Annotated in this window: 46 protein-coding genes and 1 CRISPR repeat array; of the genes, 32 read left to right on the forward strand and 14 right to left on the reverse strand. The window is 35.7% G+C overall.

Going from position 1 to position 50230, the window contains the following annotated elements; translation table 11 throughout:
• Positions 1–19: 19 nt before the first annotated feature.
• From JZO69_RS09950 to JZO69_RS09965, 4 genes are all read right to left on the reverse strand, one after another.
• A complete protein-coding gene (locus JZO69_RS09950) occupies positions 20–766 on the reverse strand; it encodes an SDR family NAD(P)-dependent oxidoreductase (RefSeq protein ID WP_242586697.1) in 747 nt (248 codons plus the stop codon).
• A 249-nt stretch (positions 767–1015) separates the two neighbouring features.
• Entirely contained in the window at positions 1016–2938 is a 1923-nt protein-coding gene (locus JZO69_RS09955; RefSeq protein WP_207112725.1) for a PTS fructose transporter subunit IIABC, read from the reverse strand.
• A gap of 85 nt (positions 2939–3023) precedes the next feature.
• Entirely contained in the window at positions 3024–3938 is a 915-nt protein-coding gene (gene pfkB, locus JZO69_RS09960; protein WP_207112726.1) for a 1-phosphofructokinase, read from the reverse strand.
• Positions 3935–4687: a DeoR/GlpR family DNA-binding transcription regulator gene (locus JZO69_RS09965; protein ID WP_242586699.1), complete on the reverse strand. Its 753-nt coding sequence runs from the start codon at positions 4685–4687 to the stop codon at positions 3935–3937. Before JZO69_RS09965 ends, pfkB begins: the two co-directional genes overlap by 4 nt.
• Before the next feature lie 184 nt (positions 4688–4871).
• Between JZO69_RS09965 and JZO69_RS09970 the strand changes: the two genes are divergently transcribed.
• The 12 genes from JZO69_RS09970 to JZO69_RS10020 all read left to right on the forward strand — a co-directional run bounded on the left by JZO69_RS09970 (position 4872) and on the right by JZO69_RS10020 (position 21032).
• Positions 4872–6350 carry an alpha-amylase gene (locus JZO69_RS09970; protein WP_207112727.1) on the forward strand — a complete coding sequence of 493 codons (1479 nt, stop codon included), beginning with the start codon at positions 4872–4874 and terminating at the stop codon, positions 6348–6350.
• 244 nt (positions 6351–6594) lie between these two features.
• Positions 6595–7173: direct repeats of the CRISPR family, unit length 33 nt; unit sequence GTCTCACTCTTTATTGAGTGAGTGGATTGAAAT.
• A 264-nt stretch (positions 7174–7437) separates the two neighbouring features.
• Positions 7438–9678, forward strand: coding sequence for a DNA helicase PcrA (gene pcrA, locus JZO69_RS09975; RefSeq protein ID WP_207112728.1), 2241 nt, complete (start codon positions 7438–7440; stop codon positions 9676–9678).
• A gap of 181 nt (positions 9679–9859) precedes the next feature.
• Positions 9860–11905 (forward strand): NAD-dependent DNA ligase LigA, encoded by a 2046-nt coding sequence (gene ligA / locus JZO69_RS09980; RefSeq protein ID WP_207112729.1) that lies wholly within the window; start codon positions 9860–9862, stop codon positions 11903–11905.
• A gap of 237 nt (positions 11906–12142) precedes the next feature.
• A complete protein-coding gene (gatC, locus tag JZO69_RS09985) occupies positions 12143–12448 on the forward strand; it encodes an Asp-tRNA(Asn)/Glu-tRNA(Gln) amidotransferase subunit GatC (RefSeq protein ID WP_207112730.1) in 306 nt (101 codons plus the stop codon).
• Positions 12448–13917, forward strand: a complete 1470-nt coding sequence (gatA, locus tag JZO69_RS09990; protein WP_207112731.1) for an Asp-tRNA(Asn)/Glu-tRNA(Gln) amidotransferase subunit GatA — start codon at positions 12448–12450, stop codon at positions 13915–13917. Before gatC ends, gatA begins: the two co-directional genes overlap by 1 nt.
• Positions 13917–15347, forward strand: coding sequence for an Asp-tRNA(Asn)/Glu-tRNA(Gln) amidotransferase subunit GatB (gene gatB / locus JZO69_RS09995; protein WP_207112732.1), 1431 nt, complete (start codon positions 13917–13919; stop codon positions 15345–15347). Before gatA ends, gatB begins: the two co-directional genes overlap by 1 nt.
• Before the next feature lie 16 nt (positions 15348–15363).
• The gene (locus JZO69_RS10000) at positions 15364–16422 is read left to right on the forward strand and encodes a diacylglycerol kinase (RefSeq protein ID WP_207112733.1); all 1059 of its coding nucleotides are present in this window, start codon (positions 15364–15366) and stop codon (positions 16420–16422) included.
• A gap of 289 nt (positions 16423–16711) precedes the next feature.
• Positions 16712–17407, forward strand: coding sequence for a nicotinamide riboside transporter PnuC (gene pnuC, locus JZO69_RS10005; protein ID WP_207112734.1), 696 nt, complete (start codon positions 16712–16714; stop codon positions 17405–17407).
• A gap of 8 nt (positions 17408–17415) precedes the next feature.
• On the forward strand, positions 17416–18057 hold the full coding sequence (locus JZO69_RS10010; RefSeq protein WP_207112735.1) for a deoxynucleoside kinase: 642 nt from the start codon (positions 17416–17418) through the stop codon (positions 18055–18057).
• A gap of 109 nt (positions 18058–18166) precedes the next feature.
• Positions 18167–19540: a 23S rRNA (uracil(1939)-C(5))-methyltransferase RlmD gene (gene rlmD / locus JZO69_RS10015; RefSeq protein ID WP_207112736.1), complete on the forward strand. Its 1374-nt coding sequence runs from the start codon at positions 18167–18169 to the stop codon at positions 19538–19540.
• Positions 19540–19668: a hypothetical protein gene (locus tag JZO69_RS16760; protein WP_010760640.1), complete on the forward strand. Its 129-nt coding sequence runs from the start codon at positions 19540–19542 to the stop codon at positions 19666–19668. The genes rlmD and JZO69_RS16760 overlap by 1 nt, the downstream gene beginning before the upstream one ends.
• A 161-nt stretch (positions 19669–19829) precedes the next feature.
• Positions 19830–21032, forward strand: a complete 1203-nt coding sequence (locus JZO69_RS10020; RefSeq protein ID WP_207112737.1) for a YdcF family protein — start codon at positions 19830–19832, stop codon at positions 21030–21032.
• 55 nt (positions 21033–21087) lie between these two features.
• On the opposite strand, the gene JZO69_RS10025 is transcribed toward JZO69_RS10020, so the two are convergent.
• Together JZO69_RS10025 and JZO69_RS10030 are read right to left on the reverse strand one after the other, a co-directional pair.
• On the reverse strand, positions 21088–21462 hold the full coding sequence (locus tag JZO69_RS10025; RefSeq protein ID WP_207112738.1) for a MerR family transcriptional regulator: 375 nt from the start codon (positions 21460–21462) through the stop codon (positions 21088–21090).
• 1819 nt (positions 21463–23281) lie between these two features.
• Complete coding sequence (locus JZO69_RS10030; protein ID WP_207112739.1) at positions 23282–23653, reverse strand: iron chaperone; 372 nt, start codon at positions 23651–23653, stop codon at positions 23282–23284.
• A gap of 127 nt (positions 23654–23780) precedes the next feature.
• On the opposite strand from JZO69_RS10030, the gene JZO69_RS10035 reads away from it, so the two are divergent.
• Both JZO69_RS10035 and JZO69_RS10040 read left to right on the forward strand, forming a co-directional pair.
• A complete protein-coding gene (locus JZO69_RS10035; RefSeq protein WP_347401585.1) occupies positions 23781–24302 on the forward strand; it encodes a DUF1697 domain-containing protein in 522 nt (173 codons plus the stop codon).
• Positions 24303–24366: 64 nt separating this feature from the next.
• The gene (locus JZO69_RS10040) at positions 24367–25449 is read left to right on the forward strand and encodes an endonuclease/exonuclease/phosphatase family protein (protein WP_207112740.1); all 1083 of its coding nucleotides are present in this window, start codon (positions 24367–24369) and stop codon (positions 25447–25449) included.
• 117 nt (positions 25450–25566) lie between these two features.
• Here the strand turns inward: JZO69_RS10040 and JZO69_RS10045 are convergent, their stop codons facing one another.
• The 5 genes from JZO69_RS10045 to JZO69_RS10065 all read right to left on the reverse strand — a co-directional run bounded on the left by JZO69_RS10045 (position 25567) and on the right by JZO69_RS10065 (position 31741).
• On the reverse strand, positions 25567–27903 hold the full coding sequence (locus JZO69_RS10045; RefSeq protein ID WP_207112741.1) for a glycoside hydrolase: 2337 nt from the start codon (positions 27901–27903) through the stop codon (positions 25567–25569).
• Positions 27904–28452: 549 nt separating this feature from the next.
• Entirely contained in the window at positions 28453–29871 is a 1419-nt protein-coding gene (locus tag JZO69_RS10050; RefSeq protein WP_207112742.1) for a sensor histidine kinase, read from the reverse strand.
• Positions 29855–30499, reverse strand: coding sequence for a response regulator (locus JZO69_RS10055; RefSeq protein WP_207112743.1), 645 nt, complete (start codon positions 30497–30499; stop codon positions 29855–29857). Before JZO69_RS10055 ends, JZO69_RS10050 begins: the two co-directional genes overlap by 17 nt.
• Before the next feature lie 15 nt (positions 30500–30514).
• The gene (locus JZO69_RS10060; protein ID WP_207112744.1) at positions 30515–31141 is read right to left on the reverse strand and encodes a hypothetical protein; all 627 of its coding nucleotides are present in this window, start codon (positions 31139–31141) and stop codon (positions 30515–30517) included.
• Between the two features lie 30 nt (positions 31142–31171).
• Positions 31172–31741, reverse strand: coding sequence for a glycoside hydrolase family 73 protein (locus tag JZO69_RS10065; protein WP_207112745.1), 570 nt, complete (start codon positions 31739–31741; stop codon positions 31172–31174).
• 329 nt (positions 31742–32070) lie between these two features.
• On the opposite strand from JZO69_RS10065, the gene JZO69_RS10070 reads away from it, so the two are divergent.
• The 4 genes from JZO69_RS10070 to JZO69_RS10085 are packed head-to-tail and all read left to right on the forward strand — an operon-like array spanning position 32071 to position 34586.
• The gene (locus JZO69_RS10070; protein ID WP_207112746.1) at positions 32071–32385 is read left to right on the forward strand and encodes a rhodanese-like domain-containing protein; all 315 of its coding nucleotides are present in this window, start codon (positions 32071–32073) and stop codon (positions 32383–32385) included.
• On the forward strand, positions 32385–34037 hold the full coding sequence (locus JZO69_RS10075; RefSeq protein ID WP_207112747.1) for an FAD-dependent oxidoreductase: 1653 nt from the start codon (positions 32385–32387) through the stop codon (positions 34035–34037). Before JZO69_RS10070 ends, JZO69_RS10075 begins: the two co-directional genes overlap by 1 nt.
• On the forward strand, positions 34037–34342 hold the full coding sequence (locus JZO69_RS10080; RefSeq protein ID WP_207112748.1) for a rhodanese-like domain-containing protein: 306 nt from the start codon (positions 34037–34039) through the stop codon (positions 34340–34342). The genes JZO69_RS10075 and JZO69_RS10080 overlap by 1 nt, the downstream gene beginning before the upstream one ends.
• Entirely contained in the window at positions 34332–34586 is a 255-nt protein-coding gene (locus JZO69_RS10085; protein ID WP_207112749.1) for a metal-sensitive transcriptional regulator, read from the forward strand. The genes JZO69_RS10080 and JZO69_RS10085 overlap by 11 nt, the downstream gene beginning before the upstream one ends.
• A gap of 148 nt (positions 34587–34734) precedes the next feature.
• On the opposite strand, the gene JZO69_RS10090 is transcribed toward JZO69_RS10085, so the two are convergent.
• Positions 34735–35358, reverse strand: a complete 624-nt coding sequence (locus JZO69_RS10090) for a Crp/Fnr family transcriptional regulator (RefSeq protein ID WP_207112750.1) — start codon at positions 35356–35358, stop codon at positions 34735–34737.
• A 222-nt stretch (positions 35359–35580) separates the two neighbouring features.
• Between JZO69_RS10090 and JZO69_RS10095 the strand changes: the two genes are divergently transcribed.
• The 12 genes from JZO69_RS10095 to JZO69_RS10150 all read left to right on the forward strand — a co-directional run bounded on the left by JZO69_RS10095 (position 35581) and on the right by JZO69_RS10150 (position 46406).
• A complete protein-coding gene (locus JZO69_RS10095) occupies positions 35581–35940 on the forward strand; it encodes a GntR family transcriptional regulator (protein ID WP_347401586.1) in 360 nt (119 codons plus the stop codon).
• Positions 35937–36644: an ATP-binding cassette domain-containing protein gene (locus tag JZO69_RS10100; RefSeq protein ID WP_242586701.1), complete on the forward strand. Its 708-nt coding sequence runs from the start codon at positions 35937–35939 to the stop codon at positions 36642–36644. The genes JZO69_RS10095 and JZO69_RS10100 overlap by 4 nt, the downstream gene beginning before the upstream one ends.
• On the forward strand, positions 36628–37290 hold the full coding sequence (locus tag JZO69_RS10105) for a hypothetical protein (RefSeq protein WP_207112751.1): 663 nt from the start codon (positions 36628–36630) through the stop codon (positions 37288–37290). The genes JZO69_RS10100 and JZO69_RS10105 overlap by 17 nt, the downstream gene beginning before the upstream one ends.
• Positions 37291–37300: 10 nt before the next feature.
• Positions 37301–39310, forward strand: a complete 2010-nt coding sequence (locus tag JZO69_RS10110; protein WP_207112752.1) for an ABC transporter ATP-binding protein/permease — start codon at positions 37301–37303, stop codon at positions 39308–39310.
• Between the two features lie 21 nt (positions 39311–39331).
• Positions 39332–39862, forward strand: a complete 531-nt coding sequence (locus JZO69_RS10115; RefSeq protein WP_207112753.1) for a hypothetical protein — start codon at positions 39332–39334, stop codon at positions 39860–39862.
• 101 nt (positions 39863–39963) lie between these two features.
• Positions 39964–40365, forward strand: a complete 402-nt coding sequence (locus tag JZO69_RS10120; protein WP_207112754.1) for a DUF3224 domain-containing protein — start codon at positions 39964–39966, stop codon at positions 40363–40365.
• Positions 40358–41245, forward strand: a complete 888-nt coding sequence (locus JZO69_RS10125) for a helix-turn-helix transcriptional regulator (RefSeq protein WP_207112755.1) — start codon at positions 40358–40360, stop codon at positions 41243–41245. Before JZO69_RS10120 ends, JZO69_RS10125 begins: the two co-directional genes overlap by 8 nt.
• A 79-nt stretch (positions 41246–41324) precedes the next feature.
• Positions 41325–41756, forward strand: coding sequence for a hypothetical protein (locus JZO69_RS10130; RefSeq protein ID WP_207112756.1), 432 nt, complete (start codon positions 41325–41327; stop codon positions 41754–41756).
• 675 nt (positions 41757–42431) lie between these two features.
• A complete protein-coding gene (locus JZO69_RS10135) occupies positions 42432–42701 on the forward strand; it encodes an ACT domain-containing protein (RefSeq protein ID WP_207112757.1) in 270 nt (89 codons plus the stop codon).
• Between the two features lie 75 nt (positions 42702–42776).
• The gene (locus JZO69_RS10140) at positions 42777–44120 is read left to right on the forward strand and encodes a PFL family protein (RefSeq protein WP_207112758.1); all 1344 of its coding nucleotides are present in this window, start codon (positions 42777–42779) and stop codon (positions 44118–44120) included.
• A gap of 137 nt (positions 44121–44257) precedes the next feature.
• Positions 44258–44647 carry a DUF1149 family protein gene (locus tag JZO69_RS10145; protein WP_207112759.1) on the forward strand — a complete coding sequence of 130 codons (390 nt, stop codon included), beginning with the start codon at positions 44258–44260 and terminating at the stop codon, positions 44645–44647.
• A 367-nt stretch (positions 44648–45014) separates the two neighbouring features.
• The gene (locus tag JZO69_RS10150) at positions 45015–46406 is read left to right on the forward strand and encodes an L-cystine transporter (protein ID WP_207112760.1); all 1392 of its coding nucleotides are present in this window, start codon (positions 45015–45017) and stop codon (positions 46404–46406) included.
• 77 nt (positions 46407–46483) lie between these two features.
• On the opposite strand, the gene JZO69_RS10155 is transcribed toward JZO69_RS10150, so the two are convergent.
• On the reverse strand, positions 46484–47293 hold the full coding sequence (locus JZO69_RS10155) for an MBL fold metallo-hydrolase (RefSeq protein ID WP_207112761.1): 810 nt from the start codon (positions 47291–47293) through the stop codon (positions 46484–46486).
• Positions 47294–47408: 115 nt separating this feature from the next.
• Between JZO69_RS10155 and JZO69_RS10160 the strand changes: the two genes are divergently transcribed.
• Together JZO69_RS10160 and trhO are read left to right on the forward strand one after the other, a co-directional pair.
• Positions 47409–47780, forward strand: a complete 372-nt coding sequence (locus tag JZO69_RS10160; protein ID WP_207112762.1) for a VOC family protein — start codon at positions 47409–47411, stop codon at positions 47778–47780.
• Positions 47781–47998: 218 nt separating this feature from the next.
• Positions 47999–48940, forward strand: coding sequence for an oxygen-dependent tRNA uridine(34) hydroxylase TrhO (gene trhO / locus JZO69_RS10165; protein WP_207112763.1), 942 nt, complete (start codon positions 47999–48001; stop codon positions 48938–48940).
• 92 nt (positions 48941–49032) lie between these two features.
• On the opposite strand, the gene JZO69_RS10170 is transcribed toward trhO, so the two are convergent.
• Entirely contained in the window at positions 49033–50136 is a 1104-nt protein-coding gene (locus JZO69_RS10170) for an SLC13 family permease (protein ID WP_207112764.1), read from the reverse strand.
• Positions 50137–50230 lie beyond the last annotated feature (94 nt).

Consider the following 50230-nt stretch of genomic DNA (forward strand, 5'->3'; position numbering starts at 1 on the left):
GATCTCAGTCTTTCTTTATTTACATAGCAATTCTATCGCCTTTGATGATTAATTCAGCACCAGTAACAAAGCTAGCTTCATCACAAGCTAGATAAATAATTCCATTAGCAATATCTTCAGGTTTTCCTAGGTAAGGAAACGGTACAGATTTTTTATAACAAGTGTTGATATTTGGAAAAGAAGTTTCGATCATAGGTGTATCAATGGTACCTGGACAAATTGAATTTACACGAATATTATGCTCAGCGTATTCAAATGCTGTATCAAGTGAAAGTGAGCGGATAACATCTTTAGCTGCGGCATAAGGATGTTCATCTGCTAAATTTACTAAACCTTCAAGTGAGGAAACATTTATGATTGATCCGCCGCCATTTTTCATCATCAACGGAATGACTTCTTTTAAGCCATAGGTAAAACTATTTAAATCAATTTCTTGAATTTTTTGCCAATCATCAGCTGATAAATCTAAAACCATTTTTGGAGAAGAAATTCCAGCAGTATTGACTAAAACATCGATTTTTCCATATTTTTTTACTGTATTAGAAAGGACTTTTTGCCAACTATAGATAGAACTGACATCATGTTGAAAAGCTGAAACGATACCGCCAGTCTGTTTTATTTTCGATAGTACAGCGCCTATCTTAGCTAAATTTTTACCTGTACAAACAACAATTGCTCCTTCTTTTGAAGCTAATTTAGCAGTTGCTGCACCAATACTACTTTCACTGTCTGTAATCAACATTACTTTACCTAATAATCTGTTCATATAAAAAAACCGCTATAATGGAAAATCATTATAGTCATCCTTTCTGATTATTCTAAAAAATGATTGTTTTTCTTGCCAAAAAATTTAACCTTGTAAAGAATGTGTCTTTCTTATGTATAATTTTAATATAGATATTTTTTTAAAGCTAATGATATAGACCAAAAATATCAAGATTCTCATTAAATAAAAAAAGTGCGTGAAATAAAAGTAAAAATCACTTTTGTTTCACACACTCTACTTAGTAAAAGACTATTGTTGAACTGGTTTTTTAACAATGCCTAAAACAACAGCAGAAACAACAGCACCGATGGCGATAAAGACTAGATATAACATTGGATGGCTCAATAAAAGAGCGACGAATACACCACCATGTGGGGCTAATAAACGGATGCCGAATCCGCCAACTAAACCGCCAGCTAAGGCTGAACCAACGACGAAACTTGGAATTACACGTAATGGATCAGCGGCAGCGAAAGGAATCGCACCTTCTGTTACAAAAGATAATCCCATTACTAAGTTTGTCAATCCAGCATCTTTTTGATCTTGTGTAAATTTATTTTTGAAGATCAATGTTGCGATAAAAATAGCTAAAGGGGGGACCATACCACCAGCCATAACTGAAGCCATGATAATGCTGCCGCCTTCTGTAACACTTGCAGCGATCGAAGCTGTACCAAATACATAAGCTGCTTTGTTGATTGGACCACCTAGGTCAATGGCCATCATCCCGCCAAGTAATGCACCTAAAAGTGCCGCATTTGTTCCATCTAATCCTAATAAGAAATTATTTAATCCATCATTGATGACCTTCATTGGGATATTGACTAAAAGCATCAAACCACCCGTAATCAGTAAACCAAATACTGGGTAAAATAAAATCGTTTTGATACCATCAAGAGATTTAGGTAAACCTTTGAACATTTTTTTCAAGAACAAAATAACATATCCAGCTAAGAAACCACCGACTAATGCGCCTAGGAAACCAGCACCACCAGTATTCGCTAGCGCTCCTGCAGCAAAACCAACGACTAAACCTGGACGATCAGCAATACTTGAAGCAATAAATCCAGCTAGAACCGGTAACATAAATCCAAAAGCTGCACTACCAATTTGATTAAACCAACTAGCTGCATCGTTATAATTTCCTAGCATTTGCAGTTGATCATGTGGTACTCCGATAAATTGATCGATCATAAATGAAAGAGCAATAGCGATTCCACCGCCGATAACAAATGGCAGCATATGTGAAACACCATTCATCAAGTCTTTATAGATTCTAGAACCTACAGAACCGTCAGCAGAGCCATCTTCTTCACTTGTATCTGACTCAGAACTATGGAAAGTCGGTGCTGTACCGCTAGTTGCTAAAGTAATCAATTCTTCTGTTTTACGAATTCCATCACTAACAGGTCGATTGACTAGTTCTTTGCCGTCAAAACGATTCATTTCAACTTTTTTATCAGCAGCTACGATTACACCATCAGCACGAGCAATATCTTCAGCAGTCAAACGGTTTTTGATTCCTTCTGAACCATTTGTTTCGACTTTGATATCAACGCCCATTTCTTTCGCTTTTTTCTTTAACGCATCCTCAGCCATATATGTGTGCGCGATTCCAGTTGGACAAGCTGTAACGGCAACAACAAATTTACGATTCGTATGTTGCTTGTTTTTAGCAGCTTCTTCTAATTGTTCTTGTTTCTCTTCTGCTTCTTTTGCTTCTTCAGCAGATTGAAATAGGTTTTGAACATCTTCTGGCGTTTTTGTTTCTTTTAATTTCCCTACAAAATCAGGATCGATCAACAAACGAGATAAAGCAGCTAAGGCTTGTAAATGAGTGTCGTTAGCACCTTCAGGAGCAGCAATCATAAAGAATAGGTAAGTTGGTTGTCCATCTAAGGCTTCATAATCAACGCCATTATTACTTTTGGCAAACAAGACAGTTGCTTTTTTTACTGCACTATTTTTAGCATGAGGCATAGCGATTCCGTCGCCAAGACCTGTTGAAGTTTGTGCTTCACGGGCTAAAATGCCATCTTTATAAGTATCGATATCAGAAATTCTACCGCCATCATACATTTTTTGGACCATTTCATCGATCGCACCTTTTTTATCGGTAGCTTGCAAATCCATGATCATCACGTCTTTGACAAGTAAGTCTTTGATGTTCATTGTTTTTCCTCCTAAGTTTAAAAGCGAAGCGGGCTCGTTTAGTTTTTTTCCGAAAGGTAAGCCCGAGTAGCTAGATAATGTAAAGCTAGTTTATTTTTTCTATTTCAACTTCTGAAATCAATTTATTGATTAAGTCAGCGGTTGCTAAATCATCTGAAAAAGCAGTTGCGCTGCCGCAAGCCACGCCCCATTTGAATGCTTCAACTGGATCATTGGTCTGTGCAAATGTTCCGACAAATCCTGCAATCATTGAATCGCCTGCACCAACTGAATTTTTTAAAGGACGCTTTAACACATTTGAACGATACGTGCCGTTTTTTGTGAACAATAAAGCACCATCGCCAGCCATAGAAATGATCACATGTTTTGCACCTTCTTCTAACAGACGTTCACCAAAGGGCAAGATATCATCGATCGTTTGAAATGAGACATCAAATAATTCAGCAAGTTCGTGGTTGTTTGGCTTGATAAGCAACGGTTTATTTGGTAACGCATTTAGTAAATCTTCGCCCGTTGTATCAATGATAAATTCAGCGTTTTTATCTTTAATGATTTGAATCAGTTCTTCATAAAATCCTTTTCGCAGTGTTGCAGGTGTGCTTCCAGATAGAACAACGATATCACCAGCGGTAATCATACTTAATGTTTGTTTCAATTCTTGCGTTTCTTCATTGCTGATGGCAGGACCTAATCCGTTGATTTCAGTTTCAGTCTCAGATTTTAATTTAATATTGATACGAGTATCTTCACGAACAGGTGTAAATTTTGTTTGAATTTGTTCTGCCGCAAGCCAATCAGATATGAAATTTCCTGTAAATCCGCCTAGAAAACCTAGCGCAGTCGATTCAGCTTGGATTCTTTTTAAAATTCGTGAAACATTGATTCCTTTGCCGCCAGGTAACTTAAAGTCGTTAGTCATCCGATTTAAATCACCTAATTTTAATCCTTCTACATGGACGATATAGTCTATTGAAGGATTTAATGTCACTGTATAAATCATTGTGCTGCCTCCTTGATCGTTGTTTTTTTCTGAAATTGTTCAAGTAATTCTGGTGAGCAATGGTTGGTAAGAAGTATTACATCTTCAAGCTCAGTTACTTTTGTGAAAGTTACTTTGTTTAATTTTGTCTGATCGATCAATACATAGGCTTCTTCAGCTTGAGCGATAGCTAATCGTTTTAAAGCTGCTTCTTCAGGATCTGGTGTAGTCAATCCAAATTCAAGGTGAGCGCCATTCATTCCCATAAACACTTTATTGAAACGGAAATGACGAAGTTGTTCCATTGCGGTTGAACCAATAATTGCTTTAGTTGATAATTTTAATGAGCCACCAAGAATGACCGTATTGATATTTAAATCTCCAAGTTTAGCTGCATGATGTACGGAGTTTGTAACGACTGTGATATTTTTACCTGCTAAAAAAGGCAGAATTTCTAAAGTAGTAGAGCCTGCATCCAGATAAATAACATCGTCATCGTAAACAAATTGGGCTGCTAATGAAGCAATTACTTGTTTTTCTTGCGTGTTTTTGACTGATTTTTCGATCATGTCTTGTTCGAAGCCTAAATTTAAAATTCGTTTTGCACCGCCGTGAACACGTTCTAATAAATCAGCGTCTTCTAGTTCTTGTAAATCACGACGAATTGTTGATTCGGATGCGTTAAGCAGAACTGATAATTCTTGTGATTTAACAACTGATTGTTGATCTAATAAACGTAAAATGGCTTGATGTCTTTCTTCTGTAAGCATTTTCACACCTCTTTTCATTGCTTATAATAGCACATTCTATTTGTTGATGCAATCAAAAACGGTCACAAACGATCAAATGTGATTGTAAACGGTCATTCGTGGTAAAAAGAGCTGGAATTTTATCATTTGACAAAGATGTTTATTCTTTGGCTTAATGGGAGTAGGATAAATCGGAGGGATACGTATGAATAATCGTACAATATTGCAAGGATTTGAATGGTACCTGCCAGAAGATGGGCAACATTGGCAACGTTTGACTGAATTGGCAGAAGAATTACATAAAAAAGGAATCAATGGTGTGTGGCTTCCGCCTGCCTATAAAGGGGCGAATGGACTGGCTGATGTGGGATACGCGCCATATGATTTGTATGATTTAGGAGAGTTTGACCAAAAAGGAACAATTCCAACTAAATATGGGACAATAGAAGCGTATTTAACTTGTATCAAAGCATTGAAAAAAGTTGGAATGGAAGTATATGGAGATATCGTTTTTGACCATTTTATCGGAGCAGATGAAGAAGAGGCTGTTTCAGCGATAAAGTACCGAGCAGATAATCGAAATGAAGCAATTAGTAGTGAAGAAGAAATTTCAGCTTGGACAAAATTTACTTTTCCTGGCAGAAACCAAAAGTATAATGACTACATTTGGACTTGGAAAAATTTTTCAGGTGTTGATTATGATGATCGCCGAAAAGATCACGGCATTTTTAATTTTGATGGAAAAGGCTGGGACCAAGAAGTAGATAATGAAAATGGCAATTACGATTATTTGATGGGCTGTAATTTGGACATGGAGTATCCTGAAACTGTTGAACAGCTGGATAAATGGGGGCAATGGTACCAAGCGTTGACAGATGTTGATGGGTATCGTTTGGATGCGGTCAAACATATCCAATTTAATTATTTTGTGGATTGGTTATTAAATAGAAGGAAAGAAAAAGGAAAAGATTTATTTGTTGTTGGTGAATACTGGAATGGGGAACTTGAAAAATTGACCAACTATATCGATAGTTCTGGGACGCTAATTTCTTTATTTGATGTTCCGTTACATTATCATTTTTATGAAGCAGCTCATTCAGATGGGCGTTATGATATGCGCAATATTTTTGAAGGAACGTTAGCTAAAGAACGGTCAGAATGGGCAGTGACTTTTGTTGATAATCATGATACTCAAAAAGGTCAAAGTTTAGAATCATGGGTGGATGGCTGGTTCAAAGTTCATGCGTATTCATTGATTCTACTTAGAAAAGCGGGGACACCTGTGGTATTTTGGGGAGATTTGTTTGGCATTCCCTCTCAAAATGTTGATCCTGTCGGTAAAGATTTAGATTTATTGTTAAAAATCCGCGAGCAATTGGCTTATGGAAATGAAATGGATTATTTTGATGATCCTAATGTGGTTGGCTGGATAAGGACTGGAACATTTGATCGGGAAAAATCTGGGTATGCAGTTGTAATGACAAATGCCCAAGCTGGTGAAAAAATCATGACGATCAGTGCTGTACATGCTGGTAAAACATTCATCGATATCTTAGGAAACAATCCAACCAAAGTGACTTTAGATGAAACAGGCGCAGGAAAATTTCCAGTAAACGGTGGAGAAGTTTCTGTTTATGTGAATGAAGAGATCGTGAGTAACTTAAGTAAAGAAATAGGCGAATAGTTTTTCATTAGTTCGTGACTTCTGTTGAAAGAATCATTATACTGGAATGTAATAGAGTAGGATTTGAGAAATTTCTGGAAGTTTGGTGCGAACCTCAAGTGAACATGAAATCACTGGGAGATCCGCACCAAATTTTAGACCTGAAATAGGGTTGAATCGGTGGTTTTTTAATTTTTTTCTCATTTTCAGAAAAGATTTAAAGTGGAAAGTGACAAATGTGTAAAGCATTTGGTTCTTTTTCACGGTCTCACTCTTTATTGAGTGAGTGGATTGAAATAAATGGTACTTATTGGACTGGTTTAAGTAAGGTGTCTCACTCTTTATTGAGTGAGTGGATTGAAATTTCCTCAACCCAATCCAGATCAGCTTGTGTCATTGTCTCACTCTTTATTGAGTGAGTGGATTGAAATGGAGGTAGGGTCTAGTGGACTCTGCCTCTTTTTTAGGAGTCTCACTCTTTATTGAGTGAGTGGATTGAAATCTGCTCGGGTTGAGTCCCAAAGAAAATCAGGCTAAGGTCTCACTCTTTATTGAGTGAGTGGATTGAAATAGACTGCATTTCCAAACTAACTCATTAACCTATAGTCTCACTCTTTATTGAGTGAGTGGATTGAAATACTTTTTGCTGAAGGAGGGAAAGAAAATGGCTATTGTCTCACTCTTTATTGAGTGAGTGGATTGAAATTAAGCAGGCTGAAATACTTGCTAAAGAACAGGTAGAGTCTCACTCTTTATTGAGTGAGTGGATTGAAATATTTTCAATCATTCCACTTGATTCGAGTTTCTTTAGGTCTCACTCTTTATTGAGTGAGTGGATTGAAATTCTCATATCATGGCAAAATCTCTGCATGTATTGTGGTCTCACTCTTTATCGATAATTAGATTAAATTTTGTAAATGTTCCTAAATACTCATTTTTTATGAGTCCTTAGGAGCATTTATTATTTTTTAACTGCATTTTATTTTTAGATAACAAATACCACTAAATCTTTTTACAGGTTATTCATCAAGGTTTGTTCAATCTGTTCAGCTTTTGTGTTTTTTTTGGTATAATGTATAAGATTGAAAAAAGAGAGAGGACGTTGATGATGGCACAAGAAAACGCCTTGATCCAAGGTATGAATCCGAGACAAAAAGAAGCCGTTCTACATACAGAAGGGCCTTTATTAGTTATGGCAGGTGCAGGTAGTGGGAAAACAAGAGTTTTAACTCACCGTATTGCCTATTTAATTCAAGAAAAAGATGTCAATCCATGGAATATTTTAGCAATCACATTTACCAATAAAGCCGCAAAAGAAATGAGAGAGCGGGTTGGAAAATTGATGGAAACTGGCGGAAACGATGTTTGGGTTTCTACGTTCCACTCAATGTGTGTGCGGATTTTACGTCGCGATGTCGATCATATCGGCTATAATCGGAACTTCACGATCATTGATACGTCTGAACAGCGGACATTAATGAAACGAATTTTGAATGAACTGAATATCGATGTGAAAAAATATGATCCACGCTCGATTCTAGGCACGATCAGCAACGCTAAAAATGAGCTGCAGACACCAGAAAAAGTCGAAGAATTACAAGGCACGCCTTATGAGGAAGTCGTAGCAAAATGCTATAAGATGTATCAAAAGGAATTAAGAAACAATCAATGTATGGATTTTGATGATTTGATCATGAATACGATTCGTTTGTTTAATGAACATCCAGATTCTTTAAATTATTATCAAAATAAATTCCATTACATTCACGTAGATGAATACCAAGATACTAACCATGCGCAGTACACGTTAGTTAATATGTTAGCGGCACGTTTTAAAAATCTATGTGTGGTAGGAGATGCTGACCAAAGTATTTATGGTTGGCGTGGAGCTGACATGCAGAATATTTTGGATTTTGAAAAGGATTATCCTAATGCTTCTGTAATCATGTTGGAACAAAATTACCGCTCAACGAAGAAAATTCTTGATGCTGCGAATAATGTGATCCAAAACAATCGTAATCGTCGGGACAAGCAATTATGGACTGAGAATACGGATGGGGAAAAAATCGTTTATTATCGTGGTGATAACGAACGAGATGAAACACAATTCATCGTGGGACAAATTCAAAAAGAAATACGTGAAAAAGACCGCATTTATGGTGATTTCGCCGTTTTATATCGTACCAATGCCCAATCTCGTGTGATGGAAGAAATGTTGCTTAAATCCAATATTCCTTATACCATGGTCGGCGGACATAAGTTCTACGATCGTAAAGAAATCAAAGATATCTTAGGCTACTTAAATATTATCTCTAATTCAATGGACTCACTTAGTTTCGAACGAGTAGTCAACGAACCAAAACGAGGTATCGGTAAAAGTTCTGTTGAGAAACTAAGAAGTTTTGCTCAGATGCATGGTTGGTCGTTGTTAGAAGCTTCGCAAAATGTGGATCTGGCAAATATCTCTGGAAAAGCTGGTAAAGAATTAGGTAGTTTTGGCATGATGATCCAAGATTTGACACAAATGATTCCATATTTAACAATTACCGAATTAGTAAAAGAAGTTTTAGAACGTAGCGGCTACCGTGAAGAATTGGTCAGACAAAATAATTTAGAATCGCAAGCACGTTTAGAAAACTTGGATGAATTTTTAACTGTTACACAAGAATTCGATAAACGTTATGAACGCCAAGGTGAAGAAGAAGCGGATGCACCAGATGAAAAATTAGCTGTATTCCTAAATGATTTAGCGCTTGTTTCAGACTTGGATAATTTAGAAGAAAGTACGTCTCAAGTGACATTGATGACATTGCATGCAGCGAAAGGTCTTGAATTTCCAGTTGTATTCTTGATAGGAATGGAAGAAGGCGTCTTTCCGTTATCCCGTGCGATGCTAGAGGAAAGTGAACTAGAAGAAGAGCGCCGTCTAGCCTATGTTGGGATTACTCGAGCAGAAGAAATTTTATTTATCACAAATGCTTTTTCGAGAACATTATATGGAAGAACTCAATATAATCGCCCGAGCCGTTTCTTAGATGAAATTGACGAAGAATTATTAGATTTACAAGGTTCGATTGCTGCACCAAAAGCGCCAGCTAGAACCTTTGAACCAAAAGTCTTTAAACCAGCTTATGCCCAACCAACTAAGCAGCCGGTAACCGATAAAGTTGCCAGCGGCGGAGAATCAATGGCTTGGCAAGCAGGCGATAAAGTCAAACATAAAGCGTGGGGAACAGGCACAGTCGTTCGTGTTGGCGGGACTGCCAAAGACTTAGAACTAGATGTAGCTTTTCCTGAAAAAGGTATCAAACGCTTATTAGCAGCATTTGCTCCGATTGAAAAAATATGAATAAGGTAAAAGCAACTTAGTCATAATTTCCTGTTTTTCAGTCGAGATCGAACGAGCACAAATCAGTCCTTATGAAAATAGATAACTTAGTAGTGAAACATCGTACGTTTCAATGCTAAGTTCCTAATTTTCTACAGGATGAAACGATTTGTTCCACTTTTAATATTAGGAGGGATCAATTATGACGCAAGTGCCATTAACATTAGCCGAAGCGACAGACAAAGCAAAAGAACTACGGAAACAGTTAAAACAATATTCCCATGAATATTATGTGGCTGATAAACCGACCGTAGAAGATTATGTGTATGATCGCTTGTATAAAGAACTATCAGACATAGAAACCGAATTCCCAGATTTGATCACTTCTGATTCGCCCACTCAACGTGTTGGGGGCAAGATTTTGCAAGGCTTTGAAAAAGTCACTCATGAAGTGCAAATGTATAGCTTAAATGATGGTTTCAGTAAAGAAGATATTTATGATTTTGATGAACGTGTTCAGAAATTAGCAGGTAAACCTGTCAGTTATTGCTGTGAGCTAAAAATAGATGGACTAGCGATTTCATTGAAATATGAAAATGGCAAATTTGTTCAAGGCGCAACGCGTGGAGACGGTACTGTTGGTGAAAATATCACCGAAAATTTAAAAACAGTCAAATCAATTCCATTAGAATTGAAAAAACCAATCTCAGTTGAAGTCCGCGGCGAATGTTATATGCCAAAACAATCTTTCGTTAATTTGAATAAAGAACGAGAAGAAGCTGGACAAGATGTTTTTGCTAATCCTAGAAATGCAGCAGCTGGTAGCTTACGTCAGTTAGATACTAGCATGGTTGCCAAAAGAAACCTTAGTACCTTTTTATATACAGTGGCTGATTTTGGGCCTATGACAGCACAAACGCAATTTGATGCACTAAACGAATTGTCAGAAATCGGTTTTAGAACCAATCCTGAGAAAAAACTATGTCAAGATATTGATGAGGTTTGGGCATACATTGAAGAGTACCATGAAAAACGGATGGAATTACCTTATGAAATCGACGGAATCGTGATCAAAACCAATGAATTTACGATTCAAGATGAATTAGGTTTTACAGTTAAAGCTCCTCGTTGGGCGATTGCTTATAAATTTCCACCAGAAGAAGCACAAACCGTTGTTGAAGAAATCGAATGGACGATCGGTCGCACAGGTGTTGTTACGCCAACTGCTGTGATGCAACCCGTTCGTGTAGCAGGAACAACTGTGAGCCGAGCAAGTTTGCATAATGCTGATTTTATTGCAATGAAAGACATTCGCATAAATGATGCAGTGATTATTTATAAAGCTGGTGATATTATTCCCGAAGTCGCTCAAGTATTGACGGAAAAACGAGATGAAAATAGCCAACCTTATGAAATTCCAACCCATTGTCCAGTTTGTAATAGTGAATTGGTACATTTAGATGAAGAAGTTGCCTTGCGTTGTATCAATCCTAAATGTCCTGCTCAAATCAAGGAAGGTTTGAATCATTTTGTTTCAAGAAATGCGATGAACATCGATGGCTTGGGACCTCGTGTTTTGGAGCAAATGTATGATAAGGAATTAGTTGCTGATGTCGCTGATTTGTATTTTTTAACAGAAGAGCAATTGATGACGTTAGATAAAATCAAGGAAAAATCAGCAAATAATATCTATCAAGCAATTGCCGCCAGTCGAGACAATTCTGTTGAACGCCTGATCTTTGGTTTAGGTATTCGTCATGTTGGAGCCAAAGCAGCCAAAGTTTTAGCCGAACATTTTGGAGATTTATGGGCGATCAGTAAAGCGTCACAAGAAGAAGTTGTAGCCTTGGATTCGATGGGTGAAATCATCGCTGACAGTCTAGTGACGTATTTTGAAAATGAAGAGGTTCATGAATTGATGGATGAGCTGAAAAAAGCAGGCGTGAACTTTGAATATAAAGGAATCCGCACCTCCCAATTAGCAGCAGTTGAATCACCTTTCAAAGATAAAACAGTTGTTTTAACGGGAAAATTAACCCATTATAATCGAGAAGAAGCGAAAGAAAAAATTGAAAATCTAGGTGGAAAAGTCACAGGCAGTGTTTCAAAGAAAACGGACATCGTTGTTGCTGGTGAAGATGCTGGTAGTAAGTTGACGAAAGCACAAGATTTGGGCATTGAAGTCTGGGATGAACAGCAAATGGTTACCGCACTGGACAATAGCACGAGCGTTGAACCAATTGAATAGACTAAAACGGCAATAAAAAAGAAAATTAAATACTATTTTTTACATTATCAGACTATTTTCTTTAATCTCTATCATAATTTCTTAGAATTTTATGATAGAATAAGAAAAAAGCTGTTTTCTTAACGTAAATAATCGTTTAACAGTATAAAAATGAACTAGTGGACTCATAAGAGCTGTCTTTCAAGTAATAGAAAGTAACAGCTCGGCTGAGTTTTTCTAAAGGAAAGAAGGGTATCCATGGCAATCAGTGAAGAAAAAGCAAAACATGTAGCCAAATTGTCCAAATTGTCTTTTTCCGATGAGGAGTTAAAAGACTTTACAGAGCAATTAGGAAAAATCATCGATATGGTGGAATTATTAGAAGAAGTAGATACAGAAGGCGTTCCATTTACCTCTAATGTAGCACAATCAATCAATGTGATGAGAGAAGACGTAGCAACACCAGGTATGGATCGCAAGGAATTAATGAAAAACGTACCAGAATCAGAAAATGGCTACATCAAAGTGCCAGCGATTATCGACAATGGGGAGGCTGGTGCATAATGGAAAAATTATACGATAAATCATTAACAGAATTGCATGATTTACTTGTTTCAAAAGAAATCACTGCAACTGATTTAACACATGCTACGCTAAAACGCATCAATGAAACAGAAAAAGATGTTGATTCGTTCATTACGATCAGTGAAGAAAAAGCCTTAGACTTAGCTAAAGCGATCGATCTTAAAGGAATCACTGAGTCAAATCCATTAGCTGGTATTCCAATCGGAATTAAAGACAACATCGTAACCAAAGATATTTTAACAACTGCAGCATCAAAAATGTTGCATAACTTCAATCCTATTTATGATGCAACCGTAATGGATAAAGTCTATCAAGCAGATATGATTCCTGTTGGAAAATTAAACATGGATGAATTTGCGATGGGCGGAAGTACGGAAACTTCATTCTTTAAGAAAACAAAAAATGCTTGGGATCACTCTAAAGTACCTGGTGGATCATCTGGTGGTTCGGCTGCAGCAGTAGCAGCAGGTCAAGTAGCAGTTTCTTTGGGAACTGATACAGGTGGTAGTATTCGTCAGCCAGCATCATTTAACGGAATTGTTGGTATGAAACCAACATACGGACGTGTATCTCGTTTTGGCTTAATCGCCTTTTCTTCTAGCTTGGATCAAATTGGTCCATTGACAAGAAACGTTAAAGATAATGCTTTGGCATTAAATGCAATTAGTGGCTATGATGAAAAAGATGGAACATCTGCTGGAGCTTCTGTGCCTGATTTTACTGCTGGTTTAACAGGAGACATCAAAGGCATGAAAGTCGCTTTACCAAAAGAATACTTGGGTGAAGGTGTGGATGCTGGCGTTCGTGAAGCTGTGCTTAAAGCTGCAGAAACGTTTAAAGCATTAGGTGCAACTGTGGAAGAAGTTAGCTTACCCCATTCTAAATACGGCGTAGCAGTTTATTATATTATCGCTTCATCTGAAGCAAGCTCAAACTTACAACGTTTTGATGGGATTCGTTATGGCTACCGTTCTGAAAATGTTAAAAATCTAGAAGACGTTTATGTAAATTCACGTTCTGAAGGATTTGGTATAGAAGTAAAACGTCGTATTATGCTTGGGACATTCTCTTTAAGTGCTGGACATTACGATGCTCACTTCAAAAAAGCTGGACAAGTTAGAACCTTGATCAAACAAGATTTTGATAATGTTTTTGCTAATTATGACATCATCATTGGCCCGGCTTCACCAACTGTCGCTTTTGGACTAGGTGAAAACATCAATGATCCGATTACAATGTACATGAACGATCTTTTAACGATTCCAGTCAATTTAGCGGGATTACCTGGTATGTCAATTCCTGCTGGCTTCTCAGAAGGCTTACCGGTTGGCCTACAAATCATTGGTAAAGCTTTCGATGAAAGTACAATGTACAAAGCAGCATATGCTTTTGAACAAGCAACTGATTTCCATACGAAAAAACCTGTGATCTTAGGGGGGAATGACTAATGAATTTTGAAACTGTCATCGGACTTGAGGTCCACGTAGAATTAAAAACAAACTCTAAAATCTTTTCACCTGCACCCGCTCACTTTGGGGCAGAACCAAATAGCAATACAAACGTGATCGACTGGGGTTACCCAGGCGTATTACCTGTCATGAATAAACAAGCACTTGAATTTGGAATGAAAGCAGCGCTTGCCTTAAATTGTGAAATCTCTAAAGATACACATTTTGACCGTAAAAACTATTTTTATCCAGATAATCCCAAAGCCTATCAAATTTCTCAATTCGATCAACCAATCGGTCACGATGGCTGGATCGATATCGAAGTTGAAGGCAAAACAAAACGCATCCGTATTGAACGTGTGCATTTAGAAGAAGACGCTGGGAAAAATATTCATGGTGATGGCGGCTATTCTTTCGTTGATTTAAACCGTCAAGGTACGCCACTGATCGAGATCGTTTCAGAAGCGGATATGCGTTCACCAGAGGAAGCTTATGCTTATTTAGAAGCAATCCGTTCAATCATTCTATTTACTGGCGTTTCAGATGTGAAAATGGAAGAAGGCTCAATGCGTTGTGATGCCAATATTTCTTTACGTCCGTATGGCCAAGAAGAATTTGGTACAAAAGCAGAGCTTAAAAACCTGAACTCAATGAGTTTTGTTAAAAAAGGTTTAGCTTTTGAAGAAAAACGTCAAGCGAAAGTGTTACTATCTGGTGGAGAAATCCAACAAGAAACACGCCGTTTTGATGAAACAACTAACAAAACATTATTGATGCGTGTTAAAGAAGGTTCAAGTGACTACCGTTACTTCCCAGAGCCTGATGTTCCTCGTTTTGCGATTGATGATGAATGGATCGAACGTGTGCGTCATAGCTTACCAGAAATGCCAGCCTCTCGTCGTGCTCGTTACATCAAAGAACTAGGCTTGCCAGAATACGATGCAATGGTTCTTACATTAACAAAAGAAATGTCTGACTTCTTTGAAGCAGCGCTAAATGAAGGTGCAGATGCCAAACAAGTATCTAACTGGTTGATGGGTGAAGTTTCAGCATACTTGAATAGTGAAAAAATCGAGTTACCTGATACTAAATTAACACCTACTAACTTAGCTGGCATGATCACATTGATCGAAGACGGCACAATCAGTTCTAAAATTGCTAAAAAAGTCTTTAAAGAATTGATCGAAAATGGTGGGGATGCGAAAGAAGTTGTTGAAGCTAAAGGCTTAGTTCAACTATCAGATCCTTCACAATTATTGCCGATCATTAATGAAGTATTGGATAATAACCAACAATCTGTCGATGATTTTAAAAACGGTAAAGATCGTGCAGTTGGATTCTTAGTTGGTCAAATCATGAAAGCAACGAAAGGCCAAGCCAACCCAGGCGTTGTAAATAAATTGCTTCAAGAAGAATTGGCAAAACGATAGAAAGCAGCGAAAGATTATGAAAAAAGCAAGAGTGATTTATAATCCAACTTCAGGTAAAGAGCTAGTCAAAAAAAATCTAGCTGATATTCTTTCTGTCTTGGAAGAATGCGGATATGAAGCTAGTGCTTTTGCCACAACTCCAGATGAAAATTCTGCTAAAAATGAAGCACGCCGAGTTGCAGAATTAGATTTTGATCTAATTGTTGCAGCCGGCGGTGATGGAACGATCAATGAAGTTGTTAATGGCATTGCTCCTTTAGAAAAAAGACCGTCTATGGCGATCATTCCTGCAGGAACAACCAATGATTACGCAAGAGCATTAAAAATTCCTAGAGACAATATTGTTAAAGCAGCAGAAGTTATCAAAAAAAATCAAACGGTTAAAATGGACATCGGCAAAGCCAAAGATAATTATTTTATCAACATCGCAGCTGGTGGACATTTAACTGAATTGACCTATGAGGTTCCTTCAGAATTAAAAAGTATTTTTGGCTACTTGGCTTACTTAGCTAAAGGTGCAGAAATGCTTCCGCGTGTGAAACCGATCAAAATGCGGATGGAATATGACGAAGGAGTCTATGAGGGCAATGCGTCCATGTTTTTCTTAGGCTTGACCAATTCTGTTGGTGGATTCGAACAAATTGCGCCTGATGCAAAACTGGATGATGGAAAATTTTCTCTGATTATTGTCAAAACAGCTAATGTTTTCGAAATTTTACATCTAGCAGCGTTAATGCTAAATGGTGGTAAACATATAGAAGACAGCCGTTTAATTTATACTAAAACTAGTCGTTTACATGCCGAAACATTAGAGCCTAATAGCCGCATGATGATCAATTTAGATGGTGAATACGGTGGGGATGCGCCGATGGAATTTGTCAATTTGCATCAACATATCGAAATGTTTGCCAATGCAGATGCGATTCCTTCGAACGCAATCATGGGTTCTGTGTTAGACGATTATGACGGTGAATCTGATGACGATGATGAATATCTTGAAACAAGCAAAGAGTTTGTAAAAGAAGTCGAACGTTTAACTGAAGAAGACATTGATAATAATGGAAAAATTGGCTGATCGATCAAGAGAATAAAAAAAGTATCTAAGACAAAACAATTACTTGTTAGTCTTAGATACTTTTTTTATTTGAGGGATATACTTACTAAAACTGTAGAAGTGAAATAGCTTCCTTATACCATATATAGGTTTTTAAAATTAAGAAACACAATATGTTGTATAAAAAATGTCTCATAATCAATAATTGAGAAGAATTCTCATTGACTTGTGACTGAAACAGAGGTAAATTAAATAAGTCGTCATCTCTGCAGAAAATGATAAATAATTGTAAGTGAAAGGTTTGTTTTATATGCATTCAAATTTTATTATAAATGACTTTAAAGGCTGGGAAAGAAAAAATTATCTTTTTTTATTAATGATGATTTCCGTACAATTAATAGCCTTCGTTTTTAATCCATCTAGTTGGATTACTTTAGTGGGTGGTTTATCAGGTATTATCTGCGTCAATTTAATTGCCCAAGGAAAAGCCAGCAATTATATATTTGGTTTTATAAGTGCGCTGATCATCGGCTATTTTGGCTTTAAAACGCGTGTGTATGCTGAAGTTTTACTTCAAAGCTTTTATATTATAATGGATATCACAGGGCTGTATACATGGTTAAAAGTCAGCGAGGATGGATCTGGTAATGTGACAGATGTCAAAACGTTAAAAGGGATTCAATGGCTGTATGCTGGACTTGTCTGGCTGGCAATCGGTGTAATCGCATATTATCTTTTAGGCTTCGTCAATGATGCGCAGCAAACGCTTGATGCGGTGACTTTTAGTGTATCAGCGACAGGAATGCTGTTGATGATCAAAAGATATCAGTCACAATTTGTTTTTTGGCTATTAGGAAACGTATTTTCAATAATATTATGGTTTAGAGCAGGTAGTCATGCTGGAGGAGATTATGCATTGTTTGTCATGTATTGCATGTATACAATCAATTCGATTTATGGCATGATCCACTGGTTAAAAATCAAAAAAATAACTATTAATAGGTAGGGAGTTCGATGGCAGTGATCGTTTTAGCAGGTACAATTGGTGCAGGTAAATCAAGTTTAACAGAAATTATTTCAGAACATTTAGGATCAGATGCTTTTTATGAATCCGTTGAGGATAATGAAGTATTGCCCTTATTTTATGAAGATCCTAAAAAATATGCATTTTTATTACAAATTTATTTTTTGAATAAGCGGTTTGATAGTATTAAACAAGCACTTTCACATGAAAATAATGTATTGGATCGTTCAATCTATGAAGATTCTTTATTATTCCATCTAAATGCTGACCTTGGAAGAGCCAACGATACAGAAGTAAAAGTCTATGATTCTTTATTAGAAAATATGCTACAAGAACTTCCGTACGCGGCTCATAAAAAGCGTCCAGATTTACTAGTGCATATTAAAATATCTTTTCCTAAAATGTTGGAACGTATTCAAAAACGGGGACGTGTTTACGAGCAAGTAGAAAAAGACCCTTCATTATATGATTATTATAAAAAATTGAATGAACGCTATGAACAATGGTTTGAAGAATACAATGAGAGCCCTAAAATCCAAATTGATGGAGACAAATATGATTTTATTGAAAATGAAGAAGCAAAAAAACAAGTGATCCAGCTAATTGAAAATAAACTAGCGGAAATCGATTAAAATAGAAAGATTAATTTTTACGTCTTTTAACCGTAGAAACAATCTCTCTATTGCTTTTCTAGCATTTTTTCATTAGAATGATAGAAGTGCATTAAAGAAGGAGCGACTTATGAATAATTTTCCAGTGAACAAAAATGAAACAATCGAAGTTGATATTATTGATCTGACACATGAAGGAATGGGTGTTGCCAAAGTTGACGGCTACCCGCTTTTTATAGAAAATGCTTTGCCAGGTGAAAAAGTCGAAATCAAAGTCTTAAAAGTCGGCAAAAGTTTCGGTTACGGAAAAGTCTTGACGATCTTAAAATCAAGCGAAGACCGTGTACCAGTTAAAGATGCAAACTTTACTAAAGTTGGAATCAGCCCATTACAGCATTTAGCTTATGGTGCTCAATTAACTTTCAAAACAGACCAAGTGAAAAACGTGATGCAGCGTGTAGCGAAATTACCAGATGTTCCAGTATTGGACGCACTAGGCATGAACAATCCCTGGGGGTACCGCAACAAAGCGCAAATTCCAGTAAGAAAAATCGATGACAAACTGCAAACTGGTTTCTTTAGAAAAAATAGTCATGATCTAATTCCATTAGAACATTTCTATATTCAAGATCCTAAAATCGATGAAGCAGTTATCAAAATCCGTGATATCATGAGACGTTATAGCATCAAGCCTTACAACGAATCTGATAACACTGGTAACTTACGTCATATCGTCGTTCGTCGTGGCTATCATACTGGAGAAATGATGGTTGTTTTGATTACTAGAACGCCAAAATTATTCCCAACAAGTAAAATTATTCCTGATATTTTAGAAGCGCTGCCCGAAGTTGTCAGCATCGTGCAAAATGTCAATTCTAAAAAGACAAACGTGATTTTTGGTGACGAGACGATTCTGTTACACGGAGAAGATCAAATGATCGATACGATTTTTGATTTGAAATTTGAAATCTCTTCTCGGTCATTTTACCAAGTAAATCCACAACAAACAGAAGTAATGTACAATAAAGTCAAAGAATACGCAGCGTTGACTGGTGAAGAAGTTGTTGTTGATGCGTATTGTGGAATCGGTACAATTGGTTTAACCTTAGCGAAAGATGCCAAACATGTTTATGGTGTGGAAGTCATCGAAGAAGCAGTGAAAAATGCTGAAAGCAATGCTAAATTAAACAATATTACCAACGCTACATTTACTGCTGGTTTAGCGGAAGAAGCATTACCAAGATTGATTGAAAATGACATCAAACCAAATGTTGTAATCGTTGATCCGCCGCGTAAAGGTTTAGAGGCAAGCTTAGTAGAAACATTGATCGAAACAAAACCTGAACGAATCGTTTATGTTAGCTGTAACCCAGCGACATTAGCACGTGATCTTGCCTTACTAGTTGAAGGTGGCTTTGAAGTGAAAGAAGTTCAACCAGTGGATAACTTCCCACAAACAACACATATCGAGTCTGTTACTCTGTTAACAAAGGCGGTGCAATAATGGATACAAAGAAAAAAATGTTAGAATTGATCAAGAAGAAACAAGGCGGAGGCCGCTCTGAAAAAATGGAGAAGCCTAAAAATGACCGTAGAAACATGCGTAAAGGTCCAAAAATTTACAACAAGTAGCAATGGGTCAGATGAAACCTATGACGTCTAGTGTGTTATCGGTTATCCAAATAACAGGAGACTAAGGTATGATCCATTGAAGCATACCTTAGTCTTTTTAGTGAATAGTCAAAAATGGAGCATTTTCTTTAAAGGGAAAAAACAATGACAAAGGAGAAAAAATGACTCAACTCAATTATTCTGTTCTTTTGATTTACTTGCTTAGTTTGCTAGGACTGGGAGTATGGTCAAAAAAGAAAGAAAAACCGTTCTTTGAACCATTGCTTTTTATTTGGACAGGAGCTTATTTTATGCTCTATACTGCCATTCTGGAATGGAAAGTAGGCACCTATTATTTCTTCATTCCATTAGCATTTTTAGGGTTATTCCTACTCGTCTATTTTTTAGAAAAGCGATTGCTGATCAACGGAGCATTGTTCAATATATTTTTATTAAGTTTAGGAATCGTTACTGCAGTCATCTATGCCGAAACTCGTGATCAATTACTCTTATTCATTTTAGAAATTGTAGTAGCAGCTCTTACGGTATTGGTCTTTTTTGGCAGTTATGCATTGATTACTTTTTTATATTGGAATGCTATTGTACTTTCGAAAAAAGAATCCCGCTCACTTTCTAACATGCTTACTTTGGTGATGGCAGTTGGTTTAACGGCTATTTTAGCGTTTTATTCTTATTTTTCATTATCATTACCACTGTGGGGGGCAGCCCTTTTCAGTAGTGTATTGCTCGTGATTGCCTATTTCTTTGTGGTATTTTATAATTTTTTGACGATTTCAATTCTTTATCAGTTTAACCAACCTAAATACGAACAAGATTTTATTGTTGTGCTAGGCGCAGGTCTAATAAATGGCGAACAAGTCTCTCCCTTGTTAGGAAAAAGAATTGAAAGAGCGATTCAATTTTATCAAGAACAGGCAAAACGGACGTCTAATCGTCCGGTTCTAGTGATGTCTGGCGGACAAGGTTCAGATGAAGCTTTACCTGAAAGTGAAGCGATGAAAGTATATGCTATGGCACAAGGAATCCCAGAAGAAATGATTTTGGTTGAAACAAAATCTAGAAATACGCTGGAAAATATGATGTTTTCTAAAGAAATCATGGATGAACAGTCAGACAATAAGAGCTATCAAGCCATTTTCTCAACGAATAATTATCATCTATTTCGTGCTGGAATATTTGCACGAAAAGCACATTTAAAGGCAGATGGGATTGGAGCTAAGACCGCTTTTTATTTTTTACCAACTGCCTTTTTAAGAGAATTTATTGCCATTGTGATGATGAAGAAAAAAAGACATCTTATTATAAGTTTGCTCATTATGCTTGTGATGATGATTGCATCCTACTTTTTATATAAGTATATGTAGAGAAAAAAAGTACAATAAGACAAAAGATTCCTTTTTGTTTTATTGTACGCTTTTTTTATTTTTTTATAGGATTGCTTTTCACTCGTTCGCTATACACGTCTATTTTATAATCAAGCATGTCAATGCCTTCTTGAATTTGCTTCATTTCACTTAAAGCAATCTCTTTTTGCTTCTTCAATAAATCCAATCGATTTTGATTCGTAGAATCTCCTTCATGCCACCAAATTAAGTATTGTTTCAAATCCTCGATCGTCATACCTGTTTTTTTCAAATGCATAAAAAAATCGATCCATTCTTTATTACGGTCATCATAAATCCGAATATTATTCAGATCTCTTTTAACCGTAATCAAGCCCTCTTTTTCGTAAAAGCGCAGAGTATAGGGAGTAAGACCAGTCATTTCTGAAAATTCGTGAATTTTATAAGCCATAAAAGCTACCTCCTAGATAATTACTTACATCTATTCTATCACGTAGAGTGGACTCTAAGTCAAAAAATAAAATGTAACATAACTATTAGAATTTATGCTGATGTAAGCATAAAGAAGAAATCTCATTACAACAACTTATACTATTCGCTAATATGCATAAAATTTAGATAAATAAGATTGGAAAGTAAAGTCGTCAGTTGATGATGTATCTTATAATGTTAGTAAATATAGTTCTAAATAGCCGTATTAAGCCATAATTTATTAAAGAAAAAAATAAGTATAACGTGTGGCATAATAATCTATTCTTATGTTAGAATTAAATTAAGTTTATCAAGTATGAATTGATTTAGAGCCGTATGATCTATCTGATTGAAGATATTATATATAGCTACTTCATTAGAGCTTTTCTAGTAAATTATCTTTATATAAAAACAAACAGCTGTTTAACCTTTTGGTAGAGAAATGGTTGGTATGGTTATTTTTCAAAGGAATAGTTGTATGGGATTAAACAGCTGTTTGAAATAAGAGGCTCTGCAAAACCTCCTATTTTTTGTTTGAAACCAATAATCTGCTTTCCGCCAGTCAGATTATTGGTGATACTGGCTTACAAAGAATCATTCGATACTTTTTTCATTCAGTCGGTAGATCTAGAAAAATTTTTGTTTGCATGTTTTACTTTTTATTTTTTACGCATTGACGTAGCACACCTTTTTTTAGACTGAACGGGCAAAGTTCGGTGAACGATTGACTCCAGTAATACCAGATTGTAAACACCAAGAGATGAAAAAAATGTGTTAGAAAAAGGAGAACTTGGTGTTTACGATTTATAAAAAGAGCGAAAAAATACGGCATTGGTCACCAACCAATACCGTGCAAAAGTACAATGAATAATCATTAATTTATCCAAATCATAAAATTTGCAAAAAAACACTAGTATTTCTTACAAATTTTAGGTAAAATGAATAAGTCAATGCGCATTGACTTAGGCAACTTGTATGATCAGTTCGTGCTGATGATACAGGGCTCTGTGAACGGATTTGCTGTCCTTTTACAGAGTGCCTATTTATTTTGTTTTTCGCTCTAATTATCTAGTAGTAAATCCAAAACATAAAAAATGGTATTAGTCAGAAACTAATACCATGAAGCATTCAGTAAATAAACATTAACTAAATCTATCGAATAAGCAAAAAAGACTAGTAATCTTTTCTTACTTTTAGTACAATAAGGATAGTCAATAACATATTGACGGAGGCAACTTGTATTATTAGTTCGTGCTGATAATACAGGGCTCTGCGGGATGATTTGCTGTCCTCCTGCAGGGCGCCTTTTTTTTTATTTAGTTTTGTAATATTATCTTAACTTAAAGAGAGGAGTATAGTCAATATAATTTTTCAAAATAGTTAAAAATAACAGGAAGAGAGTGAAAATTTCTGGGAATATTACAAGTATAGCTTTGTTTTTACCTAAAGGAATTCTTAATCTTTTGTTCGGTATGGTGATTTAGCAGAAGCGCTACTTCATTTGTCTATACAATTTATTAGAAAAAAAGCTGAGTTGATGGATGAAAATTATTAGAAGGTGAAAAAATAATTCTGAAAGAATAACACCTACGCGGATGACTAAGTTAAAACCAATTTCAGATTTAAAGAAGCTGAAATATAACTCTAAGAGGTTATATCTCAGCTTCTCGATTTTTATTTTATCTTTGGGGAAGATAAATGTTCTATTGCTCTATGCACAAATAATAAACTATTTATTCTGAAATTACTACTTCAAAAAATTCTTATGGATAATACTTTTTTGAATTAAAGTCTGTCATCTATTCCCGCCAAAATTTTGTATAATGTAGTTTCTCTTGAACGTTATAATCGATTATTTTTTTCAATAATGAAAAATCAATCGGCTGATCCCACGTTATTTTGATAATATTATCGGTGTGTTGATATCCAGATTTTTCAATGTCATCTTTGAAGGCGGCAATTGTTACTGTTTCTGGAGCAATCGAAAGGTGCTTCTTTGCAGTGCTGTAAGCAATAATAAATGTGTCATGATCAGTAAACATCGGTTGATTCCATTTTATGACCACTTTAAACTCAGGATAACTTTTCATTGTCCACTCAAACAGTTCTTCTAAACGTTTGCGATGCTCGGGTTCGCTGATATTGGCGAAGAATTCATTGATATCTTTCATCATTCCGTCCTCTTTTCTTCCTAGTAATGATTTTCTTTATTATAATATAAGAGTAGGATTGAATAAACTATTTGCTTTAAGCTGAATAGTAGTGAATTGAATCGTGAAAAATAGGAGGGACTAAAAAATGGCAACTTATATTGCTTTATTACGCGGCGTCAATGTTGGCGGTAAAAATCGTGTGGTTATGGCACAATTGAAAGAGCGTTTTGAACAATATGGCTTTACAAAGGTCAGTACATATTTGAATAGTGGCAATGTTATTTTTTCTAGTGAAATAAAGGATATTATACAGTTGACTAAAGAATGCGAAGCGCTGATCGAATCAGAGTTTGGCTTGCAGATCACTGTGACGATCGTACCTAGCGCAATGTTACTGGAAGCGCTGGAACACATGCCGAAATGGTGGAATACAGATCAAGAATCAAAGCATAATGTGATTTTTGTGATTGCACCGACGACAACAGAAGAAGTTATCGCATCCGTTGGTGAAGCAAAAGCCGAATATGAAAAAGTCGCCTATCATGAACGAGTGATTTTCTGGTCAGTACCAATCAAAACATTTTCAAGAAGTCGCTGGTCAAAAATCGTTGGAACAAAATGTATAGTCGAATTACGATCAGAAATGCTAACACGGTCACTAAGTTAGCAGAACTTGTACAGAAAAATAAATAAAAAAATCATTCCTTTGGCAAAAGAAAGTTGAGACAATAATGAACATAAGAAAAAGTATCAAAATCAGTTTAAGTATCCTAGCAATTTTCATCGCAATTATTTTAGCTTATGTAGGCTATGTTTATTTTAGCTATTCTAGAATCGCTGATGACATTTCTATCGAAACCAATCAAAAAGCAAAGGAAAAACAAGCTACGACAAACAAAGAATATAAAATCTCCACCTTCAATATTGGTTACGGTTCTTATACAACAGATTACACATTTTTCATGGACGGTGGCAAACAATCAAAGGCAGTAAGTAAAGAAAGTGTTGTCGAAAATATCTCTGGAGTGAGTGATACAACGAAAATCATCAATCCAGATTTCGCCTTATTCCAAGAAGTTGATGAAAAAGCGACTCGCAGCCGTGGAGTAGATGAAGTAGCGCAGATTACGCAGCAATTTAATGATTATTCTAGTATATTTGCTACAAATTATGATTCAGCGTTTTTGATGTATCCTATTCTAGATCCAATTGGCAAATCAAAATCAGGAATCTTGACCTTAAGCAATAAAGAAATTGAAGAAAGTACCCGCTATAGCTTACCGATCGAAACGAATTTTAATAAATTTTTTGATTTAGATCGTGCGTTTACTGTGTCAAAAATTCCAGTTGAAAATGGCAAATATCTGATGCTGTATAACGTTCATTTATCTGCATATATCAAAGATCAACAGATTCAAAAAGAACAAGTCCATAAATTATTCGATCATATGGAAAATGAATATAAAAAAGGGAATTACGTTGTTGGCGGTGGCGATTTTAATCATGACTTACTGGATTCTTCTACTGAGACCTTTAAAAATGATACAACAGAAGAATATACATGGCTGCAGCCGTTTCCTAAAAAAGAGTTGCCGAAAAATTTGCAAGTAGCTGAATTAAGTGAGGTAACCAATCCGGTGCCTTCCGTTCGTAATTTAGATAAACCTTATAAAAAAGGGGAGTCATTTGTAGCCTTGATCGATGGATTTATCATTTCAGATAATGTCGAAAATGTGAGTGGAAAAGTGATAGATGCTGAATTTAAAAACTCGGATCATAACCCAGTTGAGATGACGTTTAAGTTGAAAAAATAAAAAGAAGAGCCCGGAGCAAAACTAAAAATCATTTTGTTCCGGGCTTTAAATGCAAATAAATGGTGGGAGCAGAAGCAATTCTTCGGAGAAATAAGCTTCTGTCTCAATCTATTGGATTTAACCTTCAGTTTTTACAACAGTTTTTTTGCCATCATTAATGATTAACGCCGTATGACTGGAAATTTTAACGCCGTCTGCATCGTAATCAGTATCAGAAAAATTAGCAATCACAGATAATTTCTCACCAAAGTCAGTTTTTTGAACCAAACGATCATCTGTTAAGACTTTAAAATCAGTCATCTCATGTTGTAATGCTGCTTTTTGGAAAGGACTCCAAATTTTGGCATTTTCTGAAATATCTTGTTTATGTTCTTCCCAAGTAGCTTTGTCGATATGCATCATTGGTGGAGTGTTGTATAAAAACTCCTTCATGCGGCGTTCACCGACTTGGTTCTTAATCTTGTAGCTATCCCATTCCCATTGATGTGAAGTGATCACAGAACGGTTGTAAACTAGCTTATAGAGTGGCAAAGAATAAACTGGATCAGTGTAAATTGCTTTATATTCTTCTTTGATCGGGACAACTTTTTTATATTTAGTTGGAATTCCACCGTCTAATGCAGCGTAGCTTCCCACATAATATTCACTTTCTTTGTTTTCACGCATATCAGGATCAGACCACATAATGACAGGTGTTTCGATGCCGTGAGCAAAAACCATATCTTTTGAAGCAAAGTCATTTCCGCCTTCTGAGCCGACAACTAAACCATTTTGATTAAAATAATCCATTCGTTTTAAACGTCCGGCAACATCTTCACTTTGTGTGGTCAAGTGATCAGGGCTGTAGTCATTATAGATTTCACCAGCAGCATCTGTATCTAAGAACCAAGAATTGAATGGAATTTTATTCTGCATGATGCCAGTAAAACGTTCTTCTACATCAGGAAAAATTTGTGTTGGATTCAGTTTACGACCTTTGCCCAAGAAACCAGCAACTTTTTCACCATTTTTCTTAGTGACTGTCGCATTTTCATATAAATTTTTATTAGGGAAAGAGGCTGTATTCCAATCAATGCTAGCATTTTCTTGGATCGATTGATATGAATCATAAGGGCCAATGAGATAGCCTTCATCAGCGGCTGTTTTGACCATTTCTGGGTTCATCAAGCCATTGGCCCAATTTGGCAGACCGATCCATGCATTTTCTACGCCGGATTTTTTCATGTCTTTGAAAACGTCAGAGGAAGTTGCTTGTCCCCAATGTTCAAGTGGTGGTGTTAAATCACCTAGAACGCCAGCTAATAGATGTTTATTTAATGTGTAACGTTCTTGTTCACTTAGGTTGTCGATGCCTTTATCGATCAGTTTTTGTGCTTCTGCATCCGGATTTTTGAAGATCTCTTTATTATAAAATTGTGGATAGAGAAGTACATAATTGATCGAGGTTAAGAACGTGTTTTTCTCATATTTATAGCCTTCATTATTTTTAAACGCTTCTAACGCTTTCAGGTATTCTTCAGAGCCGTCTTCTCCATATTGAGCTAACAATTCACCAATCCATTGGAAAATTGGTTGGTCTACCAGTTGCGGTAATTTGGCCCATTTAATATCTTCTGTTGTTAAAATTCGGCTGTTCCAATAATACACTTGAATCGCACCACGCATTTTTTTGATTTCTGGGTTTTCTTTCTCTTTTTCATCCAGTGTTTTGAATTCACCCAAATCGATTCGATCCATTTGGTACGTTTTCGCGATTGCGACAGGATCATTATCAGTAACGTAAAGTCGATAATTCTTGGTTTTATTTTTGTCGAAGCCAATAAAATTATGGCTAGCTTCCAACGTAAGATGGGGTTCAGTTTTAGTTAAAAGATCACTATTAAACGTATTGTCCATCACAAAAGTTGTGGCAAATGTTTCTTGATTGGTTGTAAAAAAACTCATGGAAAAAGTTTCACTCATTGATAATTCTTCATTTTGTTTAAAGTAAGCGAGCCATTCTTTTTGGTCATTAGGAATCGTTTTTCCTTCTGCGATTGGTAAGACATAATTTTTAGCGTCTAATTTAGGCCATGTAAACGTTGTATCTTGGTCGGATAAACTTGTGAGAGCTACGGCTAAATGATTCTTTTCTTTTTTTAATTTGACGTTGATTTGCTCATCAGGATAGGTCCAACTGACTTCGCCTTTGCTTTTTTTCAGATCAGTAACTTTTTTTGGTTCTTGAGGTTTAGAAACTTCTGCTGTTTCACCTTTTTCAGTGATCGTTACAGTGAACGTTTCAGGATCGACATCGAAAGTAAAATCCGTTTTAGCGTAGGTCTTATTTTTTTCGATTTCGTTGTTGACGATCAAATTTTCCGTTTTACTGCTGGCTTTTGTATGGGTGAGATTACAAGCAGTTAGTGATAATGAGATTGCAGCTAAGCTTAGATAGATAGTAAATTTTTTCATGAGTTCCTCCTAAATTTAAAAGCGTAGCGGGCTTGCCCTGCTCCGACAGAAAAATAGGGAAAAATGACTGAGGTGCTTTTTACCTCATTCAAATTTCATCTTTTTTCCGAGGAGTAAGCCCGCGGAGCTAGATAACAAAAAGCTAGAGCGGCTCGCCCTGCTCCGACAGAAAAATAGGGAAAAATGACTGAGGTGCTTTTTACCTCATTCAGATTTCATCTTTTTTCCGAGGAGTAAGTGCGTGAAGCTAGATAACATAAAGCTAAAACAATCATGTTCAGCTCAATACCATAAACTGATTCTAACAAGCTAATGTTACAGAAAAATGCCAAAAGCAAACAAAAAGTGAGTGGGACATAACTCTTCGAGTCATATCCCACTCACATGGAATCCGGATAAACGATGGGAGCAGAAGCAGTCACTACGCTACGCTTCGATCACATCAAATTCTAAGTGCTAAAGCACTAAGATTTGAAGGCTTCGGAAATAAGCTGAAATTCACAAAAATTTGAAGAACAATTTTCGTGAATTCCTTCTTATTTCTCGGGATTAAAAACTTCTGTCCCAATCTCCACCAACTTTATAAAAATGTAAAATAAAAATCAGTGTATGATGAATCAATTTTGCTTCAACGGTAAAACCATGTTCAGCCATGATCGATTGAACGATAGATAAGCCAAGACCTGTTCCAGATAGGTTTTTATTCCGAGATTTTTCATGAACGTAAAATGCTTCCCAAAGTTTGTTCACATCAAAGTCAGAAGCTAAAGAGGTTTGATTACTTATTGTAAATTCGATAAAATCCTCTGTTTCTCGCCAGCTGACTTGAATCTCTTTATCAGTAGTATATTTAAGACTGTTAGTTAGTAGATTTTCAAAAACCCTTTTGATCAAAAGAGGATCAGCTTCGATCAATGAAAGAGGTTTGTCAGTGTCAGCTTCTAGTAGTAAAATAGATTCTTTTTCCATTGTTGGTGTAAGTTCGGTCACTGTTTTCCGCCAAGTATCTGATAATTGTAGTGGAACTTTATTGATTGGTTGTTGTTGCTCTAGTTTTGCATAGTCCAACATTTGATCCACGATATCATTCAAACGCTGAGTTTGTTGTAAAATCACTTCCAGATAAGTCCCGTCATCTAAATCATCTTGGATTCCTGAGCCATACGCTTTGATCAAAGCGATTGGTGTTTTCAGCTCATGAGTCAGATCAGCGGTAAATTGCTTAAGTTGTTCATTTTTGGCTAATAAGTTTTTTTGGTAAGTTGCTAAAGCATAGCTCATTTTATTGATGCTTTGGGCTAATTCGCCAATTTCATTTGCTGGAATATCATCGGTTGTGACAAAAGATAGGGTAGTAATCTCTTCTGCAACTTTTTTTAAGTCCACTAAAGGATCAGTTATTTTTCGAACGGAAATGTAAATCAAAATAATGATTAAAATCAATGTTAGACCTAAAGAAATAAAATTAAACGTGTTGATCAAGTTCGCCGTTTCTGAAAAATTAACTGTCGAAATACCAACCATATAAAATGTATTATCAATCACCCGCATCTCAACTAAGAAACTGGATTTTTGCTTCCCCTGATCGAAATTTCGTTGAACAGATTGTGGTTGATTTTGCAATTGATCTAAGGTTTCCTGGGTGATCCAAAAACGATTCAAAGCAACTTTTTTTCGATTTAGATCTACATTCAATGCTTCATTGAAATCATCCAGCGATGTACCATCCAGCGTTCGTTTAATGATCGTGACTTGATTGTTATTTTCTAATTCAGCTAGTTGTTGATCAGTATTGGAATTTTGTTGGATATCGATCATAACTGAGGTAACTTTATGTTCCATTTTTGAAAAATAATAATGAGGGATAATCAGACTATTCAAAAGAAACATAACAATAAAGCTACCAATAATGATCAGTGAAAAGGTTACTGTGAGTGTTGTGCTGATTTTTCTAGTTTTCTTTTTCAATGAGATAGCCAACTCCTCTTTTGGTAGTGATGATCTCATCGCCAATTTTTTCACGAAGTCGTCTAATATGGGTGTCCACAGTCCGTGCTACACCGTCATAATACATTCCCCAAACACCGACCAAAAGTTGTTCTCTCGTTAAAATAGTTCCACGATTGTTAACTAACATCATAAGCAAATCAAATTCTTTTTTAGTTAAATCTAAGGCTTCTTCATGTTTCCAAACCTTTAAATTAGCCGGATCAATCAGTAAATTTTTTATATAAAAAGAATGGGTCAGACCAAGTAATTTTTTGACACGTAGCAACAATACTTGAGGATGAAATGGTTTGGTAATATAGTCATCAGCACCGCTGGATAATGATAGGAACTCATCTTCTCCAGTTGTCTTAGCGGTTAACATCAATATTTTTAAAGAACTTTCAGCTTTAATCGTTTTTAGGACTTCAAGTCCATCGATTTTAGGCATCATCCAGTCAATAATAGCTAAATCTAATTTTTCTTGATAAAAGATATCTAAAGCCATTTCACCATCTAAAGCAGTAAAAACGGTAAATCCAGCTTTCTTTAAATAAGCACTAACGATCTGCACCATTTCTGGGCTATCATCGGCAACTAAAATATTCACGATCAAAAACTCCTTTTAAAGATTCGTTATTTTTTGTTTAAGGTAAATAAACTGGCAAATAAGCACAAGTGAAAATAAGCCAATCAAAGGCAAATCTACGTAAACTATGAAGTAACTTGGCGCATAAAAGTCCCTAGCCAGCCAAAAAGTAGAATAGAAGAAACAGCTTGTATAGAAGAATTCAGCTACGATTATTCCTAAAATAATAGAAGGAATAAGCAGTAAAACCGAATCCAAAAAGAGCTCGCTAGCCACTCTGACAGCCGAAGCTCCGAGCATTTTTTTCGTTACTAATTCTTCTTTATTCAATAATAAAGCTTTTTGAAAATAGATAAAGAGATATGCGATACCGAATAAAAATAAACTGATAGTAAAAATAATGAAACCATTTTTTAGACTGACTAACAAGGTGATTAAATGATCGCTGGAATTTGTCTGAACGAAAGAGTCCAACGAATTTGATTCTAGTAGCTTATTTTCTTTTTCTATTGTTTCAAGATGATTAGTAGTGACCAATAGGTGAAGTAAAATGGTTAACGTCAAAGTATACAAGAAAATAAAAGTGCCTTTAAAAAAAGTGGCACCTTTATTTCTTATAAGATCAATGCTGCTATCTTTTACAACATAATATAAATTATACATAAGAAACCTTTCCTAGTAGCTAGTATTAGATTATTTATCATATTTGTTTAACTTAAATTCCTCGATTAATTCAATCAGCTTTTCCGCATAATCTGGATCAGTTGCATAACCACCATTTTGTAAAGCAACCGCCGCTTCTCGATAGTTTTTACTAGTTTTTATGGCATCATAAGTTCCGCCTTTTAAAAATTCTATATGATCGACCATCGATTCTTGGATCGTTTCATATTTCTTAAAAGAGTCATTGATCGTGATCCGTTCACCATTAATAAATTCATCCGTAGGCATAATGCTGGATTGTTCATTAAATTCGCCTTTGATCCCGAAAAGATTTTTGGCTTCTACAGCTAAATCACTGCGCCCCCAATCAGATTCTAAAATCGCTTGGGCGATAGTGATGCTGGCAAATAATTTGGTTTGTTTTTGTAAAAGTTTCGCTTCAGATGCTATTTCATCAATAAAAATCTGCTGATAAGCAGTCGCTTCATCTTGGATGGGTTGTTCTTCTTTATTAAAAATAAGGAAAAGACTAGCAAATGAAAGAAGTAGAATCAATAGTAATGGTAAAATATTTTGTTTTTTAAGAATTCCTTGATTCATGTCATACCCTCTTTTCTTGTTGTTGTGCGGTTTATCTAAGTAACTATATTCAGTATAGAGGTCTAATGTTACAAAAATATGCCAAATAAGTTAATATTTGTTTGGCTTTCTTAAGAAATAATTCAGTTTGTTTAAGAACATCCCACATTTAATAGAAACAGGAGGAACTTGTTCAAAAAATTTCAGGTAGTTTGGGCTGTGGATCGTCATTTTATAATCATATAGGCAAAAATGATTCATAATTTTTTGAAGCAAACCTCTTTACAAGTAAATAAAAATCATTTATGCTATTTCTTGTAAATACCCATAGGGGTATAAAGGAGGAACCAATGTTTACATTTTTTAAAGGAAATTCAATTACTACAAGTCAACTTCAGCAAAAGCTAGCTTTAAAACCAGAAGTCATCGATGTAAGAGAAACAGCAGAATTTGCCAGTGGACACATAAAGGGAGCAAAAAATATACCCCTAGGTAAAATAGCTGGATATACAACAAAGAAGGACCAGCCCGTTTATGTAATTTGTCAATCTGGTATGAGAAGTCGAAGAGCTGTAAAAATCTTGAAAAATAAAGGAATCGAAGCAATCAATGTTAAAGGCGGCATGAGCGCTTGGCATGGTGAAATCAGAGGAGGGAAATTATAATGCGTGTAGTAATTATTGGCGGTGTGGCTGGTGGAATGTCAGCAGCGACAAGACTAAGAAGATTATCTGAAGAAATCGAAATCATCGTTTTAGAAAAAGGTCCGTATGTATCTTTTGCTAATTGCGGTTTGCCTTACTATGTCTCAGGTGAAATCAGTGAACGTTCAGAATTGATTTTACAAACACCAGAACAATTGAAAAAAAGATTTAACATTGATGTTTATCCAGAAACAGAGGCAATCAACATCGATCGACGAAATAAAACGGTTTTAACCAATTCAAACGGTCGTGAAGAAGTAATCAGTTATGATAAATTGATCCTTTCTCCAGGGGCAGAACCAGTTGTCCCAGCGATTGAAGGTTTGAATCAAGCTACAAATGTTTACACCTTAAGAAATGTTCCTGATGTTGATAAAATTGTCGCAGCAGTTAAAAATGAGCAACCAAAAAAAGCTGTTGTGATCGGCGCGGGATTTATTGGTTTGGAAATGGCGGAAAACTTGCAGCATTTAGGCATTGATGTCACATTAGTAGAAGCTGCACCGCAATTGTTACCACTTTTAGATGAAGAAATGGCCGCTTTTGTGGAAAAAGAATTGAAGCAAAAGGGAATTACCGTTTATACGGGCGCAGGAGCAGCTGCCTTTAGAGATTCTGGCAAAAAAATCGAATTGAGTTCTGGTGAAACGATTATCAGTGATTTTACGATTTTGTCGATTGGGGTCAAACCATCCAGTGATCTTGCTATTGCTGCAGGGTTAAAAACAGGTTTGAGAGGTGGAATCGTCGTTGATCAAACGTATCAAACCACTGATCCAGATGTGTATGCTGTCGGGGATGCGATCGTCGTAAAACAACAAATCACAGGAGAGGATGCCTTGATTTCACTTGCTTCACCAGCAAATCGTCAAGGTAGACAAGTTGCTGATGTGATTGCAGGTGTTGCTCGTAAAAATCAAGGCAGTATTGGAACTGCAATTGTTCGAGTCTTTGATCTTGCAGCAGCCAGCACAGGATTAAGTGAGCGCCAATTACGAAATAGTAATTTGGAATACAAGGCTGTTCATACGACTTCTAAAAGCCATGCTGGGTATTTTCCCGGTAGTCATCCAATCGTGATGAAGCTTCTATTTCATCCTGTTTCAGGAAAAATCTACGGTGCCCAAGCAATCGGTGCTGATGGCGTGGATAAACGAATAGATATCATTGCGACAGCCATCAAAGCTGGTTTAACCGTGATGGACTTACCAGAACTGGAATTTACGTATGCACCGCCATTTGGTTCTGCTAAAGACCCAGTCAATATGATTGGCTATGCGGCTACAAATATCGTAGAAGGTTTTTCTGAGAATATTCAATATTACGAATTAAAAGAAGCGATAGAAAATGGTGCACTTTTACTTGATGTGAGAAATCCAGGAGAATTGAAGAATAACGGTTCATTACCTCAAGCTAAAAATATTCCATTGGATGAATTAAGGGAACATTTGGCTGAATTACCAAAAGACAAAGTAATTATTGTTAGTTGCCAAAGCGGACAACGCAGTTATTTAGCTGAACGTATCTTGAAAAATAATGGATTTGATGTTAAAAACTTAGATGGCGCATTTCAAATATATAGTACAATTTACCCTCAGGAGGTTATTAAATAATGTATAAATCAATCATGATCGACGAATTTGAACAATTAGAAAAAAGAAATGAACTAGCAATCATAGATGTACGCGAAGATGAAGAATATCTTTCTGGGCATATCAAAGGAGCCAAAAGTCTACCGCTTAGTACCTTGGACAAAACCGCTGGCTCGCTGGATAAAGAGCAACCGTACTATATTATTTGCCATTCTGGCGGACGCTCACAAATGGCTAGTGAATATTTTGCTTCATTAGGGTATGATGTAACCAATGTGATGGGCGGCATGTCTGCCTGGAGAGGAGAGGTTATTGATGGCGTGTGATCCTAAATTAGCCAACCGCTTAAAACGGTCAGAAGGACAGATTCGTGGGATTTTGAAAATGATGGAAGAAGGAAAAGACTGTCGAGAAGTCGTAACACAATTGACAGCTGTTCGCTCCAGTATTGATAAAGTGATCGGTCTTGTTGTAACTGAAAATTTGAAACAGTGCATGGAAGCTGAAAATATCGACCTTGCTGGAGAGGATTTGGCTAAAGCGTTAGAGATGATCGTAAAAACGAGATAAAACTGAGAATGAGACAAAAGCGTTTATTTCCGAAGCCTTCAAATCTTAGTGCTTTAGCACTTAGAATTTGATGTGATCGAAGCGTAGCGTAGTAGTTGCTTTTTTCTCACCATTTATTCGGATTTATAGCCTAAAATAAAACTGATTTTTAGTTTTGTTTTAGGCTATATTTTATAGTAATGGGCACTTTTTTCTTTAGCAGCCAACCCGTTTTTTCCAATTCACTTAATGATATAGAAACTCTTGATTGTGAAGTACGGCAGAATTTGGCTAACGTTTCTTGCGTAATAAATGAAGGCAATGCGAGATGTTCGTCAGGTGTTAAATTCCCAATGCGATCACTTAAATAAGTCAGGGCATTCTTTACTCGTTCGGTCGTTGGCAGATGTAGAAAGTCAAAATAACCGTAGTGTCGTTGTAAAATATCAGCAAAGTTCTTTAAAAGTAATTCATAATAAGTTGGTTCCTCGTTCAAGGTGTTCAAAAGTAACTCCTTAGGAATACTGAAAATTGTTGCTTCAGTACTAATAACTCGAATAGAGTGTGATTTTTTCTTAAACGTGGAAAAACTATCTAACCCAAAAAAATCATTTGGGAAAATAAAAGAAGAAATATAGCGTTGTCCCTCATTCAGTATCTCAACACAAGTAATTCCAGACACAACATAATATAGAGTAGACGCTTTTTCGTATTCATCAATGATCAACTTATCTTTTGTATATGTTTTTTCAGTCCAGCCAGTGGGCAGTCTTTTTTTTAAATAGTCGATCAAAAGAGTATTATCTTTATATAATTCGATAAGTCATTGCTCCTTTTACTAAAGTATAAGTGAAGTTAGTATAGCATAGTTAGTAATTAGAATAAAAATAGCCTGAAAGACAGCAATTTATATCAGTGATATAAATTGTTTTTTTTAATTCCTCTAAAATAAGTTTTATCAGCTGAGTGTGTGACCTAAGTAGTACAGCATTGATCTAGAAAAGGGAGGATGTAAGTGAAGTATGACGAAAACAGACCAATCTACCAGCAAATTGTAGAACAGATCGAATATTGGATTATCAGTGGACACTTTCAAACAAACGAAAAAATACCCTCTGTTAGAGAACTAGCAGAAACGTTAGAAGTCAATCCGACAACTGTTCAAAGAGCATACAGTACTTTAGAAAAAGAAGGCATGTTGATCAATCAGAGAGGAGTAGGTAAATTCGTGACAAGTGAAGCAGAAAAAATCATAGAGTTACGGTTTCAATTAATAGAAATGTATTTAGAAACGTTTATCAGCCACCTAGACAAAGTTGATTTAACTAAAGAAGAAAAAGAACACATTATTGAGCGAATAGTGAGGGAAAAATGATGAATCAACTACAAGTGAAAAACATCGGAAAAAAATATGAAAAAGTAGTTTTTCAAGATGTATCTTTCAAATTAAATGAGGGACAAATATTAGGAATCCTTGGAAAAAATGGAACAGGAAAAACAACCCTACTTGATTGTCTCGCAGGTCAAAAAAAAGTAACGACTGGAATGCTCATGTACAATGACCACACACAAAATAATGAGTTGTTTCAGTCAGATATTGCTTATGTCTCTACGAAAGATTGGTTTGAAGAGTCTGAAACGATTCAACAAATTCTTAAAGAGTACACTATTTTATTTCCATCTTTTCAATTAAATAAAGCAGTGGATCAATTGTTGCTATGGCAGATCTCTATAAAGCAAAAATGGCATGAGCTTTCTCAAGGAAGTAAAGTAAAGGTGAAAATCGTGTGTGAATATGCTAAAGCAACCAATATTTTGTTGTTGGATGAACCGTTTGCTTATTTGGATTATTCTTCTCGTTTGCTGGTCAAAAAAATGCTGAGAAAAGCCAGTGGAGAAAATAAAATAATCGTGGTTTCCACAAATTTTATTGAAGATATGGATACTTTATTTACAGATGTTTTGTTTATGAACCCGTTTAGATATTGTGAAGTGATCAATCTTGAAGAATTACGAGAACAAAAAGGATTATCCCTAAAAGAAATTTATAAGGAGGAAGCTGATGATACGCTTATTTAATTTTTACCATGAAAAAAGCAAGAAGATTTTTTTTAGTAGTTTACTTTTGATTTTGACAAGTTATTTTGCAAAATATGTTTTTCAGTTAATAATGCCAGAATCACAATGGAGTCGTTTACCCATCTTGATTTCTGTGATTGCATCAATTGTGTTAGTTTGGCGGATCAATCAGTTAGATATCCAATCAAATCGTCAAACATTGGCTAGTACTATCACACAATCAACGTTTAGTAAAATCATTGCAAAGTATTTGCTTTCATTTTTTCAGGTTTTAGTGATTGCAGCAATCAATCTTTTATTTAATGCAGCTACAATTTCTTTAGGCGTAACTGAACTGCTGATTTTAACAGTAGAATTAGCCGTTTATCTTGCTGGGATGATCAGTTATTTGATTTTATTTCGAGGAATCACTGCCAAACTTTGGCTGCCAAATATCTCAAAAACTTTCGTCGTAGCTGTCGGTTGGCTCATAATTATCCTGTTAAATGACGTCGCTCGTTATTATTTTCCCCAAAGTATAGCGATTGAATTGCCTATCAACAGTGGTGCACTGTATCCAAGTACATTTATTTTGAATGCTTGTTTATCAGCAAGTATCTTGTTCGGTTATTTATGGTTAGAAAAAAATCAAATTGAGGGTAGATAGGAGTAAAGAGATGTATCAATTAAAAAAAGTCTCGAAAAGTTTTTCGATCGACAACAAAAAAGAACCCGTTTTACATGAAATAACTACAACATTCGAAGCTGGAGACTTCGCTTTGATTCTTGGCGCGAGTGGCAGTGGAAAGACAACATTATTAAATATTATCAGCGGCTTGGATACAGAATATGAAGGAGATATTTTCTATCAAGGGAAAAATTTAAAAGAAGAAAACATGGATGACTTCCATAAAAATGAAATAGGCTTTGTTTTTCAAAGTTTTAATTTAGTTTCCCATTTGTCTGTACTTGAAAATGTCAAAAGTGCCCTTTATTTAGATAAGACGTTAAGTCCTTCTCAACGAACGGATCAAGCGAGTCGGCTTTTAGCTAAAGTTGGTTTATCAGATCATTATAACAAATACCCAAACCAACTTTCAGGAGGACAAAAACAACGTGTGGCGATTGCTAGAGCACTTGCTAATGATCCTAAAGTGATTATCGCAGATGAACCCACAGGTGCCCTAGATTCAGTAACCGCCACTGCAATTATTGAGCTATTAAAACAATTAAGTAATGAAGGTACTTTGGTAATCACAGTCACGCACGATGAAAGTCTGATGAATTATGCAACTAAAGTTTTAAGAGTCAAAGATGGTCATATTTTAAAAGATGATAGAATCAAACAATCTAAGCCAAGTCAGGAACAATCGACACCCAAAGCTAAATCCAAAGTTGCTCTTTCTCTAGGCGCAACGCTGCAACTTGTTAAAAAGAACTTCTTTAGCAGAATTTTGAGGAATTTGCTAGTCGCATTTGGTACCTCAATTGGGATCACGGCTATTTTATTAGCTTTAGGAATTGGTAATGGTATCACCAACGTTTTAGGAGAGATGTTTCAAACGGCGTATTCCCCAAATCAGATTACAGCTTATTACCAAGACCCAGAAAGAGGCGGACCACCAAGACCTTCAGAGGTACTAAGCAAAAATGAAATTCAAAAGCTTACAGAGTTATATCAAAATGAAGGGATTACGGAAATCTATTCAAGAGCCAATGTGACTGGCATTCGTTTCAAATATGAAGACCAAGTGATTGAAAAATTAGCACCAACTCAAATGGATGAAGCAACTATGAATCAAAAAAGATACCAAACAAATACCGTAGCAGATGGATATTTATTAGCTGGAACCTTTGTATCAGCTGATGCTCAAGGAATTATTTTACCTTCCTCAGCAGCAAAAGAAATATTAGGATTAAAAAATTCGGAAATGACAAAAGAAAATGTTCAAGAATTGATTGATAAACCAATCCAATTAGTTTATCAAGGACGTGACAAAGGGGCCGACATTCAAACAATAGAAATAGAAACATCGATCAAAGGAATTACATCACCAGATGAAGAAGGCTTTGTTCAAGGCTTCATGGCGTCACCAATAACATTTGCAAAAATGATTGAAACGATTGGAATCGATAAACCTGTATACACTGTAGATGCATTTGCAAAAACACCCAAAGCAGCAGAAGCTTTTATCGAAAAGTATAAAGAAGATCCCGAATATGAAAACTATGCAATTACAAACGCCTCTTCTTTTTTAGACACGTTTAAACAGTTCACTGATATTATCGTTTATCTCTTAGCTTTTATTGCAGGTCTATCTTTGATCGTTGCAGGCGTGATGATTGCTGTTGTTTTGTATATTGGCGTGGTCGAACGAACAAAAGAGATCGGTGTTTTACGTGCGATCGGGTATAAAAAAGCATATATTAAGCGATTATTTAGAATGGAAGCAATTTATATTATGTTTTTATCAAACGGCCTTTCAGTTGCGGCGGCGTACGTGATTCAATTAATAGCAAATCCGCTGATCGAGTCCAATATTGGGTTTAAAGAAGTGATTCAGCTAACGCCGGTGAATGCTTTGGTTATTTTAGGTACAACTAGTTTATTAGGCGTGATTTTCGCTTTATATCCAGCAGCAAAGGCTGCAAAATTAGATCCAATCACAGCATTACGCTACGAATAAAAATGAAAGTAGGAAAAATAAATGAAAAAATTATGGAAGAATAAAATCTTTAAATATGGCTTGATCGGAATTGTTTTAATTGCAGTAGGAGCAGCTGGATTTTTAGGCTATTATCGTATGTCAAGGGTCCAAGGAGTGAGTTCAAGCTATGAAATAAACAAGGAACTAAAAGATAAGCCGAATGCATACAAAGCAGTAATTTATAGCCAAGATCGTGCGTTTAAAAATGAGGTGATTGATGAAGTTAAAAGTAATTTAGTAAATGAAAATATTTACTTGAAGGTGGAACCTGTTGAAGAAATTGGAGAAAATAAGGTTGAAGACTGGGATAAAATAATTATCTTGTCTACTGTTCAATCAAGTGACCCTCCAAAACCAGCATTAGATTATATCAATAAGCATAAAGACGAGAAAAAAATAAGTATTTATTTAACGGCAGATTCAGGAGTCTGGTCAAAAGATCCTGGACATCTAGAGGTGACAACAGCAGCCTCTAAATCAGAAAATGTAACTGTGTTCAGTAGAAAAATCAAAGAATTTTTAGTGGACTAAGTATTTTCACTAACTGAAATAAATTAAAAAAAATAGTCGGTTGTTCGCTTGTAAAAAGAACGTATGTTTGCTATCCTGTTATTCATAAGGGGGGGATAAGCATGAATGCAACATTTAACGTAACAAAATGGGATGAACAACCAGTAAGCAAAGAAGAGATCGATTTCCCAATAAATCGAGTTCGGGCTGAGTATGAACTTGAAGGGGATTTACAAGGGAAGGCTTGGGTTGAGTATCTTCTATATTATTTAGAAAGCAATCAAGACGACGGTCATCTTGCAACAGCAAGAATTTCTGGATTTCTTCACTTTGAAGGCCAATATAAAGGAAAAACAGGAACCTTTACAGCGGCTGAAAAAGGGATTTTTGATAAAGGCTTACTTGATTCTCCGGGAATGATCATTAAGAGTACGGGAGAGTTACACGCATTGAGTGGCTCTTATCAGTATGATTTTGTTGGTGAAAACAGTAAATTAATCTTGGATTTTAAGGACAATGAATAGTCTATCCAGATTGTTTTATATTATGCATTATCTGACTGTTCATAGCAAAGTCAAGGCGATAATATTAGCAGAACAATTGGAAGTTTCTATACGTACGATTTATCGAGATATCGATACCTTATCTTCATTAGGATTTCCAGTATATTCCCAAAATGGGCGAGACGGCGGGATTCGTTTATTGGACACTCACCAGCTGTCTGCTACTTTTGTCGATGATGATGAACAGGATCAGATTATGTTCGCTTTACAAAACTTAGCAGCGACCGATTTAAAAAGTTTTACACCACTAGTCAATAAGCTATCCTCCTTATTTAATAAAGAAGTGGAGCCTTGGATCGATATTGATTTTTCAACTTTGGGACGAGAAGATGAGGCAACAGCAATTAGACGGATCACTAAGGCTAAAAATCAAAAAAAGTGTATTATTTTTTTCTACACTAATGGTAATGGCAAAAGGACCACAAGAGAAGTTATGCCGAATAAATTGATTTTTAAACAAAACGCTTGGTACTTAGTTGGCTATTGTTGTGTTAGAGAAACTACTCGACTATTTAAATTAAGACGAATGACTGAATTGATCATATCCGAAAATGATATTGATGAAGCGTATTTGATCAAAGATTACCAGCCTGAGTTTGCAAAGATATATATTGAATTTAAGATAAGAAATGAGCTGCTTTATCGAGTACAAGAAGACCTACTGGGTATTGAAATAGAGCAATCAGCAGAATATACGAAAGTAAAATCGTGGCAGGTAGAAGGAACTTGGCTGATTTCTTACCTATTATCTTTTGGTGCGGCAGTCGAAGTGATGAAGCCATCTAAATTAAAAACACAAATCAAAGATGAGGTCACAAAAATCAACCAAATCTATTTTTGATTCGTTTATTTGAAATTTCATTTTACCTCTTGAAAGAATGCCTATTGATTGAGATAATAGCAAAGAAAAGAGGGATCATATGGGACAAATTTGGCTTGAACGATTACTTCGCTGGAATGCAAAGATTCAAAAATTATTGGTAGGACGATATGCACGGATGGATCAATTGAACAATATGTTGATGAAAAGCAGCTTAGTCTTATTATTACTCAATCTATTCTTACCGACATCCATCGCTTTTTGGCTAGCAGTAGCGCTACTAATCTGGATAAACTACCGTTTTTTCTCAAAAAGAATTTATCCACGTTCAAATGAAAATACTCGCTATGTCTTAAAAATGCAGCAGCTTAGAAAGAAATTCCACAATGCAAAAGAAAGAGTTAGCGAACGTAAGACCTATACCTTTTTCAAATGCCCAAATTGTAAACAACAATTGCGAGCGCCTAAAGGAAAAGGGAAGATTAAAGTAACCTGTTCAACTTGCAAAGAACAATTTACTAAAATAGTATAAGGAAAAACTTCTGAGAAGATTCACTAAATCTCAGAGTTTTTTTATTTATTTAAAAAGCGAACAATATTTATTTTTATGGGTATTTCGTTCTGATTTTTTGTTAACAATTGCACAGATTGTGATATAATAGGAAAAACTTATTTTGCTTTTGAAAGAGAATGATTTATTCAGTTTTTGAATTATCTAGCTTCATGAACCAGCTTCTCGGAAAAAAGATAAAATATGAATGAGGCAAAAAACACCTCAGTCATATTTTCCTATTTTTCATCGAAGCTAAACGGTTCATTCAGCTTTTAAAATTATCTAGCTTCATGGACCAGCCTCTCGGAAAAAAGATAAAATATGAATTGAGGCAAAAAGCACCTCAGTCATATTGTTCTATTTTTCATCGAAGCTAAACGGTTCATTCAGCTTTTAAAATTATCTAGCTTCATGGACCAGCCTCTCGGAAAAAAGATAAAATATGAATGAGGCAAAAAACACCTCAGTCATATTTTCCTATTTTTCATCAAAGCTAAACGGTTCATTCAGCTTTTAAAATTATCTAGCTTCATGAACCAGCCGCTCGGAAAAAAGATAAAATATGAATGAGGCAAAAAGCATCTCAGTCATATTTTCCTATTTTTCATCAAAGCTAAACGGTTCATTCAGCTTTTAAAATTAGGAGGAATCGATATGCGTGCGGTATTAACGGTAATTGGTAAAGACAAAGTAGGGATCATTGCAGGTGTTAGTCAAAAATTAGCTGAACTTGATATGAACATTCTGGATGTTTCTCAAACGATCATGGATAGTTATTTTACAATGATGATGGTATTGGAAATAGGTAAGGAAAAAAATAATTTTGAAAATATCCGCTCAGAATTAAATACTTTGGGTGAGAAGCTCGGTGTGACGATCAGTATTCAAAATGAAGAAATCTTTAATGCTATGCATAAATTATAATAATCAACGGTGGGCTCCTAATTTTCTGTGAACCTGAACGAGCCCGCTATGCTTTTAAATTTAGGAGGTATCATTTTGGAGACAAATCAAATTTTAGAAACTATTCGCATGATTGAAGAAGAGAATTTAGATATTAGAACCATTACAATGGGGATTTCTTTGTTAGATTGTATCGATAGCGATAGTGATCGAGCATGTCAAAAAATTTATGAAAAAATTACTCGTTTAGCAAAAAATCTAGTAAAAGTTGGAGCAGAGATTGAGACTGAGTACGGAATTCCTATTATAAATAAACGAATTTCTGTGACACCGATCGGCATTATCGCTGCTGCTAGTCCAGATAAAGATTATGTAAAATATGCTAAAACTTTAGACAAGGCAGCTCAGGCAGTTGGAGTTAACTTTATTGGTGGGTTCAGTGCTTTAGTTGAAAAAGGCTATCAACATGGCGATGAGATCTTGATTAATTCAATTCCTCAAGCACTTGCGGAAACAGAGTTTGTTTGTTCATCCGTGAATATTGGCTCAACCAGAGCAGGAATCAATATGGATGCAGTTCGTCATATGGGCTATGTAATCAAAGAAACTGCTGAAAAATCAGATATGGGCTGTGCAAAATTAGTTGTTTTTGCAAATGCTGTGGAAGATAATCCATTTATGGCTGGTGCTTTTCACGGTGTGGGTGAAGCGGATTGTGTGATCAACGTAGGTGTCAGCGGACCAGGAGTAGTCAAACGAGCATTGGAGAAAGTCAAAGGAGAACCTTTTGATGTTGTTGCAGAAGTAGTAAAACAAACTGCTTTTAAAATTACCAGAATGGGGCAATTAGTTGGTAAAATCGCTTCAGAACGCTTGAATGTTCCTTTTGGAATCGTTGATTTATCTTTGGCGCCAACTCCAGCTGTTGGAGATAGTGTTGCTTATATTTTAGAGGAAATGGGTTTAGAAAGTGTGGGAACACACGGAACAACTGCTGCGTTGGCTTTATTAAATGATGCTGTGAAAAAAGGCGGTGTGATGGCTTGTAATCATGTTGGTGGACTATCAGGCGCATTTATTCCAGTTTCAGAAGATGCGGGAATGATCGATGCTGTTAACAATGGTGCATTAAACTTGGAAAAATTAGAAGCGATGACAGCAATTTGTTCAGTTGGTTTAGATATGATTGCGATTCCAGGCGAAACCTCAGCTGAAACGATTGCTGCAATGATTGCAGATGAAGCGGCAATCGGCGTGATTAATCATAAAACTACTGCGGTCAGAATCATACCTGCTAAAGGTACCGAGGTTGGAGATATGGTCGAATTCGGCGGTTTATTGGGAAGAGCCCCAGTTATGAAAGTTAATGAGTATGCTTCAACAGATTTTATTTTAAGAGGTGGTCGAATTCCAGCACCAATTCATTCCTTTAAAAATTAGATTAAAAAAAATTTTCTTAGTATTTGTTAGAAAAAGAAGTATGTTATAATATATGAAAGACAACTATTATTTTTTACAAGATTCACAAGATTAGAGATAATGGCTATCGGACATAAAAGAAAAAGGAGAATAACGCCGTGGAATTAAAACGTCAACAAGAAGTTGTAGAGGCTTTTCATTATGATATGCGTACAGAAGATATGGAAGAAGTAGAAACAGACCTTAGAGTTGGATTTTCACCTATCGAATCGACAGATGAAAATTACCCAAAAGAAAATTCAATCATCGCAGCTCGTTTAGAGTTTCGTTTAGTTTTTGAGGAATATATTTTGTCAGGCTCAGTTAGTCAAATCAATCACGTGATCGATCACAAAATTGAAAAACAAGAAGATATCAGTCAAGAAGAAGTGGATGAATTAGTTAGTCCGTTGTTCAGTATCGTTCAACGCATGGCATATGAAATCACTGAAATTGCTTTAGACATACCTGGTATCCAATTAAACTTCCAATCAGCACCAGAAGCATAGTTGTCAGGAAGCCTTAAATTTAACCAGTATAAAGAGTTTGCGATAGTTTTTGGCTATCACAAACTCTTTTTTCTATCATTATAGAAACAAAATAATACCCCTCAGGCTATTAAATCAGTTACAATGTACCTATCACTGAAAATGAATTGATTTATTTTTAGGGCGGATCGTTGAAGAATGATCCCCGGGAACCTTTACTTCCTTTGATGTACTTGTCATTTCAATTGCGTCTTCTGGTCTCACTAGCTAATTCTTCAGAAAAAAGATAAAATTTAACTGTGACAAAAAAACTTCACAAATATATTTTCCTAATTTTCTGTCAGAATTGAACGAGCCCGTTACGCTTTCAAATTTAGGAGGGAAAAAAATGACAACACTCATCACTGTTTTAGTGGTCCTTGCTTTTCTTGCAGTGTTATACGTCTTTTATCGTATGCAAACAAAACACTACAAATTTTCAACACGTGTTTTTGCTGCATTAGGTGTCGGTATTGTATTAGGTGCAATTATTCAATTCGCATTCGGTACCCAAGACAAAGTTACAACGCAAGCAATGGAATGGATCGGTATTGTAGGTAATGGATATGTAGCGTTTTTACAAATGCTCGTAATCCCCTTGGTATTTGTTTCTATCGTAGGAGCATTTACTAAGATGAAAGAATCCAAGCAAGTTGGAAAAATTAGCTTTACTGTCCTAGCAACTTTGTTAGGAACAACGGCTATAGCAGCCTTGGTTGGAATTGGAACAACATTATTGTTTGGACTACAAGGTGCAAAATTTACAGAAGGAACGGCAGAAACGGCACGAATCGCAGAACTTGCGACTCGACAGGAAACCGTTGAAAACCTATCAATTCCTCAACAAATTTTATCTTTTATTCCTAAAAATGTTTTTGCAGATTTTGCCGGTACTCGTCCAACTAGTACGATTGGTGTGGTGATTTTTGCTGCATTCGTTGGGATTGCTTATTTAGGTATTAAAAGAAAAGCACCAAAAGAAGCAGAATTTTTTGCAAACTTGATCGACAGTCTTTATAAAATCACGATGCGTATCGTGACATTAGTTTTACGCTTGACACCTTATGGGGTTTTAGCGTTGATGACGAATGTTGTCGCAACAAGTGATTTTGATGCGATCCTTAACTTAGGAAAATTTGTATTAGCTTCTTACACCGCATTGATTATCGTAATGCTGGTTCACTTAGTAATCTTGATGGCAGTCAAAGTAAACCCAGTGAATTATTTGAAAAAATCATTCCCAGTATTAAGTTTTGCTTTTACTTCAAGATCAAGTGCAGGAGCAATGCCTTTAAATATTGAAACACAAACAAAAGCTTTAGGCGTTGATGATGCCACAGCAAACTTTGCTGCAAGTTTTGGTATGTCAATTGGACAAAATGGCTGTGCAGGGGTTTATCCAGCTATGTTGGCTACAATAGTTGCGCCAACAGTTGGAATCAATGTCTTCAGTTTAGAATTTATCTTGATGCTAGTTGCAATCGTAACAATCAGTTCGTTTGGTGTAGCCGGTGTCGGTGGTGGAGCAACATTTGCTTCATTGATCGTGTTGGGTGCAATGAACTTACCTGTGGCAATCGTTGGCTTGGTGATTTCTGTAGAACCATTGATCGATATGGCTAGAACAGCAGTTAACGTTAGTGACAGTATGGTAGCGGGAATCGTGACTAGTGCACGAATCAAAGAGTTAGACCGTGATGTGCTGAATGATAGTAGTCTAGTTATTGAAGAAAATGCTTAAAAAGTGATTCACTTCTCTTCCCCAAGAGAGTTCAAATAAAAAGAAGGTAAGTCTCTTACAAGGGACTTACCTTCTTTTTAATCCCACTCCAGTTGCAAACCAACGCCGACTTCCTCAATTGGAATTTGATAATGAATTTCAGCTTTAGCTTGAAAGGAAACACAATGGCAAGGATATAGTGTTTCGATTTGATTATCTTTAAAGTATTCGATTGTTTTATCTAATTGTGAATCAACCTCAAATAAGTGAAAACCGCCAATGACACGTTTGATAGTTTGAATCCCAGTGACTTGTTTTGCATATTCACAAATATTGCTGATACCGCTGTGAGAACAGCCTGTGATAATAGAAAGACCATCATGACCTTCAAAAACGAGTGCTGAGTCATCTAGAACATAATCAGGTGTAAAAGCCATCGATAATTTTGTTTCTCCTACTTGCTTACGAGGTTCAAACGTTACTAATTCAGGTATTTCACCAAGAAATGTAATGTTTTGAGAAAGTTTTACTGGTTTTTTTGTAAGAAGTAAATCGTAACTTGCTTGAAGTTCTTCTTTAGTTACAGCTGAACCTATAATCAATCCTTCTTCTTTTTTAGGAAAAAAAGTGAGTGGATGCGCAATGATTTGCGGCTTTTCTTTTGTAAAGAGACTGGAAATTTGATTCAATCCACCAGTATGATCGTTGTGACCATGTGACAGTGCCAATTTTGTAACTTGACTTAAATCGATATTAAGTAAGTCTGCATTTTTTATAAAAACATCACTGTATCCTGTATCAAAAAGAATTTTTTCGTCGCCATCCTCTATAAAAAAAGATAATGCAGGTTCTCCTAAATAGTAGTGATCGATATAAACATTATTATCTACCAAAACAGTTAATTTCATTCTTTCTCCTTTTCAAAGCAAATTTATTTTCATAAATCTTACCATAAGCTATGATAGAAAGTATATAATAGATAAGAATTTGTATAAAAGTAAAGCGAAAGATAGGGGTAATAAGATGTTTACTAACCAAATCAAAATAATGTTATATGTAACAAATGTAGAAGAATCAAGCAAATTCTGGCAAAAAATCGGTTTTGTAGAAAAGGAAAGAGATGCAGTTGACGGTACATTAGTTGTGGAGATTGCACCAAGTGAAACGGCAGAGACGATGATTGTGTTATACGATCTAGAATTTATCCAACAACATTCACCAGAAGTTGCAGGCAATACGCCGTCATTGATGTTTTTTGCAGACGATGTCATCAATTTATACAAAAAAATGAAAGATGCTGGCGTGCGTGTCGGCGAGCTAGTTCAATTACCAACTGGATTAGTCTTCAACTTTGCCGATAATGATGAGAACTATTTTGCGGTATCTGGTCAATAAAGAGTCAATTTAAATGAACTACCCAAACATTTCTAGGTGTAGGTAGTTTTTTTCTATGGAACGTTTGTCTATTTCCGTATGTTCACTATTCCACAAGCAAATAGCTCGCTTTTCCTATTTCCTTTTTTATATACTGAATACGTATGAAGATAAAATATGGACTGTACAGTTATTATGGAGATAGCAAAACAGTTTCTAAGAAAAAGGAGAAAGATAAAATGGATTACCGCGTATTACTTTATTATAAATATACGACGATTGAAAACCCTGAAGAATTTGCAAAGGAGCACTTAGCTTTTTGTAAGTCGTTGAACTTAAAAGGCAGAATTTTAGTAGCAACTGAAGGAATCAATGGTACGTTGTCAGGAACGATTGCTGAAACAGATGCTTATATGGAAGCGATGTTAGCTGATGAGCGTTTCAAAGATACGTATTTCAAAATCGATGAAGTAGCAGAAAATGCTTTCCATAAAATGTTTGTTCGTCCTAGAAAAGAATTAGTTTCTTTAAGCTTGGAAGAAGATGTTAACCCGTTAGAATTGACAGGAAAATATTTAGAGCCAGCTGAATTTAAAGAAGCATTGCTAGATGAAGATACAGTTGTAATCGATGCTAGAAATGATTATGAATATGATTTAGGTCACTTCAGAGGCGCTGTTCGTCCAGATATACGTAACTTTAGAGAATTACCACAATGGATTAGAGACAACAAAGAACAATTTATGGACAAAAAAGTTGTCACTTACTGTACTGGTGGTATTCGTTGTGAGAAATTTTCTGGCTGGTTGATCAAAGAAGGCTTTGAAGATGTAGCCCAACTTCATGGTGGAATCGCTGTTTATGGAAAAGATCCAGAGACAAGAGGCGAATTATGGGATGGAAAAATGTACGTTTTTGATGAACGAATCAGCGTTGAAATCAATCATGTCGATAAAAAAATCATCGGTAAAGACTGGTTTGACGGCACGCCTTGCGAACGCTACATCAATTGTGCCAATCCGTTCTGTAATAAACAAATTTTAGCATCAGAAGAAAACGAAGCGAAGTATCTTGGCAGCTGTTCAGATGAATGTCGCCATCATCCTGCAAATCGTTATGTGATGAGAAATGAGCTATCAGAACAAGATGTGAAAGCTAGACTTGAAGCGATTGCGAATTAATTAATTTAAATCCAAAACGGTATTTTACCTTAAACACACCGACCTCCAAACGTCAGATTTCTGATTTAACGTTTGGAGGTCGGTTTAGTTTATTATAATATAAAGTTAAAAAGCATGATGAAGAAGAGTAAAAATACTACGTTTATAGCAGTGAACTGCCAAAGAAAAGCTTTTGATTGTTTAGGATAGTACTCTTTATATAGTTTAAAACCAATCAAATTAGCTAATGAAGCAATGATCGTTCCTAAGCCTCCCACATTAACACCCCAAAAAAGTGCCTGAGATTGATCTGTAAATGGTGCAATCAAAATAGCTGCAGGAACATTACTGATAAGCTGGCTGACTAGAATACTGCCCAAAAAAGTACGTGTACTTGTCGTAAATTGTTCTTTTATGAACGAGGAAAGGAACTCTACTTGGGCAAAATTTCCAACAGCAATAAAGAAAAAAACAAATGTCCATAACAATTTATAATCGATTTGAGTAAGTATATTTTTATCATAAATGGTGAGAATGATTGTAGCAACTGGAATTATCAGATAATAGGGGAAGACGTTGAAGACACCTAAAAGAATGAACCCTCCAATCATGCTTAAAAAAACTGTTTTATTTTTATTAATCATTGGCAGCTGATTATGTTGGTCAGGAATCGGTCTTTTTTTGATAAATAGAAAAGAAATCAATAAAAATAAACTTGAAGATAAAAGCAGTACAACAGACCACTTGAAAAAAGTCAAAGTGGACAGTGAATAGTAAGAAAATAAAAACAGATTTTGTGGATTGCCAAATGGGAAAAAGCTACTACCTAAATTTGCAGCAACAATCAGCAAGACGGCACCGAATAGTTTATTTTCCATTTCTGGAAATTTCTTTATGATCGTCAAGTAAATCGGCATCAGCGTAAGAATCGCGACATCATTCGTCAGGATCATTGAGCTAACAAACGATAGAAAGACAATATTTCTGATTAGGCTACGAGTAGTAGAAGAAAAATCGATCATCTTTTCAGCAAAATAATTTAGAATGCCTAATTTCTCAAGGTTCTTAACAAAAAGCATCAAGCCAAATAAGCAAAAAATAACCTTGAAATCAATAGACTTTAATGAGAATTTACCGAAATAACAACTGATAAGAGCAATCAAAAAAGAGAGTGAAAATAATAAATCATTGGTAAAAAAGGCATATAATCGTTTCATTGAACAACGCTCCTTTTATAGTCTGTTCAAATTTACTGTAAAAAAATAAAATTAGCAAGTGTAAAGCAAAAGCGAACAAAAGAAGATGGATTGC

This window comes from Candidatus Enterococcus ikei, assembly GCF_017316105.1.
Lineage (GTDB): Bacteria > Bacillota > Bacilli > Lactobacillales > Enterococcaceae > Enterococcus_L > Enterococcus_L ikei.

Coding starts and splice junctions, on each gene's coding strand:
- gatA (WP_207112731.1), top strand. CDS start 12,448: ATGGAAAAATTATACGATAAATCATTAACAGAATTGCATGATTTACTT.
- JZO69_RS10030 (WP_207112739.1), bottom strand. CDS start 23,653: ATGAAAGATATCAATGAATTCTTCGCCAATATCAGCGAACCCGAGCAT.
- JZO69_RS09950 (WP_242586697.1), bottom strand. CDS start 766: ATGAACAGATTATTAGGTAAAGTAATGTTGATTACAGACAGTGAAAGT.
- pfkB (WP_207112726.1), bottom strand. CDS start 3,938: ATGATTTATACAGTGACATTAAATCCTTCAATAGACTATATCGTCCAT.
- pcrA (WP_207112728.1), top strand. CDS start 7,438: ATGGCACAAGAAAACGCCTTGATCCAAGGTATGAATCCGAGACAAAAA.
- pnuC (WP_207112734.1), top strand. CDS start 16,712: ATGCATTCAAATTTTATTATAAATGACTTTAAAGGCTGGGAAAGAAAA.
- JZO69_RS10040 (WP_207112740.1), top strand. CDS start 24,367: ATGAACATAAGAAAAAGTATCAAAATCAGTTTAAGTATCCTAGCAATT.
- gatC (WP_207112730.1), top strand. CDS start 12,143: ATGGCAATCAGTGAAGAAAAAGCAAAACATGTAGCCAAATTGTCCAAA.
- JZO69_RS10150 (WP_207112760.1), top strand. CDS start 45,015: ATGACAACACTCATCACTGTTTTAGTGGTCCTTGCTTTTCTTGCAGTG.
- JZO69_RS10025 (WP_207112738.1), bottom strand. CDS start 21,462: ATGGCTTATAAAATTCACGAATTTTCAGAAATGACTGGTCTTACTCCC.
- JZO69_RS10100 (WP_242586701.1), top strand. CDS start 35,937: ATGATGAATCAACTACAAGTGAAAAACATCGGAAAAAAATATGAAAAA.
- JZO69_RS16760 (WP_010760640.1), top strand. CDS start 19,540: ATGGATACAAAGAAAAAAATGTTAGAATTGATCAAGAAGAAACAAGGC.
- JZO69_RS10000 (WP_207112733.1), top strand. CDS start 15,364: ATGAAAAAAGCAAGAGTGATTTATAATCCAACTTCAGGTAAAGAGCTA.
- rlmD (WP_207112736.1), top strand. CDS start 18,167: ATGAATAATTTTCCAGTGAACAAAAATGAAACAATCGAAGTTGATATT.
- JZO69_RS10120 (WP_207112754.1), top strand. CDS start 39,964: ATGAATGCAACATTTAACGTAACAAAATGGGATGAACAACCAGTAAGC.
- JZO69_RS10075 (WP_207112747.1), top strand. CDS start 32,385: ATGCGTGTAGTAATTATTGGCGGTGTGGCTGGTGGAATGTCAGCAGCG.
- JZO69_RS10110 (WP_207112752.1), top strand. CDS start 37,301: ATGTATCAATTAAAAAAAGTCTCGAAAAGTTTTTCGATCGACAACAAA.
- JZO69_RS10155 (WP_207112761.1), bottom strand. CDS start 47,293: ATGAAATTAACTGTTTTGGTAGATAATAATGTTTATATCGATCACTAC.
- JZO69_RS10160 (WP_207112762.1), top strand. CDS start 47,409: ATGTTTACTAACCAAATCAAAATAATGTTATATGTAACAAATGTAGAA.
- JZO69_RS10105 (WP_207112751.1), top strand. CDS start 36,628: ATGATACGCTTATTTAATTTTTACCATGAAAAAAGCAAGAAGATTTTT.
- JZO69_RS09965 (WP_242586699.1), bottom strand. CDS start 4,687: ATGCTTACAGAAGAAAGACATCAAGCCATTTTACGTTTATTAGATCAA.
- JZO69_RS10065 (WP_207112745.1), bottom strand. CDS start 31,741: ATGAATCAAGGAATTCTTAAAAAACAAAATATTTTACCATTACTATTG.
- JZO69_RS10170 (WP_207112764.1), bottom strand. CDS start 50,136: ATGAAACGATTATATGCCTTTTTTACCAATGATTTATTATTTTCACTC.
- JZO69_RS10060 (WP_207112744.1), bottom strand. CDS start 31,141: ATGTATAATTTATATTATGTTGTAAAAGATAGCAGCATTGATCTTATA.
- JZO69_RS09955 (WP_207112725.1), bottom strand. CDS start 2,938: ATGAACATCAAAGACTTACTTGTCAAAGACGTGATGATCATGGATTTG.
- trhO (WP_207112763.1), top strand. CDS start 47,999: ATGGATTACCGCGTATTACTTTATTATAAATATACGACGATTGAAAAC.
- JZO69_RS10125 (WP_207112755.1), top strand. CDS start 40,358: ATGAATAGTCTATCCAGATTGTTTTATATTATGCATTATCTGACTGTT.
- JZO69_RS10010 (WP_207112735.1), top strand. CDS start 17,416: ATGGCAGTGATCGTTTTAGCAGGTACAATTGGTGCAGGTAAATCAAGT.
- JZO69_RS10035 (WP_347401585.1), top strand. CDS start 23,781: ATGGCAACTTATATTGCTTTATTACGCGGCGTCAATGTTGGCGGTAAA.
- JZO69_RS10130 (WP_207112756.1), top strand. CDS start 41,325: ATGGGACAAATTTGGCTTGAACGATTACTTCGCTGGAATGCAAAGATT.
- JZO69_RS10070 (WP_207112746.1), top strand. CDS start 32,071: ATGTTTACATTTTTTAAAGGAAATTCAATTACTACAAGTCAACTTCAG.
- JZO69_RS10020 (WP_207112737.1), top strand. CDS start 19,830: ATGACTCAACTCAATTATTCTGTTCTTTTGATTTACTTGCTTAGTTTG.
- JZO69_RS10080 (WP_207112748.1), top strand. CDS start 34,037: ATGTATAAATCAATCATGATCGACGAATTTGAACAATTAGAAAAAAGA.
- JZO69_RS10085 (WP_207112749.1), top strand. CDS start 34,332: ATGGCGTGTGATCCTAAATTAGCCAACCGCTTAAAACGGTCAGAAGGA.
- JZO69_RS10135 (WP_207112757.1), top strand. CDS start 42,432: ATGCGTGCGGTATTAACGGTAATTGGTAAAGACAAAGTAGGGATCATT.
- JZO69_RS10045 (WP_207112741.1), bottom strand. CDS start 27,903: ATGAAAAAATTTACTATCTATCTAAGCTTAGCTGCAATCTCATTATCA.
- JZO69_RS09970 (WP_207112727.1), top strand. CDS start 4,872: ATGAATAATCGTACAATATTGCAAGGATTTGAATGGTACCTGCCAGAA.
- ligA (WP_207112729.1), top strand. CDS start 9,860: ATGACGCAAGTGCCATTAACATTAGCCGAAGCGACAGACAAAGCAAAA.
- JZO69_RS10115 (WP_207112753.1), top strand. CDS start 39,332: ATGAAAAAATTATGGAAGAATAAAATCTTTAAATATGGCTTGATCGGA.
- gatB (WP_207112732.1), top strand. CDS start 13,917: ATGAATTTTGAAACTGTCATCGGACTTGAGGTCCACGTAGAATTAAAA.